Source organism: Okeania sp. KiyG1 (genome assembly GCF_014132355.1).
In the GTDB taxonomy this organism is placed as follows: Bacteria; Cyanobacteriota; Cyanobacteriia; order Cyanobacteriales; family Microcoleaceae; genus Okeania.
Map to the genome: position 1 here is coordinate 1 of NZ_BLZO01000033.1, position 57,671 is coordinate 57,671.

General features: G+C 36.3%; 59 protein-coding genes and 3 pseudogenes (1 of these 62 running past the window's edge). 31 read left to right on the forward strand and 31 right to left on the reverse strand.

What is annotated here, in order from left to right; translation table 11 throughout:
* Positions 1-304 (forward strand): urease accessory protein UreF (locus tag SAGCYANO_RS04940; RefSeq protein ID WP_305081033.1); only part of this gene is annotated, 304 nt, incomplete at its 5' end.
* 143 nt (positions 305-447) lie between these two features.
* On the opposite strand, the gene SAGCYANO_RS04945 is transcribed toward SAGCYANO_RS04940, so the two are convergent.
* The gene (locus SAGCYANO_RS04945; RefSeq protein WP_202219054.1) at positions 448-735 is read right to left on the reverse strand and encodes a hypothetical protein; all 288 of its coding nucleotides are present in this window, start codon (positions 733-735) and stop codon (positions 448-450) included.
* 249 nt (positions 736-984) lie between these two features.
* On the reverse strand, positions 985-1,158 hold the full coding sequence (locus SAGCYANO_RS04950) for a hypothetical protein (RefSeq protein WP_202219055.1): 174 nt from the start codon (positions 1,156-1,158) through the stop codon (positions 985-987).
* 308 nt (positions 1,159-1,466) lie between these two features.
* Here SAGCYANO_RS04950 and ureG point away from each other — a divergent pair, with 308 nt between their 5' ends.
* The 8 genes from ureG to SAGCYANO_RS49960 all read left to right on the forward strand — a co-directional run bounded on the left by ureG (position 1,467) and on the right by SAGCYANO_RS49960 (position 8,133).
* Positions 1,467-2,069 (forward strand): urease accessory protein UreG, encoded by a 603-nt coding sequence (gene ureG, locus SAGCYANO_RS04955; RefSeq protein WP_202219056.1) that lies wholly within the window; start codon positions 1,467-1,469, stop codon positions 2,067-2,069.
* Between the two features lie 207 nt (positions 2,070-2,276).
* Entirely contained in the window at positions 2,277-2,696 is a 420-nt protein-coding gene (locus SAGCYANO_RS04960; RefSeq protein WP_202219057.1) for a peptide chain release factor 1, read from the forward strand.
* 605 nt (positions 2,697-3,301) lie between these two features.
* On the forward strand, positions 3,302-3,868 hold the full coding sequence (locus SAGCYANO_RS04965) for a transposase (protein WP_237395812.1): 567 nt from the start codon (positions 3,302-3,304) through the stop codon (positions 3,866-3,868).
* Between the two features lie 94 nt (positions 3,869-3,962).
* Positions 3,963-4,232, forward strand: coding sequence for a zinc ribbon domain-containing protein (locus SAGCYANO_RS44130; RefSeq protein ID WP_375339871.1), 270 nt, complete (start codon positions 3,963-3,965; stop codon positions 4,230-4,232).
* A 453-nt stretch (positions 4,233-4,685) separates the two neighbouring features.
* On the forward strand, positions 4,686-5,183 hold the full coding sequence (locus SAGCYANO_RS04975; protein WP_202219059.1) for an isoprenylcysteine carboxylmethyltransferase family protein: 498 nt from the start codon (positions 4,686-4,688) through the stop codon (positions 5,181-5,183).
* Between the two features lie 416 nt (positions 5,184-5,599).
* Positions 5,600-5,914, forward strand: a complete 315-nt coding sequence (locus SAGCYANO_RS04980) for a Mo-dependent nitrogenase C-terminal domain-containing protein (protein WP_202219060.1) — start codon at positions 5,600-5,602, stop codon at positions 5,912-5,914.
* An 812-nt stretch (positions 5,915-6,726) separates the two neighbouring features.
* Positions 6,727-7,743: a tRNA 2-selenouridine(34) synthase MnmH gene (gene mnmH / locus SAGCYANO_RS04985; RefSeq protein ID WP_202219061.1), complete on the forward strand. Its 1,017-nt coding sequence runs from the start codon at positions 6,727-6,729 to the stop codon at positions 7,741-7,743.
* Between the two features lie 237 nt (positions 7,744-7,980).
* A complete protein-coding gene (locus tag SAGCYANO_RS49960; RefSeq protein WP_375339873.1) occupies positions 7,981-8,133 on the forward strand; it encodes a DUF4351 domain-containing protein in 153 nt (50 codons plus the stop codon).
* A gap of 339 nt (positions 8,134-8,472) precedes the next feature.
* Here the strand turns inward: SAGCYANO_RS49960 and SAGCYANO_RS04995 are convergent, their stop codons facing one another.
* From SAGCYANO_RS04995 to SAGCYANO_RS44145, 5 genes are all read right to left on the reverse strand, one after another.
* Positions 8,473-9,000: a DNA-binding protein gene (locus SAGCYANO_RS04995; protein WP_202219063.1), complete on the reverse strand. Its 528-nt coding sequence runs from the start codon at positions 8,998-9,000 to the stop codon at positions 8,473-8,475.
* Positions 9,001-9,814: 814 nt separating this feature from the next.
* Positions 9,815-13,573 carry a HEAT repeat domain-containing protein gene (locus tag SAGCYANO_RS05000; protein WP_202219064.1) on the reverse strand — a complete coding sequence of 1,253 codons (3,759 nt, stop codon included), beginning with the start codon at positions 13,571-13,573 and terminating at the stop codon, positions 9,815-9,817.
* Positions 13,574-14,078: 505 nt separating this feature from the next.
* Positions 14,079-14,360, reverse strand: coding sequence for a hypothetical protein (locus SAGCYANO_RS44135; RefSeq protein ID WP_237395813.1), 282 nt, complete (start codon positions 14,358-14,360; stop codon positions 14,079-14,081).
* A gap of 56 nt (positions 14,361-14,416) precedes the next feature.
* The gene (locus SAGCYANO_RS44140) at positions 14,417-14,833 is read right to left on the reverse strand and encodes a DUF3754 domain-containing protein (RefSeq protein ID WP_307785827.1); all 417 of its coding nucleotides are present in this window, start codon (positions 14,831-14,833) and stop codon (positions 14,417-14,419) included.
* A gap of 73 nt (positions 14,834-14,906) precedes the next feature.
* Complete coding sequence (locus SAGCYANO_RS44145) at positions 14,907-15,413, reverse strand: hypothetical protein (protein WP_237395815.1); 507 nt, start codon at positions 15,411-15,413, stop codon at positions 14,907-14,909.
* 500 nt (positions 15,414-15,913) lie between these two features.
* Here SAGCYANO_RS44145 and SAGCYANO_RS05010 point away from each other — a divergent pair, with 500 nt between their 5' ends.
* Positions 15,914-17,314 carry a DICT sensory domain-containing protein gene (locus tag SAGCYANO_RS05010; protein WP_202219065.1) on the forward strand — a complete coding sequence of 467 codons (1,401 nt, stop codon included), beginning with the start codon at positions 15,914-15,916 and terminating at the stop codon, positions 17,312-17,314.
* A 944-nt stretch (positions 17,315-18,258) separates the two neighbouring features.
* Here the strand turns inward: SAGCYANO_RS05010 and SAGCYANO_RS05020 are convergent.
* From SAGCYANO_RS05020 to SAGCYANO_RS05045, 7 genes and pseudogenes are all read right to left on the reverse strand, one after another.
* Positions 18,259-18,483 (reverse strand): transposase, encoded by a 225-nt coding sequence (locus tag SAGCYANO_RS05020; RefSeq protein ID WP_202219067.1) that lies wholly within the window; start codon positions 18,481-18,483, stop codon positions 18,259-18,261.
* Positions 18,441-18,738, reverse strand: a pseudogene (locus tag SAGCYANO_RS05025) (IS5/IS1182 family transposase); the annotation flags it as partial. The gene SAGCYANO_RS05020 and the pseudogene SAGCYANO_RS05025, both read right to left, overlap by 43 nt.
* 305 nt (positions 18,739-19,043) lie before the next feature.
* Positions 19,044-19,202 carry a hypothetical protein gene (locus SAGCYANO_RS05030; protein WP_202219069.1) on the reverse strand — a complete coding sequence of 53 codons (159 nt, stop codon included), beginning with the start codon at positions 19,200-19,202 and terminating at the stop codon, positions 19,044-19,046.
* Positions 19,203-19,292 (reverse strand): transposase, encoded by a 90-nt coding sequence (locus SAGCYANO_RS49965; RefSeq protein WP_375339872.1) that lies wholly within the window; start codon positions 19,290-19,292, stop codon positions 19,203-19,205.
* Positions 19,293-20,072: 780 nt separating this feature from the next.
* Positions 20,073-20,696, reverse strand: a complete 624-nt coding sequence (locus SAGCYANO_RS05035) for an IS200/IS605 family accessory protein TnpB-related protein (RefSeq protein WP_202219070.1) — start codon at positions 20,694-20,696, stop codon at positions 20,073-20,075.
* Positions 20,657-21,193: a hypothetical protein gene (locus SAGCYANO_RS05040; RefSeq protein WP_202219071.1), complete on the reverse strand. Its 537-nt coding sequence runs from the start codon at positions 21,191-21,193 to the stop codon at positions 20,657-20,659. The genes SAGCYANO_RS05035 and SAGCYANO_RS05040 overlap by 40 nt, the downstream gene beginning before the upstream one ends.
* Before the next feature lie 239 nt (positions 21,194-21,432).
* Positions 21,433-21,765, reverse strand: coding sequence for a hypothetical protein (locus tag SAGCYANO_RS05045; protein WP_202219072.1), 333 nt, complete (start codon positions 21,763-21,765; stop codon positions 21,433-21,435).
* Between the two features lie 437 nt (positions 21,766-22,202).
* On the opposite strand from SAGCYANO_RS05045, the gene SAGCYANO_RS05055 reads away from it, so the two are divergent.
* The 3 genes from SAGCYANO_RS05055 to SAGCYANO_RS05065 all read left to right on the forward strand — a co-directional run bounded on the left by SAGCYANO_RS05055 (position 22,203) and on the right by SAGCYANO_RS05065 (position 24,377).
* Complete coding sequence (locus SAGCYANO_RS05055; RefSeq protein WP_202219073.1) at positions 22,203-22,814, forward strand: pentapeptide repeat-containing protein; 612 nt, start codon at positions 22,203-22,205, stop codon at positions 22,812-22,814.
* A gap of 429 nt (positions 22,815-23,243) precedes the next feature.
* The gene (locus SAGCYANO_RS05060; protein ID WP_307785825.1) at positions 23,244-23,378 is read left to right on the forward strand and encodes a zinc ribbon domain-containing protein; all 135 of its coding nucleotides are present in this window, start codon (positions 23,244-23,246) and stop codon (positions 23,376-23,378) included.
* A 237-nt stretch (positions 23,379-23,615) separates the two neighbouring features.
* Positions 23,616-24,377, forward strand: coding sequence for a DUF2993 domain-containing protein (locus SAGCYANO_RS05065; protein WP_202219074.1), 762 nt, complete (start codon positions 23,616-23,618; stop codon positions 24,375-24,377).
* A 595-nt stretch (positions 24,378-24,972) separates the two neighbouring features.
* Here the strand turns inward: SAGCYANO_RS05065 and psb35 are convergent.
* The 5 genes and pseudogenes from psb35 to thrC form a co-directional block, all read right to left on the reverse strand.
* On the reverse strand, positions 24,973-25,140 hold the full coding sequence (psb35, locus tag SAGCYANO_RS05070; protein ID WP_202219075.1) for a photosystem II assembly protein Psb35: 168 nt from the start codon (positions 25,138-25,140) through the stop codon (positions 24,973-24,975).
* A 156-nt stretch (positions 25,141-25,296) separates the two neighbouring features.
* Positions 25,297-25,590: a MoaD/ThiS family protein gene (locus SAGCYANO_RS05075; RefSeq protein ID WP_202219076.1), complete on the reverse strand. Its 294-nt coding sequence runs from the start codon at positions 25,588-25,590 to the stop codon at positions 25,297-25,299.
* A 176-nt stretch (positions 25,591-25,766) separates the two neighbouring features.
* Positions 25,767-26,165: pseudogene (locus tag SAGCYANO_RS05080) on the reverse strand (RRXRR domain-containing protein); the annotation flags it as partial.
* A gap of 13 nt (positions 26,166-26,178) precedes the next feature.
* Entirely contained in the window at positions 26,179-26,250 is a 72-nt protein-coding gene (locus SAGCYANO_RS49970; protein WP_366558040.1) for a hypothetical protein, read from the reverse strand.
* Positions 26,251-26,621: 371 nt separating this feature from the next.
* Positions 26,622-27,935 carry a threonine synthase gene (thrC, locus tag SAGCYANO_RS05090; RefSeq protein ID WP_202219077.1) on the reverse strand — a complete coding sequence of 438 codons (1,314 nt, stop codon included), beginning with the start codon at positions 27,933-27,935 and terminating at the stop codon, positions 26,622-26,624.
* 63 nt (positions 27,936-27,998) lie between these two features.
* Between thrC and SAGCYANO_RS44155 the strand changes: the two genes are divergently transcribed.
* Positions 27,999-28,148 carry a hypothetical protein gene (locus SAGCYANO_RS44155; RefSeq protein ID WP_237395816.1) on the forward strand — a complete coding sequence of 50 codons (150 nt, stop codon included), beginning with the start codon at positions 27,999-28,001 and terminating at the stop codon, positions 28,146-28,148.
* A 591-nt stretch (positions 28,149-28,739) separates the two neighbouring features.
* Here the strand turns inward: SAGCYANO_RS44155 and SAGCYANO_RS05095 are convergent.
* Entirely contained in the window at positions 28,740-29,009 is a 270-nt protein-coding gene (locus SAGCYANO_RS05095) for a MoaD/ThiS family protein (protein ID WP_202219078.1), read from the reverse strand.
* Between the two features lie 1,260 nt (positions 29,010-30,269).
* Here SAGCYANO_RS05095 and SAGCYANO_RS05100 point away from each other — a divergent pair.
* The 11 genes from SAGCYANO_RS05100 to SAGCYANO_RS05150 all read left to right on the forward strand — a co-directional run bounded on the left by SAGCYANO_RS05100 (position 30,270) and on the right by SAGCYANO_RS05150 (position 39,858).
* Positions 30,270-31,601 carry a lipopolysaccharide assembly protein LapB gene (locus SAGCYANO_RS05100; protein ID WP_202219079.1) on the forward strand — a complete coding sequence of 444 codons (1,332 nt, stop codon included), beginning with the start codon at positions 30,270-30,272 and terminating at the stop codon, positions 31,599-31,601.
* A 1,527-nt stretch (positions 31,602-33,128) separates the two neighbouring features.
* Positions 33,129-33,308: a hypothetical protein gene (locus tag SAGCYANO_RS05105; RefSeq protein ID WP_202219080.1), complete on the forward strand. Its 180-nt coding sequence runs from the start codon at positions 33,129-33,131 to the stop codon at positions 33,306-33,308.
* A gap of 400 nt (positions 33,309-33,708) precedes the next feature.
* Positions 33,709-33,888, forward strand: coding sequence for a hypothetical protein (locus SAGCYANO_RS05110; RefSeq protein WP_202219081.1), 180 nt, complete (start codon positions 33,709-33,711; stop codon positions 33,886-33,888).
* 14 nt (positions 33,889-33,902) lie between these two features.
* On the forward strand, positions 33,903-34,088 hold the full coding sequence (locus SAGCYANO_RS05115; protein WP_202219082.1) for a hypothetical protein: 186 nt from the start codon (positions 33,903-33,905) through the stop codon (positions 34,086-34,088).
* A gap of 24 nt (positions 34,089-34,112) precedes the next feature.
* Positions 34,113-34,292: a hypothetical protein gene (locus SAGCYANO_RS05120; RefSeq protein WP_202219083.1), complete on the forward strand. Its 180-nt coding sequence runs from the start codon at positions 34,113-34,115 to the stop codon at positions 34,290-34,292.
* A 399-nt stretch (positions 34,293-34,691) separates the two neighbouring features.
* Complete coding sequence (locus SAGCYANO_RS05125) at positions 34,692-34,871, forward strand: hypothetical protein (RefSeq protein ID WP_202219084.1); 180 nt, start codon at positions 34,692-34,694, stop codon at positions 34,869-34,871.
* Between the two features lie 14 nt (positions 34,872-34,885).
* Complete coding sequence (locus SAGCYANO_RS05130) at positions 34,886-35,065, forward strand: hypothetical protein (protein WP_202219085.1); 180 nt, start codon at positions 34,886-34,888, stop codon at positions 35,063-35,065.
* Between the two features lie 14 nt (positions 35,066-35,079).
* Positions 35,080-35,259: a hypothetical protein gene (locus tag SAGCYANO_RS05135; protein WP_202219086.1), complete on the forward strand. Its 180-nt coding sequence runs from the start codon at positions 35,080-35,082 to the stop codon at positions 35,257-35,259.
* Between the two features lie 14 nt (positions 35,260-35,273).
* Positions 35,274-35,453 (forward strand): hypothetical protein, encoded by a 180-nt coding sequence (locus SAGCYANO_RS05140; RefSeq protein ID WP_202219087.1) that lies wholly within the window; start codon positions 35,274-35,276, stop codon positions 35,451-35,453.
* Between the two features lie 206 nt (positions 35,454-35,659).
* Positions 35,660-36,946, forward strand: a complete 1,287-nt coding sequence (locus SAGCYANO_RS05145; RefSeq protein ID WP_202219088.1) for an NACHT domain-containing protein — start codon at positions 35,660-35,662, stop codon at positions 36,944-36,946.
* An 83-nt stretch (positions 36,947-37,029) separates the two neighbouring features.
* Entirely contained in the window at positions 37,030-39,858 is a 2,829-nt protein-coding gene (locus SAGCYANO_RS05150) for a hypothetical protein (RefSeq protein ID WP_202219089.1), read from the forward strand.
* A gap of 364 nt (positions 39,859-40,222) precedes the next feature.
* Here SAGCYANO_RS05150 and recR read toward each other — a convergent pair whose 3' ends face one another.
* Complete coding sequence (gene recR / locus SAGCYANO_RS05155) at positions 40,223-40,816, reverse strand: recombination mediator RecR (RefSeq protein WP_202219152.1); 594 nt, start codon at positions 40,814-40,816, stop codon at positions 40,223-40,225.
* Between the two features lie 267 nt (positions 40,817-41,083).
* On the opposite strand from recR, the gene SAGCYANO_RS05160 reads away from it, so the two are divergent.
* The 3 genes from SAGCYANO_RS05160 to SAGCYANO_RS05170 all read left to right on the forward strand — a co-directional run bounded on the left by SAGCYANO_RS05160 (position 41,084) and on the right by SAGCYANO_RS05170 (position 43,814).
* Positions 41,084-41,608: a hypothetical protein gene (locus SAGCYANO_RS05160; protein ID WP_237395819.1), complete on the forward strand. Its 525-nt coding sequence runs from the start codon at positions 41,084-41,086 to the stop codon at positions 41,606-41,608.
* 679 nt (positions 41,609-42,287) lie between these two features.
* Positions 42,288-42,548 carry a glutathionylspermidine synthase family protein gene (locus SAGCYANO_RS05165; protein WP_202219090.1) on the forward strand — a complete coding sequence of 87 codons (261 nt, stop codon included), beginning with the start codon at positions 42,288-42,290 and terminating at the stop codon, positions 42,546-42,548.
* A 138-nt stretch (positions 42,549-42,686) separates the two neighbouring features.
* Positions 42,687-43,814 carry a glutathionylspermidine synthase family protein gene (locus SAGCYANO_RS05170; RefSeq protein ID WP_202219091.1) on the forward strand — a complete coding sequence of 376 codons (1,128 nt, stop codon included), beginning with the start codon at positions 42,687-42,689 and terminating at the stop codon, positions 43,812-43,814.
* A gap of 548 nt (positions 43,815-44,362) precedes the next feature.
* Here the strand turns inward: SAGCYANO_RS05170 and SAGCYANO_RS05175 are convergent.
* The 3 genes from SAGCYANO_RS05175 to SAGCYANO_RS05185 all read right to left on the reverse strand — a co-directional run bounded on the left by SAGCYANO_RS05175 (position 44,363) and on the right by SAGCYANO_RS05185 (position 46,108).
* A complete protein-coding gene (locus tag SAGCYANO_RS05175; RefSeq protein ID WP_202219092.1) occupies positions 44,363-44,722 on the reverse strand; it encodes a hypothetical protein in 360 nt (119 codons plus the stop codon).
* A 561-nt stretch (positions 44,723-45,283) separates the two neighbouring features.
* Positions 45,284-45,460 carry a hypothetical protein gene (locus SAGCYANO_RS05180; RefSeq protein WP_202219093.1) on the reverse strand — a complete coding sequence of 59 codons (177 nt, stop codon included), beginning with the start codon at positions 45,458-45,460 and terminating at the stop codon, positions 45,284-45,286.
* Positions 45,461-45,838: 378 nt separating this feature from the next.
* Positions 45,839-46,108, reverse strand: coding sequence for a hypothetical protein (locus tag SAGCYANO_RS05185; protein WP_202219094.1), 270 nt, complete (start codon positions 46,106-46,108; stop codon positions 45,839-45,841).
* A gap of 86 nt (positions 46,109-46,194) precedes the next feature.
* Between SAGCYANO_RS05185 and SAGCYANO_RS05190 the strand changes: the two genes are divergently transcribed.
* A complete protein-coding gene (locus SAGCYANO_RS05190) occupies positions 46,195-46,470 on the forward strand; it encodes a hypothetical protein (RefSeq protein ID WP_237395820.1) in 276 nt (91 codons plus the stop codon).
* Positions 46,471-46,596: 126 nt separating this feature from the next.
* On the opposite strand, the gene SAGCYANO_RS05195 is transcribed toward SAGCYANO_RS05190, so the two are convergent.
* The 6 genes and pseudogenes from SAGCYANO_RS05195 to SAGCYANO_RS05225 form a co-directional block, all read right to left on the reverse strand.
* Positions 46,597-50,664, reverse strand: a complete 4,068-nt coding sequence (locus SAGCYANO_RS05195; RefSeq protein WP_202219095.1) for a CHAT domain-containing protein — start codon at positions 50,662-50,664, stop codon at positions 46,597-46,599.
* Between the two features lie 330 nt (positions 50,665-50,994).
* Positions 50,995-51,216 (reverse strand): hypothetical protein, encoded by a 222-nt coding sequence (locus SAGCYANO_RS05200; RefSeq protein ID WP_202219096.1) that lies wholly within the window; start codon positions 51,214-51,216, stop codon positions 50,995-50,997.
* Positions 51,217-51,302: 86 nt separating this feature from the next.
* Positions 51,303-52,085 (reverse strand): annotated as a pseudogene (locus SAGCYANO_RS44160) (Rpn family recombination-promoting nuclease/putative transposase).
* A gap of 24 nt (positions 52,086-52,109) precedes the next feature.
* Positions 52,110-52,331 (reverse strand): DUF2283 domain-containing protein, encoded by a 222-nt coding sequence (locus SAGCYANO_RS05215; protein WP_202219099.1) that lies wholly within the window; start codon positions 52,329-52,331, stop codon positions 52,110-52,112.
* Positions 52,332-52,804: 473 nt separating this feature from the next.
* Complete coding sequence (locus SAGCYANO_RS05220; protein WP_202219100.1) at positions 52,805-53,362, reverse strand: DUF4384 domain-containing protein; 558 nt, start codon at positions 53,360-53,362, stop codon at positions 52,805-52,807.
* A gap of 38 nt (positions 53,363-53,400) precedes the next feature.
* Entirely contained in the window at positions 53,401-53,826 is a 426-nt protein-coding gene (locus SAGCYANO_RS05225) for a hypothetical protein (protein WP_202219101.1), read from the reverse strand.
* 220 nt (positions 53,827-54,046) lie between these two features.
* Between SAGCYANO_RS05225 and SAGCYANO_RS05230 the strand changes: the two genes are divergently transcribed.
* Positions 54,047-54,442, forward strand: coding sequence for a hypothetical protein (locus tag SAGCYANO_RS05230; RefSeq protein ID WP_202219102.1), 396 nt, complete (start codon positions 54,047-54,049; stop codon positions 54,440-54,442).
* Between the two features lie 658 nt (positions 54,443-55,100).
* Here SAGCYANO_RS05230 and SAGCYANO_RS05235 read toward each other — a convergent pair.
* Positions 55,101-56,996: a serine/threonine-protein kinase gene (locus SAGCYANO_RS05235; RefSeq protein WP_202219103.1), complete on the reverse strand. Its 1,896-nt coding sequence runs from the start codon at positions 56,994-56,996 to the stop codon at positions 55,101-55,103.
* Between the two features lie 320 nt (positions 56,997-57,316).
* On the opposite strand from SAGCYANO_RS05235, the gene SAGCYANO_RS05240 reads away from it, so the two are divergent.
* Positions 57,317-57,671 carry the 5' portion of a hypothetical protein gene (locus SAGCYANO_RS05240; RefSeq protein WP_202219104.1) on the forward strand. It continues 278 nt past the right edge of the window, so only the first 355 of its 633 coding nucleotides appear in the window; its start codon is at positions 57,317-57,319; its stop codon lies beyond the right edge, outside the window.

The following is a 57,671-nucleotide window of genomic DNA, read 5'->3' on the forward strand; positions in this document are numbered from 1 at the left end:
AAATTTTTGTAACTTCGCGATCGCTTATGGTCTAATTTCTGCTTGCTGGCAAATTGAGATTGAAAATGCAATTTTAGGTTATCTACATAGTTGGGCAACTAATCTAGTTAATGCTGGTGTAAAATTAATTCCCCTCGGTCAAACAGTAGGACAAAAGTTATTATGGGAATTGCAAAATCAAATAGTTTTGAGTGCCAAAGAAATCCTCAAATTAAAAGATGACGAGTTAAACAGTTGTACTTGGGGACTATCTCTAGCAAGCATGGCTCACGAAGTTCAATATACTAGATTATTTAGAAGTTAGGTTATTTCACCTTCTTGAAAACTAGACACGCGCTAGACATTTGCCATCTGGTGAGGTGCAAATAATTTTGTGGCTCACCCGTTTCAATGTGTACTTGCTGTGAAAGTTGATGTTCCACCCTGAACGAAGTCAGAAGTCAGAAGTCAGAAGCGGTGCGACCCCGCGACGACACCAGCTCGCTTGCGGAACGCCGACCAACAGAGGGAATGCGCACCAAGAGAGTCAGAAGTTGTTTTGCAACGGGTTTTGAGCAAGCCTACAAAAACCAGATCGCAATTTCCCGGTGGGGTTGCGCGACCCTTACTCCATTCCTGCCTGGTTTTATATCCGTTTTCTGCTAAATTATGTTGAGCGTTAAATAATTTCTGGGAACCAAAACAAATATGTAAACGTTGTGTATTTTTAACTTCCTTAATTTTCGTTTCAGGCACTGTATTTTTTATTTTACTTTTTAACAAGAGCAATTGATGAAAAAATTTATTTCGAGCCTGTATATGTGGAAAACCTTTTTTTGTTGCTAATTTTAATGTTTTTCTAGTTTAATGATGAGTTTTTGTCGCAGTTGTTTTGGCGCTTAATTGTAACTCTAATTTAGAATAATGGTTTTTTTAGCTGTTTTTAATTGGTTTAAACATGTTCGTGCTTCAGTAGCGATTGAGTCAGCATAAGCCCATTGAATGTTAAACTGTTTCATTAGACGCTTTTCTAGTTCGGACTTGTGATAATTTCTCAGTTTGCATCCAGTTAACAGCAGAACGTTTCCAGGATTCATATAATGCTCCCAGTTCCTCAAAGACAGGATGATATTCAATTTTAGCTTCTATCCCTGTTAAGGAACCGTGAGATTTGGCCATTGCTAACATTGAATCACTTTACTCAAAATAACCATGGTTTGTCTAGGAATGTCAATAATATTTGCTATAGCTTTGAGTTGATACTTTGCTTCGCATAGCTGTCGCTAACACAGGGTGCTGCTTCCTTGGCGGTAGTCTAACGCTTCCCTCCACGTCCGCGCCCGAGTTTCCGCAATTCGTAGCTCCTCCGGAGGAGGCGTGCCCCCCGGTAACTAATAATAGTGTAGCATATATTCAATTCACTTGCATGTTCAAATAAAAAGTCGCCCTACAAGGGCGAGGCTTTAAACCCAATTTTTCGGTAATTTATGAATGTTTTTCGGATTGGAATAGCTGGCCCAGTAGGATCAGGTAAAACAGCTTTAGTTGATGCCTTATGTAAGTCAATGCGGCAAGAATATAATATTGCAGTTGTCACCAATGATATTTATACCCAAGAAGATGCCCAATTTTTGGTGCGCAGCCAAGCATTAGATAGTTCCCGTATAATAGGAGTAGAAACAGGTGGTTGTCCTCATACAGCTATCAGGGAAGATGCTTCTATAAATCTCATTGCTATTGAGCAGTTAGAAAATAAATTTACCGATCTAGACTTAGTATTTGTCGAAAGTGGCGGTGATAACTTAGCAGCAACTTTTAGCCCCGAGCTAGTTGATTTAACAATCTATGTAATTGATGTAGCTGCTGGTGATAAAATACCCAGAAAAGGAGGTCCAGGTATTACTAAATCCGATCTACTTGTGATTAATAAAATTGACCTTGCTCCCCATGTAGGAGCAAACCTGAATATTATGGAAAAAGATACTAAAAAGATGCGAGGCGATGGCCCCTTTGTCTTTACTAACCTCAAAACAAAAGTTGGTTTAGAAGCAGTTTTAAACTTTATTCACAGGTATCTAATTGTAGATTAAAGAAGCGGTCAGCACTCAGTAGGATAGAACTCCGTTCCGCTCCGCGAACATTTTTGTTACGCTCTAGAAGGGGATTTTAACCCCTCCTCAACTATCCAGCGTTTGGGTTGCTGGAGATTTTTACCCGGAGCTGCTAAAAGCTGATAGCTGATAGCTAAAAGCTGATAGCTAGTTAACTCAATTTTCCTAACTTTATCAACTTAAAACATGAATAATATTTGGCAACGTTTGAAAAGTTTACCTTGGCAAGAACTACTTTTAGTAAGTTTCATTGCCACTTTAACAATTACAGCAACAGAAGTATTATTAATCTTAAGCTTCACTTATTTTTTTGCGCTCCTGAAACCATTAAGTATGCTATTTTCCTCTCCAATTTTTGGGGTATTAATACCTATAGGAGCAGCAGTAGGAATGGGAGCTTTAGCAGTTTATTTATTAGAATTCTGGCAAAAGCAGTGGTTACTGAATAATTCTAGTCTTTGGGCGCTAGTTTTATGTTTATTTATCGGATTATTATTAAAGTCTTTATTTCCTCTGCCTCCTGTATTAGTTAGTGTATCTAGAGCTTCATTAATAAGTCTGGCTATAGGGGTTTTCTGGAAAGGGCGACCTTATTGGCGACGTTAAAAAAATTATGAGCGTTGCTTAAGCGCGTGTATGATATTAGACATCTGCGAAAAAGATATAGACTTTTTGCAAGCAGGTAACAGGCAACAGGGAATAGATTTTTAGGAAAAAGGTACGAAAAATGATTTAGGGCTAACTACAGAAGTTAAAAATTTAGACATAATTATACAGGGGTTAGATATTTACAGGACTTACGCAAAAAAGGAAATTATACACCATCTGTAGGGGCGCCATTCGTCAGCTATGCGTCAGCTTTCCGGCCGAAAGCTTGCGCATAACTATCGTTAACACCCCTACTATATGTGGTGGTTTTGCGTAAGTCCTGATTTATTGTGATATAGTAGTATTATGTCTAATTTATTACAGGAGGTAACTGATCGCGCTACAATGAAATCCTTTAAAACTAAGCTAAAACTTAAACTACAACAAAAAACAATACTTGCTAAACACGCAGGAGTAGCTCCTGACTGCTTATAACTGGGGATTAGCAACTTGTATCAAAGAGTACGAAGAAACTAAAAAACGCCCCAGCGCAATTACCCTGCATAAGCGTTTAGTAGCTGAAGTAAAATCAGTTAATCCTTGGTATTATGAGGTCTCTAAGTGTGCACCAAGGGCAAGCATTAAGGGATTTAGAGAGGGCATTTAAAAACTTTCTAACTATTCCTAAACGTGGATTTCCGGTCTTTAAGAAAAAAGGCAGAAAAGACAGTTTTTATTTAGAAGGTAGTATTAAGATTTTCCAAGGAAACTACATACAATTACCCAGAATAGGAGTAGTAAAAACTTACTGTATCTTGCCGAATTGCAGAGTAAAAAATGTCAGAATATCCAAAAGAGCAGATAGTTGGTACATCAGTTTAAAGTACAATTTTGAACTAGATCCAACAGAAAAAATTGGAGAAACTATTGGCGTAGACTTATGCATAAATACATTAGCTACCTGTTATGATGGCAGTAAATTTGCTAATGTCAAAGCCTACAGGCAAGCAAAAAAAAGATTAGTTCGTCATCAACGTGCAGTCAGCAAAAAAGTTATTGGTTTCCTGCGGAATGCTACGCAAACCAAAAACCGACTCAAAGCAGTAAAAAAATTAGCAAAAGCACACAAAAAAGCGGATGTTACCCCGCGACGACCTCAGCTCGCTTGCGGAACGCGCACCAAGCAGTAGCCGATATCAGAGCAGATGCACTACATAAACTCACTTCATGGGCGAGCTTTAAACCACAGCCACCTAAGTAATTGAGGATTTAAATGTAAGTGGAATGTTGAAAAATCACAAACTGGCAAGTGCCATCGCAGATTGTGGTTTTTATGAATTTAAGCGTCAGCTTACATACAAGTGTGAATGGTACGGCAGTGAATTAGTCATAGCGGATAGATTTTATCCAAGTTCTCAAATATGTTCAAACTGTGGTCATCAACAGAAAATGCCATTGCACTTGAGAACTTATGTTAGCGCAGCTTTGCGGAGCGCAAATGTAGTGAATACGGTTTTCAGGCTGACAGAGACTTTAATGCTGCCGTTAACTTGAAAAACTATGTGTATAAGTAGCTTGAGTTCCAAGGGAGTTTAAGCCTGTGGAGAGAATAAGTTACAGACTGCGGTCAGTGGTTCTCACAGAAGCAGGAAGCTAGCTCCAAAACCCTATTGGGTAAGTTTGGGTAAGTTTAGTAGAACGGAATGGACTTTTACAACTCTAGCTTATTTTAAATAAAGGGTAAGTTTATTTTCTGGAGATGTTTATTACTCTTAATTACTTAGGAGTCAACCCACCCCTAACCCCGACCGTGGAGGGGAGGGGAAGGACCTCCTCAGGAGTCAACCCACCCCCAACCCCGACCGTGGAGGGGAGAAAGAAGAAGAAAGAGGAATAGAAGAAGAAAGTTTTGTTGTAGCGGAGCGCGGAGCGGAGTTCTATCGCGCTCTTATCCGGACATGATATCATACCTCAAATCACCAACGCAAAATTATGGAAATATAATCGATGAAAATACTTACAAATTGGGGTTTTACCAGAGATGGGTGGCGTAGTGGCAAACATGGTGAATATTTGGTATTAATTCAAGGTTTGCTGCTGGTAGGATTTATTTTTTTGCCTACATATCACCTACCAGGAATTAGTTTAGAATTGCCAAAATTAATATACTTTTGTTGGATCGTAGCAGCACTTTTTATTACCACTGCATTAGTTTTGATTGTGAAAGGATTATTAGATTTGGGCAAAAACCTGACACCTTTGCCATATCCGAGAGCAGATGGTGAGCTAGTGCAAACAGGAGTTTATGGCATTGTTAGACATCCTTTGTATAGCGGTTTAATTTTCTTGACTCTCGGTTGGAGCATTTTTCAACTTAGTTTGTCTCATTTTGTAGCGGTTATTGTAATTTTTCTGTTTCTTGACCTGAAAGCAAGGCGAGAAGAAACCTGGTTAAGTGAAAAATATCCAGAATATTCAGATTATCAACAACGGGTGAAAAATTAATTCCAAGGATTTATTAATTAAAGATTAATTCACAAAAATTTGCTTGAATATCCACATACTTATTATAACTATAATAATAAAATAAAATCAGTATATTGCATAACAATTTATCAATATTTATTATTTCCATAACAATTTTTTAACGTAATTCTACTGAGTATTCTGCTAAACTGTGAATAACAGTAATTTTTAGTTTCAATTATTTGATTTTTGGAATAACAAATTTTGGTCATAAAAGCTAGTTATTTTAAACAAATATAAACAGATTTCATCTAATCTTCACAATAATAGGATAAAAATTAAAGTAATTGTGAAAGTTTGCAAAATCAGGCCAAATTGACTATACAAGGAAGTGCGCTCAAAGTTAGACTGAAAATATATTTACAGAGCTAGTTTATATATCGGACGATCTAATTATGAATTCTATTACAGGTATTTCACACCAAGGCACTCAAGCAAACCATAACTATCTAGATAAACTACTGCAACCAATTCGCGAATATCTCGATAGTATAGAAATAAATAATCGAAAAGTGGCACATTTACTGTGTCACTTGATCCCGGCTCAATGCCCTTTTGAGAGAGATGTGAAACTATTCGGACATCTACTGTTTCATATTCCTGCAATGTGTAAACTTAATCCTTTGTATGACCAATTTATCGGCTTACGATTTCGCGCTTTAACTTTTCTAGCGGATGTTTGTGAAGAGGATGTTACGGGTTATTGTTAAAACATATTTTTGGATTTTAAATACTTGCTTCTAAATTTTCTCTTATAATAGCTCAATGATATTTAGGTTATACTACCAAGAGCTTAGTTTTTCTATGGAACTAGGCTCTTTCTTATTGCCAAATGCGATCGCAAAAGGCAGAAGGCAGAAGGAAAAATCTGGCGTTGTCTGAGTTTTAAGCTTTTGATATTTCCAGGACTTATACTAAATCCGGTTTATAAAGAACCGTTATTGTGAATGTAAGGCAGAAGGCAGAGGGCAGAAGGCAGAAGGGTTAGAGAAGAATTTGAAAAACGGACTTTTGATAACCGGATTTGGTATTACCCGTAACCTCCACATAAAGTAGGGGTTAACGGCCGTTAACCCCTACAAATGCTATATAATTTCCTCTTTTGCGTAAGTCCCGAGCAGTTATCAGAATAAAAAATCTAGGACTTCAGCAAATATGCTACACACAAACATGATAAAATTTGACTACTCCCCGCAGCTGTTGCCGAGGGGATTCTAAGTTGATACTACGCAACACCGGTAAATCCATGTTGCTTCGTTTTTTCTTAGCTGACCAAAGATTATATCTTTGGGGACAAGTCAAAGTGCCCCTACACAGTCGGCTTAAGTTTAACCCTAGCCTTCTGCTTACTTTATGTCTTAACATTTGTATATTAAGATAATAGCACAGGACAACTTTAGTTGTCTAGTCTAAACGACTCGCTTGTTTTCATCCCCCGGTTAAAACACGGGGGCTTTCAACGTCGCTTTTCGGTAATATCCAAATTTTTTTCCTTCCTACTTCTGTCTTCCGTCTTTAACTAATGGCAAAATCCCTAAAACCTGAAGCATTTTTCCAAACACCAGGAGTCATTCTCGATGTTCGTAGTCCCGGCGAATATGCTCAAGGTCATATTCCTGGAGCTGTTAATTTTCCTCTATTTAATAATGATGAACGTGCCTTGGTGGGAACTTGCTACAAACAAAAAGGTAAAGATGAAGCAGTCGAATTAGGATTAGCGATCGTCGGTCCTAAATTAGCTGATTTTGTTGCCCGTGCGAAGGTATTAGCTCCAGACCGTCAAGTTAAAATTCACTGTTGGCGAGGTGGAATGCGTAGCGCTTCAGTTGGTTGGTTACTGGAAACCGCAGGATTTAATGTTTCTCTACTTATTGGCGGTTATAAAGGGTTTCGACGTTGGGCACTTTCTCTATTTTCAGTTCCCCAAAAAATGATTATTCTAGGGGGAATGACTGGCAGTGGTAAAACTGAGATATTGACTGCTCTGGGTTCTATGGGAGAACAAGTATTAGACTTGGAAGCTCTTGCTAACCATCGGGGTAGTAGTTTCGGTGCTTTGGGGCAGTTGCCTCAACCTACTAACGAGCAATTTTGGAATGCGATCGCCATGGAATGGGCAAAGTTCGACCGGAGTCAAGTTTTATGGGTTGAAGCAGAGAGTAAGCGTATTGGAATGTGTCGTATTCCCCAGGAAATTTTTGAGCAAATGGAAAGGGCGAAAGTTATTGAGATAAGTCGCAGTCGTCAGGAAAGAGTGGCATTTTTGGTGGAAATTTATGGAGAAGCAGATATTAATGATTTGATTGCTGCAACTGAACGTATTAGGAGGCGTTTAGGCGGTGCGCGGGCGCAAGAAGCGATTAATTTTCTGAGGGAAGGAAATTTGGCAGCAGCTTCAGATTTAATTCTTCACTATTATGACAAAACCTATACTTACGATCTGGAAAAAAGAGGAGTTAGTATTCATAAAGTAGATGTTTCTGGTTTGTCGGCGGTTGATGCTGCCATTTTGGTGCGAGAGAAAAGTCAAGAAATATAGTGGCGGAGGAAGTACATAAGCGAGAAATGTTTTTAGAAGACTGTACAGGTGAAATTATATTAGCTAGACAGGAGGGGTTAGAAATTTGGCGTTGGTAAATCAAGAGATAAAACTTTAAGAGTAATCTGTTTCTGATACCTCTAAATATTTTACCAAAGTAAGTTATGGGTATCACCCCTAGTAGAAAGAAAATCATCTTACCAATTACCAACGCCAGAAATTTGGATGCAAAGATTAATGTTAGGTCAACTGGAGAGAAAATTTTCAGGAGAAATTACTGAAATAATCCGAAAGAATATTCAACAATTATCGATGGAAAAGTTAGAATACCTCGGAAGAGCAATTTTAAGTTTTAGCAGTTTGGAGGATTTGTCGAATTGCTTGGAATAATTGAATAATGAATAGAGCGATCAAACTAATTAACTAATTATAAATCTGCTCAAATTTAGTCAAATCAGTGAACCTTTTTCGTTATAAGGTTTGTGAAACAGGTGTAATAAGTACTTATGCAAAATTAATTACACATCCTACTGACTCCCTATTGCCTGTTGCCTGTTGCCTCTCTCAAATAGGAGATTTATTTTGCACGACTACTTACCAAAAATTTATTTGTAGACAGTAAAAAATGGAACAGATACTTACCAAAAATTTATTTATAGACAGCAAAAAATGGAACAGAAAATACAGACTGCTCATAAATTATTCTTTTGAGACTAGCTATTTATTTAACTACTTCTTTTTTAACTTTTTCTTTTTAGCTTTCGCTCTCTGTTCAGCAACTTCCGGTGGCGGACCATAATCTCCATCACAGAAATATTTTCGTTCTACTATATGTTCTGCTTCTACTTCAATCCACAGACGGGCACCCCCAGCTTGACTTTTATTGGGTTGATGAGGCTGATAAACAATTTGGCAAGGCCCGTTAATTTTCAGAGCGTGACAATAATGTTTTTTATCTCCCACTTTAACAGCAACTGCTGGATGAGAAGTTCCATAGTCTCGGTTATAGTCAATAGTTTTTCGTAGAACATGAACAACAGTCTTGGCTTTGCGTTGAATTTTATTCCAGGTCGGTTGTGGGCCGCGACGACCCTGTTTAATCTCTGGCATACCACGATGGTTGAGCGGAATCATCCAAAGTCTTTTGACTTTACGAGCACCTTTAACACGATCTTGATTGAGTAGTGTTCTCAATCTACCTGTCGAAATATTTAGTAGAAAAGCAGCTTGTGTTGTAGTTACTATTGAAGTAGTCATAACTATAACGTCTTAGTTTTTATATTTTTACCGCGTAAGAATTTGGTTCTTGCTTGAGGTATTATACATCTAAGCCAGAAGTATTTGGTTGAATTGAAAAAAAACTTAACACAATACCCAACCAAAGCACTGACTCTCAAAAGAATGGAAATCTCCAGAAAAGAGGCAACAGGCAACAGGGAGAAATAATTGATAATTTATGGATAAGAATTGATTTGATTTTTGATTTTTGGAGATGTTTAATAGAAATCAGTAAAAATTTTTTTTGAAAATATTTACAAAAAAATATCTAGAGGGTGGTAATTACCCCCTGTTTGACCTTTCAGTAAGGGACAGGAGGCTACAATGATTAACACCCCATGGCCTCAATTTTCCTTGCTTACGACTAAATCCCACAGCACATCAATACTTCTGCCGACATATTCTAAATCTTGATGTTGTTGAATCCATTGAACAATAGTGGAGAGGAATAATCAACTCAAGTGTTTGTTTAGCATTTTTGAGCGATCGCCCTTACTATTGTCCAATAGTTTCTTTTCCTAGACTGACCTTTTGAAGTTGAAAATCTAAATGTCTTTGACCATCTCAATTTTCCTCGCCTACAACTAAATACCACAGCGCATCAATACCACTGCCGACATATTCTGAATCTTGGTGTTGTTGAATCCATTGAACAATAGTGGAGAGGAATAATCAACTCAAGTGTTTGTTTAGCATTTTTGAGCGATTGCCCTTACTATTGTCCAATAGTTTCTTTTCCTAGACTGACCTTTTGAAGTTGAAAATCTAAATGTCTTTGACCATCTCAATTTTCTTACCTTGCGACAAAATCCCACAGCACATCAATAACTCTGCCGACATATTCTGAATCTTGATGTTGTTGAATCCATTGAATGATAGTGGAGATGATATTAGGGTAATTGTTGCCCAAATTGCCCAAAGCATTGGCTACCCTCCAACGCACAAAAGAATCCTCATCCTGAAGTAGTGTTATTAAGGTTTTAACTAATATTTCTGAGCTATTGCCCAATTCAAGCAAAGTTTCGGCTGCACTTAAACGCAGAGCAGAATCATCATTCTGAACCAGTGTGATTAAGGTGCTGACTAATATTTCTGAGTTGTTGCCCAATTTATGCAAAGTTTGGGCTGCACCTAAACGTAGAGCAGAATCCTCATCTTCAAGTAGTGGTAGTAGGGCATTGACTAATATTTCTGAGTTATTGCCCAATTCAAGCAAAGCTGTGGCTGCACTTAAACGCAGAACAGAATCCTCATCTTCAAGTAGTGGTAGTAGGGCATTGACTATTATTTCTGAGTTGTTACCCAATTTACCCAAGGCATCGACTGCCTTTTGCTTTGTATCAGAATTCTCATCCTCGAGCCGAGTTAGTAGAGTGCTAACTACTATTTCTGGGTTATTACCTAATTTGCGCAAAGCTAAAGCTGCGTTTTTTCGTACATCAGGATCTTCATCCTCAAGTAGTGCTAGTAGGGCGCTGACTACTGTTTCTGAGTTATTACCCAATTCATCCAGGGCATCAACTGCGTTCCTGCATACATAAAAATCCTTATCCTCAAGTAGTGCTAGTAGGGCGCTGACTACTGTTTCTGAGTTATTGCCCAATTTAACCAAGGCATTGACTGCGCTCCTACGCACATCAGAATCCTTATCCTTGAGTCGTGCTAGTAGGGCGCTGACTACTGTTTCTGAGTTATTGCCCAATTCACCCAGGGCATTGATCGCCATCTGACGGACAAAAGAACTCTTATCCTGAAGCAGTGGTAACAGGGGGTTAACTAATATTTCTGAGCCTTTACCAAATTCTTTTAAGGTGAAAACAGCCAGTAAACGTATGAAAAAATCCTCATCCTGAAGCAGTGATAGTAGATGGCCGACCACTGTTTCTGCTCTATTACCCCATTTGCCTAAGATAAAGGCTGCCAATAGAACTATGAAAGAATTCTGATCCTGAAGCACTGGTAGTAGAGTATTGACTAATATTTCTGATTTTTTTCCCAATTGACTAAAGGTATCAACTGCGCTCCTACGCAGAGCAGAATTCTGATTCTGGAACGATGCTACGACAATATCAACTACTGTTTCTGAAACGCGTTTTCCCAGTATAAAATTGATTATTCTTTTTGGGTTGTTCTCAATTTCAAACAAGACCTGGAATGCTCTCATTCGTAAATAATAATCTTCATCCTTATAAGATTTATACCTTCCTAGTATGCTTCTGATTCCATCGTGTGAGATTTTACCCATAGAGGCGAAAATATAGAAAGCGTTTATAGGTATATTGGAATCCTCATCCTTTAGTTGTGCCCGCAATATTGTAATTACCTGATTCTTTTCTCCTAACTTCCCCCGATATTTCAGCAACCTTTCCTCATCAATCAAATCTGCCCGCTCTTTCAACATCTCCAAAGCTTGGCCTTCAAAATCAGTTTCATACAAACTACACAAAATCCGATCGACCTGCTCCCGAACTTTCTCACCAACTAATTCCTTACTACTTGCCTCCAAATCAACCAACCTCTCCAAAATCTCCTGCACCAACTCACCATCAACACTCCGTAAACCCTTTGGATCTTCCGCCAAACAATTTCCAGCAAAAAACAAATCCCGATGTAACCACTCCTCATACTCACTACCATGATTCAAAACTGCTCTAATTGCCTTCGCAACATTTTTTGGCTTTTGTTGCGCTATGAGCAATAGTAAAACTTCCCGCCAATGTGAATCATGCAAATGCTCCCGAATCACACTTAAAATAATCTCAAAATCAAGCTCATTCTCCAACTGATAATTAATCTCCTCAGCACACAAATATTCCTGAAAAGTCTTATGCACAAACCCATAACAATCTTGTCCCTGCTCATTCAACAACCCCGTGCGTTCCCGAATCAAATCCACAAATCTTTCCGCCTCCTCCTTTGCCTGATATAACTGCACCTGCTTCAACTGCTTAATCTCTCGACTCAATTGCTCAGTCAACTCATCCTTATTTATCAAAGTGCCGCCCTCATCATTCCCCACATTTCCCTGAGTATGCACCCAAAAAGCCAACAATTCCATCAACCTGCGCAAATCGTCCAAACCCAAATACTTCAACTTCCCATGACTACTCAACTCCTTATTCGCATCCCAAGAAATTAACAAAGTCTCCACCGCCTTGTCATAAAGTCGATATCTTTCCTTCGGCAAAACCGCCTGATACCGATGAATCAAAGCAACAATAGTCAACAACAAAGGATTCCGTGCCAACAACTTAATCCGGTCATTATCATCTAGTGCCTTCCGTAAACTTTCCTTCCTCCTTTCTGCCTCCCCCTTATCCCGAAACCGACTGTCATACCAATTATTGATAAATGCCGAAATCTTCTCATCATCAAACGACTGCATTTGATAGTGGGGAAATTCCTCAGTGCGGAAAAAGTCGCGTCTATAACCAGCAGGACGAGATGTAATAATTGCCCTATTTCTGTCAAACTGTCCTAAAAAATTCTCAATGCGTCTGACCACATCGTAACGTTTGCCTTCTTCTGCCACTTCATCTAAACCGTCCAACAATATTAATGCTCTGCCATCCTCTAACCAATATTCAAAAAATCCCACTGGCAAAGTTTTAACCGCCATCGTTTTCTCCGCAAATACACGGGCATATTCGAGAATACTTTTGTCTGGATGTCGTACCAAGTCTCGCATCCTGATTAAAATTGGGAGCCAGTCAGTGTTTGCCTCTAAACCCAAAATTTGAGGTTGTGCTTGTGCCAACATCACAGCAAAATAACTCATCAAAGTTGTTTTTCCCGACCCAGGCGCACCTAATATCACGAATTTCCGTGACTGACTTTGAGTCAACAATTCTGAGGCTAAAAATTTTCTGCCCGTAGTATTTACAAACAGCTCCCTTTCCAGTTTTTCCCCAGTTCCAGCTAATAAAAAATCTCGTTCAAAACCACCACTTTTGGAAACATCTTCTACCACATCAGGCATAACAAAAATATAAGCTAACTTCTCAGACTTTTCTACCTCTTGTCCAGGTACAGAAATACCAGCAAATTTCACATCATCAAACCAATTTGCTAACTGTTCAAAATAATTTTGTTTAGCAGTCTGAAATTTAATATAAGTATCAGTTTGTTGAAAATAAGCATTAATAAAAATCTCTAACCATTGCTGTAGACTTGATTGAATGAGTGGAATATTTTTAGCTTCAGCTTCCTGTTGAAATACGGTAATTAAAATCTCAATATCTGGCTTGCCTAGATTAATTAATGGTTTTTCTAATTCCGTCAAAACAGCAGAATGTTCAAAATATTGACTCAGAAATTTGTTAACTCCGTTCCAACCATCCCGTTTAGCCCTATAAAATAAAAGTTGTTGAGGAGAGAGTTCTTTTTCCCATTCCTTCACAGCTTTTTCTCCAGATTTAATTGCCTTTTCTATATCTGTTTTATTCAGGGATTGAGTTAGGTTTTTGCCTGCTTTTTTCCAGGCATCATCCCACAAAGAGTCGGCAATTTTTGATAACCCCCAACCTGCTAAACCTACTAAACCAGCTTCCATAAATTACCTCTATATAATTCTGAGAGACTACTAATTCAGTTATAGCAATGTGCGCTGGCTTATGGTAAGCATTTCCGTTTGTCATGCTGCGCAAACAGCCGTCAGCTAGCCTCCTGTGGTCGGAACTGCGGACTTCAGCCAGCCTCCTGGGTCGGAACTGCGGACTTCAGCTACTGCTTTTAGTTTTAGATAAAAGCTTTACTAATTGAGTCAGAATTAAATTTTACTATAAAAGCTGACTTTAAAGCCTATTTTCATTAAAACACCGTTATGATAGCTGAGAGCTGACAGCTAATAGCTGAATGCTTACGGCTTATGTACAAATTGCAGTAATTGTCCAATAGCTAAGAGTCTTATATTATAAGCTTTTTATTCTCCCAGATGAGCTGTTGCCTGTTGCCTGTTGTCTATTGCCTGTTGCCTGCGCGCAGCGCTATAATAGATAATTATTAATTGTTAATTGTTAATTATTAATTATTAATTATTAATTATTGAACTTACTTCCTTAAGCATAATGAAATGCATTATCCCAGATATAATCTATTAATTGTTTCGCATCGTCTAAAGGTAATACTCGACAACAACCATTTTCGTCATAGGTTAATAATGGTATATCTGAAATCTCATCCTCATCTTCACCATCTCTGACAATTTTTCCCTGAATTTTTGCGAGATTATTCAAGGGTCCATGAATATCAAAATCAATTTTTGTATCAAATTTTTGCTCCATCCAGGCTTCAATTTCGTCATCCAATTGTTCTGGAGTTAGATATGTATTGCTTGTCAATAAGTGATAGTAAACTAAAATAATTTCCTTACATTCTTCTTCTTCAGCATCATCAATTAAAGTTTGAAATACACCTGCATTATTAGCAATATTCTTGAAAAATAAAGTATCTGTAACCTGTTTTGAAACTTAATCTGTTTAGTTTTGTATTTACTATACTGCTTGAAACAAAATCCTCCTAAAGTTATTAATAGAGATGATGAAGCTAATAAAACTCCTGTCATATTCCTCACATCTTCCGGATTAGCTCTCAAGTTCAATTTTTCTACATAAGACGGACCGAAAACTAGAAAAACAATTACACCAATAATTAGTAAAAGTTGCGGTACAATTCTCAGAACAATAGGTACTGCTGCACCAATAGCAGGTACTACTAGCATTAGACGGTCTTTCAAAGTCATACTAACTTTCACGTTAGGAAATAGAAATTCTATATCATTTTTAGGAATATTTTTATAGAGAGAAATATAGATTTTTTAGGACTCAGATGAGATTCCTCCCCTTCATTTTCCGAACTATCAGTATCCTCTGTATTTTGGCACTTAATTAATAAAGCAACCCTTTCAAAAATATCAATTTTCTTTTCAATTTTGCGGAAAAAAATTTCTTAATTTTTATTGTCTTATATATATCTCCTCGACAGTAACATATCATCTCTTCAAAGTCATCAAAATTGATATCTGTCTTCAGTTCAATTAGCGAAGTTTGCTGAAAAGCACGTTCTAAACTAGCCCGAGATATGGGAAAAAAATTTCCTTGCTCTAGAATTTTCTCAAAACTCTTAACAACTTTATTTTTCATCATTGCTAGTTGTGATGCAGAGTGAGAGGCAATATATTTAGTATTAGCATCTGGATTAAATGGAGCATAATTTTCCTTTAATATCTCCAGTGTTTTATGTAATTTAAAATGATAATAAGCCAGCAGAATAGAACAAAAATCTCTAAACTTTTGTAAAGAGCCTTCTGGTAACTTACCATCTTGAATACAAAGTTCTATAATATCTTTTCGAGAATAAGGAATAAATGCTTCCCTGTCTTGATAAACTGCCATAGTTATATACCTTAATTATATTCAGATATATTTTACCAGTTTTTTACCGAAAAATTGTGGGTATGCGCCTCCCATTTTAAGGAAAAAAGAGAATATTCCTTATGTCAAGCCTCTTGCTTTCCTGCGGAATGCTGCGCAAACAGCTAGAGGTACTGATAACTGATAACTGATAACTGATAACTGAAATAACCCTCATAAATACCCAATAATACTTGACAAAATTATTATAGTATGTATAAATACAAGAAGCGATCGCCTTAATAATAAAGGTAGCTAAAAGATAAAGTAAGCATTCAGCCGTCAGCTATTAGCTATCAGCTATTAATTTTGGGGAAGGTAAAAATAATTGAGAAATTGAGACAGAATAAAAATTACTGTTAAAGTCTCCTTCCTAAACCTGAGAAGTAATGAATAATTACTAATTGCTGATAACTGACTACTAATAGCTGATAGCTTACAAGATAAAATACAAACATATAAAATAATTATCATTTAATAAAATGAATCCAGAAGCAACTTTAAATCAACTTAAAGAAGCTAGTCCGGAAGGAAGACTTCCCTCTAGTTATGGAGTTTATTTCAAAAATACATTGGTAGCTTTATGCCATGCTTTAGAAGACCACATATTACAAACTAACCCTAAACATGATGAAGAAAAACCATTAGTTTTGGTCACATTTCAAAAAGGAAAATGGTATTTACAAGAAGCAGATCGTTATCAAGAAATAGCACAAGCTAGCCGTCACATTATTATTAGCGCAGTACCAGATAGTGGGTTACCCAAACATCCTACAAGTCAGCTAGAAAATGTCTCTTTAGTTAATTTAGAAACCACGGATAGTTTAGTTAATGAATGGAATCTAATTATCCTAGCCCCTGGTTACAGAGCTATGGTACTTTGCCATGAACTATCAGAAGATGAATATGTACTCAATGGTAAACCCACTGTAGATGTAGAAAGAAAATTTTACGGTTTATGGAGTTTCGACCGGACTTTAGTAGTTAAAGCCGCAGAAATTCTCATAGAAAGATGTCGCCCCTACGATCCTGACTTAGCAGACAGCATTCAAAAACAACATCAAGAAATTCTAACTATCAAAGATGCACCACCTACAGATATGACTAATGTGGTATCTCGGATAGTTTCTTATCTGCAAACTTCCCAACAGCAGATGATTGCGATGAATCGTCAAACCAGGGAATTATGGGAATTGGAAGGTCAAGCGTTACGAGTTAGTCGCAACCTAAATGCTAATAAATTGCAAGCATTTTTACGAATGGCGCAGAAAGCAGATGAACGCGATCCGAGTAACCCTATTGCCTCTTTGCAAGTTGCAGCTTTATCTGAAACTCTTGGTCAAATGTTAGATTTACCTACTTTGCAATTGCGACGTTTGCGGTTAGCAGGATTATTGTTTAGAGTTGGGTTAGCATCAGCACCAAAGGAAGTATTTACTCAAACACCAGATGAATTAGATGATGCAACTTTAACTTTTTGGCAGGAAAGGAGCGTACTTAGTGGTCAATTATTAACAGCGATGCCAGAGTTAGCACCTATAACTAAAATTGTGACTCATCATTTAGAACATTGGGATGGTAGTGGTAAACCAGACGGTCTCAGAGAAGACGAAATACCCGTAGAATCTCGAATTCTAGGATTAATTTCTTACTTCCAAGAGTTAATACAAGCACGAGGTAAAAGAATAGCTCTTAGTTTGGCAGAAGCTTTAGAAAAATGTATCAATCACAGTGGTACATATTTTGACCCTATTCTAGTAGAATCTCTCAGCAACGTCATTCGATTAACTGAAATGGGTCTAATGCAATTACCTCAAAGACCAAGTCAACTTCCCAACGTTTGGTTAGAGGAAGTAGTTACATCAAAGACATCAGTACATTAAAAGAGGGAGTAGGGATGGATATGGGAGTAGGGGAGTAGGGAGTAGGGAGTAGGGGAGATAGGGGATGTAGGGGAGTAGGGGAGCAGGGGAGTAGGGGAGTAGGAGTAGGGGAGTAGGGGAGATTAAATATTGAAGTAATTATAGAATTATCAACATATACAATATAACCGGATTCTATATTATGGAAAAATACCTCAATTTTTTCTTCACTTTGGATGTAGGAGCTTTTCTTTGACATCCTCTCCGGCCTGTTAGCGTTTGCGCAGCATGACCATAGGAAAGCTCCTCTGTTAGCGCAGCTCCTCCGGAGGAGGCAAGAGGCAGGCGCGGAGATTCCTACTGAACCGTAGCTCTTCGGTGGGTTGACGTTTTGCTGGCGCAAAGCTCCGCTAACACAGGCTGCTGCACCCACCCTTCTTGCCCTCCCGGAGGGGATGGGGTGGGTTACGCTTGCCTCCACGTCTGTTTAATGTCTCGGACTGCCCGCCCGCGACTAATATATTTGCAGTTGAGGCACTCCCATTCTCGCACCTGAAGGTCGCTCGCTTTCCACCTTTGAAGCCACAGCTTGAGCAAGTTTGAGATGTGGGCTCAAGGGCGGCTAATTACTCTAAAATCACGACCGTATTTTTCTGCTTTTCCTTCTTAAAATGTTCGTATGGGTTCTCCAGCCTAAATCTGATATTGCTCTAGATAACCCACGGCCTCTTGGTGCGCGTTCCGGCAAGCGAGCTGGCGTCGTCGCGGGGTCGCACCGCTTTTTTACCATCCCAGATACGTTGTCATACTTCTAAAACAACTGTTTGGTTTTCACGAATTATTTTAGTAGATAATTTATGCAGAAAATCTGTTCAAGCGTATCTTTCAGTTTGGCATGGAACTTAGCAACTCTAACCCGTGCTTTTTCATGCCTTTTAGATCCTTTAGTTTTATGAGATAATGATTTACTTAACTTTTCTTAATTTCTTAATTCGTTTCTTAAGTGGTTTTGGTGCATCAATCTTTGTACCGTCGCTCAATGTAGCAAAGGTAGAAATGCCTAAATCTATACCTACTGAATTATCAGTTTGAGAGGCTTTGTTGCATGAATGTTGCGATCGCAACTTCTCCCCAGAAGAGAAGTTAATTAGTGAAGAGCGAATTCTACTTTGTAGCTTTCTGGCTGACAATTCTGTATCATAGGATTAAGTATGGCACATTGTAGGAACAATTCCACTGCCTGATTGTCGAATTTCCGTCGTCGCAACTTACCTCCAAATATTACTTTGAGTCTAAACATAGTTGTTTGTGATAGAGAACGTCGGTGATATCCACTCTCACGTTTCCACTTTTTACCTCCAACATATACGAATCTCTCTGAGGTTCTCGTCCCTAGGATGAGGTGGACTATTACAATTACCATGATGCCATAGAAGTGCATTTTTACCGAAAAATTGTGGGTATGCGCCTCCCCTTGATCGGGGATAATAAGCGGTCGTTTGCGGAGCAGTCCGTTAGGGATGGGATGGCCCGAAACCTGCGCCATATCCAATCGACTCCTGTGAAGAAAAATTTTCATCTCTTTGTCAATCCTATCCGTTTCAAGGAGAGGTAATTATTCATTATTCATTATTCATTATTAATTGTTGAAGGGGTGGTATGGTTGGTTTGGCTCCTCTGTGACTTGCTGCGGAGTAGCACTTGCGTAATTCATAGGCTCCATCACCTGACACTTGACCTATCTCGCTTTCTACTCCCAGAACGGGCGTTTGCAGAATACTTGGTCGTCACTGACATCGTTGGTACTAACCACTGTAGTTACTATTTCCCCTGTTGCCTCATTCACACCTAGATGCAACTTACGCCATGTACGACGTTTACGCGACCACCATGAACTCTTGTTTTCCACTCACCAACTCCCATAAACTTTGACTCCCGTGGAATCTACCACCAGGTGAATTGCTTCTGTTGCTGGAATTACTGGTATTTCTATGTTCAATTTACATAAATAGACGAGAAAAAGTACTGTGGTCTGGGACTGGTAACTCTAGTCCCAAAGCGAGAAAATATAGATTCTAAAAAGCCCTCAGTTTGACGTCGTGCCAAGCTAAATAAAGTCGAAAGTGTTGCCATAAAGAGGGTACGCCACATTACTGTAAGTATTTGATGCTCCCTTGCGTCCTGTTTTCGTAATTGTTAAGCCATTGGTCTATTACCTCTTGATTAAGCCAAAATGTCAGACTGCCTCGTTGCTTTCCTTCGGAATGCTTCGCAAACAAGGATGCATCATACTCAGACCAATTCTTGACCTTGTACTGAGGCTTAGACTTAGACTTGGACTTAGACTTGGACTTGGACTTGGACTTACTCATATCTACTGATTTGTATTATCCTGATGCTATTTATAGCCTAAACGTCACCTTTTGTGCCACAAAGCCAGTTTGAGGTAAGATTTCTGGTTGTATTTCTACTACAAAACTCAAGAAATATCTAGTAGGGGCGATTCGCGTTTGCGCAGCATTCCGCAGGAAATCGCCCCTACAATCTTTGATTACTGTTACTGATGATGGAGCAGCAGGTAACTTTCACAGGCGAAACTATTTTCAGCTTTCCAATCTTAGCGTTGCTAGGAACTTTATGTTGACCAACTTTAAATCCTCTCTTTGTAAATCTAGCAGTTTGCTTTGACTTTCTAATGTTTGACACTCCACGGGATAAATCCGCGTGGATTCTTAAGCGGAACAAATTTGCCGGGATAAATCCACGTCAAATTTTACCCTTAATGGCATAGCCAAAGATGCCTAAGCGTCTGTCCGGGGTAAACCCCCATAAGGTTGCTTTTTATTCCAATATTTGCAGCACCATTACTGTCTGCATTTATCAATTTATTTTGCTTAGTTCTATACAAACCACGTTTGACTCGTTTGCCACTAAAGCTGTAGGTGGTGGGGCTATCGGCATTGTAAACAGGTATCCGATCTCCATCTAAGAAACTAGCTTTGGAGGTATAAGATTCTTCCTGTTCTATATAGGTTAATCCATATCTATCACATATAGTTTTTAACTTCAACCTCAAACTATGGTGTGGTATTTGTACAAAGTTTTGGTTAGTTTTTTTACCTAAATTGATACTTTGTTTGATTCGGTGATTTACGCCAACAACAATAGTAGATATTTTGTTTTCACTACACCAGTTGATTAAATATCTAGCTGCTTTATTCAAGTAATCCCTAACTTTATTATTTCGATTTACTATGATGCTAACTTGCTTTTTTGTTAAATCTTTGATGCCTTGTTTATCTTTTATAGACTGCAATAAGCGAATTTTCTTTGTTGTACCACTGGTTGATTGATTTGAGTTTTCTACCGTCCAAAATAAACGATGACCCAGTATTTGATACACAAGTTCCGCTTATTGTCTAACCCCAGGTCTATTGCTAAAGCATTGTCAGATTTTATTGTTGGTTGTGGTTGTGATTCAGTGATAAATTCTACCTCAAAAAACCTAGCATCATACCTAGGAATTATCCGAACTTCCTTCAAGTTTTTACCTACTAATCTTTCAGGAAAGGGAATTTTAACTGCACCATACTCAGCTTTGAATTTCCTAGACATGGGAATATTAAAGTATCCATTTCTCACCTTAATTCGAGGTATTATTAAAGGAAAATACCCTTCTTTGTTGAGGTATCTAGGTAATCGTATTTGTTCAAAACGATAATTACCTTCTTTAGCTTTTTGAATTAAGTTGAAAAATGACTTAAAAGACCTATCTACAACTTTTAAAGTTTGCTGTGCAATATCAGTTTGAAGTAGTTGGTAATTTTCGTTATCTTTGCAGTAATGGTAATTTGACTCGTATCTGAGATATCCGCCTTCAGCAAAATAGAACTGTCGCACAGCAATAAAGCCCTACATTGTACATATTTTTGGATAATCTGCACAATTGTCTTAAGGCTTTAAACTCCTGGCTAGACAGGTTTCTAATTTTGTTCTTTTGGGTTAGATACATAGTGAATTTTCGCGCTTATAATGCACATTATAGCGATAATACTTCTAGAGACTGTCAATCGTGACTACGGGTTAAAATCCGTCGCGCGTCGTTTCCATCCACCGCTTAAAAGACGGTGGTTTCCCACTTACCGAAATTTTACGATGAATTTAGGAGGTTTAATAGGTCTGCCTTTTCTGTTACCTTTTGTCGATTTAAAAAAGTTTGTAGGGGCGTTAACGATAGTTATGCGCAAGCTTTCGGCCGGAAAGCTGACGCATAGCTGACGAATGGCGCCCCTACGGTTTAGATCATTCAATGATTGCTGCAATGGTATAGCAGAAACCTCTGATAACCACTCTCTATTTTCAGTTTTTTTAGCTTGAGTAATAAAAAGCTTTTGTAGCTCAGAATTAATAGGTTTCTTTTCTCCTGAAGTATACTTTTCTTGGCAGCAAGCTAGACTATCATTCCAAACCACACGGACACAACCAAATAGCTTTGCTAATCAGCATTTTTGTCCTGGTGTTGGATAAATTCGATACTTAAATCTAGCTTTCATAATCCCGATCTAAACTAATAATATGATAGCATACTTATTACTATTTTCATCTATAAAAAGTCGCCCGCTTATGGGCGAGGCTTTAGACCCACTTTTTTGGTAACCCAATATTTAATAATTTATGCTCCGAAGTTAGCAGGTAGTAGGTTGTAGATGAGAAAAGTTTACCGCCTCACCTAATACCTAATTTGATAGTATTTGAGGCAATTGGGTTGAAAATTCAACCATCAGGTCTTGAAGAAGACTATAGCTCGTAGGTTATTTACCTAAAACCTAAGACCTAAAACCTAAGACCTAAAACCTAAGACCTAAAACCTAAGACCTAAAACCTAAGACCTAAAACCTAAGACCTAATTATGAATCAATCAACATCCCTAGATATTTCAGCCATTCGAGTTGGCAAAATCAAACATTTAGTAAATGCTCATCTACCTGGTGTAGATTTAGCAGGAACCCAGCTTTCAGAAGCAGACTTCTACCAAGCTAACTTGGTTGGAGTTAATTTTGTTGGGGCTAATCTACTAAAAGCTACTCTGAGAGCTAACCTGCGTGGAGCTGACTTCACTGGTGCAGATTTGAGAGGGGCAGACTTTCGCAATGCTGACCTACGGGGTGCTATTTTTATGGATGCCCAAGTGAGAGAAGCTAGCTTTGCAGGTGCTTTCTTAAATGGAGCTGTACTGAATAATGTGGACTTGAGTGGGGCTGACCTACGAGGTGCTGACCTACGAGGTGTGAATTTCACTAGAACTATTTTATTTCAAGCAGAATTTAGTAATGCTAATCTAGCTGGTGCAGATTTATCCCAAGCAGATTTAGAAGAGGCTAATCTTACTGGGGCTATACTCCGGGGCACAAATTTACAACGGGCTAATTTACTCTGTGCTATTGTGGATGGAGCTGACTTCAATGGCGCTATACTCACCGATGCTTGTCTGCAAGGTACACCGTACGAAAAAAAACTGTAGAAAATCTTCAATAATGGATAATTGATAATTGATAATTACCTCTCCCTAAAAGGAAGAGGATTGAATAAAAGGAAAATTAATTCATTGTTTCTCCTTGGTCATGAGAGGATTTTTACTTTAATTATTCGGTAACAGTTAAATTCTTGATATTGGATTAACCAATACAGGCGCTCTCGGCACAGCTCACTATTCCCATCCTACGGAATGCTACGCAAACGGCAGTAAAAGCCCCTGGGAATTTATTTCTAATTATCGCATATACTGCCATTAATATCGACATTAATCACCTTGCCAGTTGAACTTCTGAACAAACCGCGCTTGATATCAAATCCGGTGGCATCGGTATAATTAGATAGTTAATCTAGGAGTCAGCAGTCAGGAGTCAGGAGGGAAGAGAATTTAGAAAGATTTGCACATTTGCGCTAATGCATGACTTTTAACTTCCGGGTAGCGGCACTAGACTTGGGTGGGTCCAAAATTTATAAATGTCCTCAATGTGGTCATTTGATTGCACGGGATATCAATGGCGCTCGAAATATAATGTTGAGAGCTTTCCAGGACTAGGCGAACTGCCTTCACTGTTATCAATGATTCTATTGTCATAGCGTAATGCTATATCTACTGAAGCGCTTTAATCAAATTTGAGCGTTTTTATTAGATTAAAAGTAGCACTATGTCTTCTCTGAAATTGATAAGTAGATGCAAAGTAATGCTTATTAAGTACATAAGTACAAGTAAACTTTACAATTCTTTATCAAACTGTTAGGATGTCAATGAAGGCAAACCAAACATTGAAAAATTATGGTGACTGCGTTGTTTACCAATGTACCAATGCAAAATCAAAGTGGCGATCGCCTAGTGAGCAAGGCAGCAGGAGCGGCAATAGCAGCTCTGTTTAAAAGCTCTGATAAAGTCGAAGCCAATGTCCGTGCCGAGCCAGTGGCCAAACTTTTACAGGGTAGTCTGGATGGGTTTGATTTCATTGGCAAAGGAATGCGGATGTACAATGGCCTTCGGATTGAAGTGATGGAGCTTTACTTGCAAGCTGTATCAATAGACTTTAGTGCAATTTTTACTGGTAAAGTCAAATTAAGGCAGCCGATCCAGGCCACTCTGAGAACTGTATTAACTGAGTCTGACTTGACCACCTCTTTCAATACACCATTTGTGATAGAGAAACTGCAAAGGCTCAAATATCAAGGACAATCCCTACATTTCCAAAATACTCAAATGACTATCACTGAAGATCGAGCCCTCAGACTGAAAACTCAAATCGGGGTAGGAAATCCAAATCAACCTATAGATGTTGATTTCACTGCTAACGTCGAAGTGGAAGATAGACGTAAAATCAAATTTGTCAATGTTAAATATAATGGCGAGCGAGAGTCTGTAGATTTAGGTAAATCTCTCATAGACCATGTAAATAATTTACTGGATTTAGATAAATTTGCTTTAGAAAATACTCAACTAAGAGTAGACCGACTACGGGTAGGAAGAGATGACATAACGTTCTATGGTATAGCTAAGATTGAACAGTTTCCTAGTGGGATGAAGAATAAATAGCTATTAATCTTTAAAATCTATTTAATGCAAGAGCAAAATTGATGGAGTGAGATTGAAAATCAAGCAGGAATTGATTAAAAGTATACAATTTCCTTGACAATTCTGGCTTTTTTCTCAAACAACCTCAGAAATAAGACAATACTGAGGTTAGATAAAAGCTACTGTGACATACTCCCACACTAACCATTAGGTATTGTGTGGGCTTCTCGCTTCGCAGTCCTGCCATTGCATCGGACTGCACGAGCTTCAAGGACGGGATACCCCGCCGCCCTTTTTGCAGAACGAAAAACTACGCACCTAGCTCCGCAATAAGATTTTACGCTCCCAACGGATTACTAGGATTTCTGGGATACAACCCCATATCCTATTTAATTTTCATGGTTCATCACTGGTGGTTGTTAGCTCGCGCTTCCCAGCTTGGTGCTACTGTAACATAAAATTTGTCAATGAATGGGATGTCGAGTCCCATTAATTTACCGCCGATTTATATCACACCAAATTGAAAATTATGGTGTGAAGCTTTTCGACGGTTTAGCCAAAACATAATCTCTTCCTAGTTAGAGTAGCTTATAATCTTCAGTATATTATTGTGCTTTTAGCTATCTTTATCGTCATTAACTTTAGGAACATAGTCAGGACGCTGTGCATCTTCCCAACCAGGAGGACGCTTAGAATTATACCAAGCAATTGAACCGATAGTAACAGCAGCAACAAAGCCTACTACAACTACTGCAATTGGAATCCATATATTACCCTGCACCATATTAAATCTCCAAATTATTTCTATAATTAGAAATATTATCTCACAGACTGGATTGAGTAAAACACAATCTAGCTAGAAGCTGAATTTGAGAGATTTTTTTGTGGATGCGATCGCGGAGCGTAGTGTCAGCCTTATCGCTAATTTCACCATACTTATTTAACCACCAGCAACAGCAGGAACAATGCTCACTTCATCTCCATCTTTTAGAGATGTTGTTGTTCCTTCTAAAAACCGGATGTCTTCGCTGTTGACATAGAAGTTTAAAAATCTCCTTGGTTCCCCTTGGTCATCACAGAGACTTTTTTTAATGCCAGGAAAGTTTGTTTCTAGAGAATCTATTAATTCTGAGATATTACCACCGCCACATTCAATTTCAATTTTTGCTTTATCTTTTGCTTTATTTTCGGTGAATTTTTGCAGTGGGGTAGGAATTAATACTGTAACTGCCATAATTAATTAATCTAGATTATATGGATAATATTTAGTTGCTATTTGCAAATTTTTATTGTAATGGTAGGTCCGGAAAAACTATAAATTTTTAAGAAAAAATTATTTTTCCTGTGTAATGGGCATCTTGCCAGTTCCCAGTAGACTTATGGACAGGTGAGCTGGAAAATAGCTCAACATTACCGATGAAGAGCGTGTCTAGGATTGTCTAGATTTTTAGAAGGTGTAATTTCAGGATTTTGTATCAACTGAGTATCAAAGCGAACCAATTCCATTGAAATTGATTCTACAGGATAAAACTTAATTAATCGTTTGACCCAAGTCATAGTAGTTTCGACTCTGTGCACTAGAGAAGGTGCTAACCAACCAGTGGGCTTCTTTTTGTTCGGGTTACCTGGTTTACGGTATCTGAGGTTTTTGGTTCTCCTAGCTCGACGGTGTTGAGAACGCTTTTGAAGTTTTTCGGAAATTAATGAACCTCGGTGTTGAATTAAGAGCATCCATATCACCTTGTTTCCTTCTAATAGAGCCATCCCTGTAAATCTTGAGCCTGGGTCAATCTTGAGAGTTAAAGTTGTTTTTGCAACTTTTTCAACAGCTTTGCGTGAGAATCAAAGTAAACGGAAAGCGCCGCCAGACAGCAGCTTTACCAGAATTTAACAACCTACGAGCTACAGTTGGTTTGCAAGGTTGTAATGGTTTTTTGTTTGTATCTAGTCGCGAAAACGTAATTAGTGTTAGACATTGTGGTGTCTAGTCCTTTTCAGTAAAGTGTTCCTCGATCATGTTGGCCAGGCTTGTTCATGCTCTAAACACTATCGGTACAAAACCTACTTCCGATTGGCGCACTTTAACGCTGTCCTTAATTTAGAGCGACCAGCACATAAGCTGGAGTTCACTTATGGTGGTCGTGACCTGCCAACGCAGTCAATTAAGACTTAATCTGCAACCTTTGAGAGACAACCTTAGAAATGTCCATGGTTGGCTAGGTTTTTCAAAGGTGCTGTATGTAGGAATTTTTGGGGTGAAGTTAATTAAACTAAAACTTGCTCCCAATCAAGACGCTCTAATGTTTGAGCGCGTTCCCAAGCTCGCTCGAAACTGTCTAATTTTGCATCTATTGTTAGAGGTTCGCCGATATAACCTTGTACTGCTTCTTGTGTCTTTAAACCGTTACCTGTAATGTAGGCAACAGTAGTTTCTTCAGGATCGATTTTGCCTGCTTCTGCTAATTTTTTCAACACTGCAATGGTTGTACCACCTGCTGTTTCGGTGAATATGCCTTCTGTTTCTGCCAATAACTTCATGCCTTCAATAACTTCAGCATCGGTGACAGATTCGATATTACCGTTTGTTTTGCGAGCTACTTCTAATGCATAGATACCATCTGCGGGGTTGCCGATCGCGATTGATTTGGCAATAGTATTAGGTTTAACTGGGGTGATAAAATCACGACCTTCTTTGAATGCTTGAGCTACTGGAGAACAACCTTCAGCTTGCGCTCCACTAAAACGAACTGCTTTATCTTCTACTAAGCCTACTTTTACAAATTCTTGGAATCCTTTGTAAATTTTAGTGTAGAGGGAACCGGAGGCGATGGGAGCAACGATATGGTCTGGTAGTTGCCATCCTAGTTGTTCGGCGACTTCAAAACCTAGAGTTTTTGAACCTTCAGAGTAGTAGGGACGGAGGTTAATATTTACAAATCCCCAACCGTAGGTATTGGCAACTTCGCAACAGAGGCGGTTTACTTGGTCGTAGTTGCCTTTTACTGCCATAACTGTTGGATTGTAAATTAGAGTGCCGAGAATTTTGCCTGCTTCTAGGTCGGCGGGGATAAATACACAACACTCTAATCCTGCTTTTGCTGCGATCGCTGCGGTGGAGTTTGCTAGGTTGCCTGTACTGGCGCAGGATACTGTGGAGAAACCTAATTCTCTGGCCCTACTGAGGGCTACTGATACTACCCTATCCTTAAAACTGAGGGTAGGCATATTTACTGCGTCATTTTTGATGTAGAGATTTTTTAGACCCAGGCGACGGGCTAAACGTTCTGATTTTAGTAGGGGGGTCATACCTGTTCCTACGTCTATTACGTTATCTGTTTTTACTGGTAGGAATTGACGATAACGCCATATAGAGTTAGGACCTGCTTCGATTGTTGCCCGGCTCACTGTTTGACTGAGCTTTTCATAGTCATACTTTACTTCTAGAGGGCCAAAGCAGACATCTTCACATATATGTTTGGCTTCTAGTGGGTATTCTTCACCACATTCTTTGCATTTGAGTGTTTCTATTGCTGTATTTTGACTGTGGATTTGATTATCTGTGTTTGTGGCCTGGGTCATATTCTTTACTCCCTACTTCTAACTAAAAACTATTAACTATTCTGCACTTTTTGAAATACTAGCATGGGTAAAAATTACCGTCAACCATACCCGACAAAAATAGTCGGGATTGATTTTGCTATACTTTTTTCATTATTAATTGCAACAGATATATTTTCTATTTTGGCAGGTAATGTTGTTGATTTAGTAGTTATTTTGAATGTGGCTATTTGAGGAGTATTATCAAGGGCTTATTGATTATAATTAAACTCAAATTTAGTTGCTTTTATAAGTATTTAGTTTGAATTTGTTATAGTTTTTAAGCCAATATTGATTAATATTTTAATTGTTAATATTACTAATTTTCAGAATAAAAACGAATTTATTCTGTCAAGTTTTTTGATTTAATTTAGTATTAAATGTGAATAATGTGATTTGATTTATTTGAATAAATGTAGCATTTTAGAGTAAAAATGCTTCTAGAGGTAAGTGGTTTAATACCATATACCAAAGAAATTATATTTTCTAAAAAAATATCTAAAATCTAAAATGGTTGGCAGTCCTGTAACCGTAATGGTATTGATGAAATTTGGGACAAATTACCTAATAATGTCAGTTATTATTACCTCCGCTCCAATTAAAACAGGACTCACGCATAAAACAAGACTTACGCAAAATACTAAATTACACACCATTTGTAGGGGTTAACGGCCGTTAATCTCTACTATATGTGGTGGTTATGCGTAAATCCTGTCAAAGAAAGAGGATGTATTTTGGTTTCTTTCCTACTCCCCTACTCCCCCACTCCCCTACTCCCTCACTCCCCTACTCCCCTACTCCCCTACTCCCCCACTCCCCACTAACTGGAGGAATGAGGACTACTTCATCGCCGTCTTGAAGGATGGTTTCGGGTGGAGCAAAGTTGAAGTTTATGCCAAATTTGGTGACTTTTCGCCACTGCTCTAATTCAGGATGTTGAGTGACGATCTGTTCTAAAAGTTGGGAGGCGGTAGTTCCTGGAGAGAGAGTGAGTTGGAGTTCGGAGACTCCGTAGGCTTCTTGGTAGGCTGCGAATAGTTTGAGGGTGATGGTCATTTCAGTTATCAGTTATCAGTTATCAATAGACATCTCCTCCAAAAGAGGGAGGAGGCAGTAGGCAGTAGGCAGTAGGGGGAAAGAATTGATAATTTCTGTACGATAGTTGATTTTATTTTTTATTATTGGAGATGTCTAATACCTTCTACTTGAGTAGAAGGATTGAAACCTAATTATTTTTGTTAGAAGGTACGGCAGTGGGAGCATCTTGCTCCCGTGCCAAGCATCCCTTGTTTCTTGTGTACCATGACTATGCAGGACTACCATTATTTTTTGGTCATATTCTTGGGAAGAGGCGAATCAGCTTCTATAATATATATATTTTTTTGCGTTGAATAAAAAGTCATGCGTAGGGGCGAACTAACCCTTATACATCTTATAATCTTCAGAATATCAGAGTTTTTGTTTGAATGCAACTATTTCCCTGGCAATTTTTTCGAGAGTTTTTGAAGGCGAATCAGCTTCTATAATATATATATTTTTTTGCGTTGAATAAAAAGTCATGCGTAGGGGCGAACTAACCCTTATACATCTTATAATCTTCAGAATATCAGAGTTTTTGTTTGAATGCAACTATTTCCCTGGCAATTTTTTCGAGAGCTTTTGAAGGCGAATCAGCTTCTATAATATATATATTTTTTTGCGTTGAATAAAAAGTCATGCGTAGGGGCGAACTACCCCTTATACATTTTATAATCTTCAGAATATCAGAGTTTTTGTTTGAATGCAACTATATTCCCTGACAATTTTTTCTAGAGCTTCTGAGGATGAGAATGATTGATAATTTATTATTTTAAATAGGGGCGTTGCTGAATGTATGATTTCACAGGAGTTATACCAATTTGATAAATGTTTGCTACAAATAGCTAGGGTATTTCTTAGAATTTCCTAGGTCATGCTCCGCAAACAGAATTCAGGAGTCGTATGGGAATAGATTTAATACCAGTTTTTAGGTCAGAAATTCTCTTTTTTGTCAAAGGGACGTTTCCTAAAAAATCTTTTTATTGCACTTATTATTCGTAACATTCTTTTTTCAAATTGGTATTAGGAGTAAACACTGCGGGTGACGGTGCAGTATAAGACCCAAAAGAAAAAGATAATATTTTAATTAGACAGGACTTACGCAAAATACGAAATTACACACAATCTGTAGGGGCGGAACAGAACAGGAACAGGCAAGATGCCTATTCCACATTTAATAATTATGTTCAGCCTCACATAAGACCTAAAATTATTATCAAAGTTAACCATCTAATTAAAATGTTCAAAATTCAAAACTTAATTCTCACTAGCAGTTGTTTTTACCTCTACTTTTCAACTTATTGTTTAGCAAAAACTCCTGAATTTTCCGAATATACTGTCAGAAAAAATGGTGTAAATATTATCTCTCAACGTCAAACAGATGCAGAACAAGAATTAGAATCTCCCAACCAATTTTCCCCTAATCCTTTAGAAAGCACCGAACCAGACCCACTTTTGCCAGAACCTCCTACTACAGGAACTCTTAGCGGGGACAAACGAGAAGAACTTTCTCAAGAACTCGACCGACTTAACGCTGAAGCTTCAGCATTATTTGCGGGGGGAGAAACAACTAAAGCTTTTGAGACCTGGAATAGAGAACTTCGTTTGCGACGTTATCTTGGTCAAGCAGAAGAGTTAGCTGCTTTGGAACGAGTGGCAGAAATAGCATGGAATAATAGTCAAAAATTACAGGTGCAGTGGATAACAAAACGACTGGAAACCATACAACCAGAGATTCAAGAACAAGAACCTGTGAATATAGAATTTTTGCAAGCATTAGGTTCTGCATTTAATACTGTTAGAGCAAAAGATCCAGCAGTTCAAGTTTATCAACAAGTTATTGCTGAAGCTAGAGAGCAAGAGGATGTTGCTACTCTGAAAGAAGCTTTGACAGCTATGGGGGAAATATATTTGAATTGGCTAGATTATGATAATGCAGCGATCGCTTATGAAGAATTATTGGATGTTCAGCAGCAGAGTGATTTAGAAACATCTGGTAATGAAGAAACAACAGATCCTGCTTTAACTACTAATTTTGAAAAAGTAGATACTATCGAAAAATTAGCTTTTATTTATAATCAAGCGGGAAAACCTTTACAAGCAATTACAGCTAAAGAAAGATTGGTTAATTTTTACGAAGGTCAACAAATTATTACAGAAGTTCCAGATATAAAAATATCTATTGCTGAAGATTATGAGGAGCTTGGAAAACTTAGTCTTGCCAGTCAATACTATCAAGAAGCTTATGATATTGCTCAATCAATTCAAAGGTTTATAAGTGCTAGTGATGCTTTGGAAAAGTTGGCAGCGCTCTATCTTTCTCAGGATGAAAAGGAGGCAGCAATTGAAATATATAAGGTGCAATTATTGATGGATCAACAGTTTGTTAATGTTTATGGGATGATGGAAACTTATGACCGTATGGGTCAAGTTTATGCACAGTTAAAGGCTTTTGGTTTGGCAATGTCATCTTTTCAAAGAGGTTTAGAATTATCGAGACAATTGGGGGGATATCGAGAAAGTTATTTTCTACAAAAGTTGGATAAGTTGAATAGAAATAAGAATAATTGAAGAATCGCAAAGCCCCCGCGCATCCCCCAAAATTGGGGGACTTTTACTAGCTAATGGATTCTTGTTCCCCCCAGAATTGGGGGGTTAGGGGGGCAAAATTCAGTATTAAACAACTTTTCAGGTATCCTCTAAGTCCTCTTAGGTAAGCATTTCCTACGGAATGCTAATAGTTGAATGCTTACCATCTTAGAAATGATTCTCTACTCTTATTACTTAATTAATTAATTCAAAAATTCTGTACTTGTAGAATATGCAAAACATAGCTACAGGAGTAAGTAGAAGTGTTAAAGATAAAGTGACTGTAGATAAGGTGATAAGCACTGTTCCTACTTCAATTATTTCTAAAATAATAGAAGCAGTTATTTGAGTTTTATTTTTTTGCTGTGTTTTGCATAAGGTTTAGGTAAACGTTTCTGAGAATTGGTATTCTTCATTTTTGTTTTTTATTGAAATTACATTTCTACCATAAAAGGTAGATACTACCCCAAGGCAAGGGATGCAATTATTTACCTATAAATCTCTTACAATAAAGTATTCAGTTTGAGGATAGCTTGGGAGTAACCCAAACCTTTTTTTCAATTACTTAAAATGATTAGGAATTTCAGTTTGGGTTAGCTTGTACCTACCCCATACCCCATACCCCAAACCACCCAAACTTATACCGTTTCACGGAAGTTAAAAGTCAAAAGTCAAAAGTAAGATTTTATAGAGCTACAAAATCTTGAATATACATTCAATAATTGATAATTGATAATGGATAATTGATAATTACCTCTCCCTAAAACGGATAGGATTGAATAAAAGGAAAATTAATTCATTGTTTCTCCTTGGTCATGAGAGGATTTTTACCTTAATTCTTCGGTAATTTCAGGAAATTATTTTACTTTTAAAGTTTGAAACTATTTGTGACATCTTGAAAGTGAATTAGTATCAGGACTTTTTTATTATCTATAACTACTTGAGTTTGCAAAGTGTGGGAAGTGTGGGGAGTGTGGGAAGAGACTACAATTAGAAGAGTTGAATTAACTCTTTGGTAGTTCTTGGTAGTTCGATATTCTCATACCTCCAATACGTTTTATAGCAAATTGATAAATGTTTGCTACAAATAGCTAGGGTCTTTCTTAGGAGTCAACCCACCCCTAACCCCGACCGTGGAGGGGAAGTCAGGAGGAGCGAGTCGTATGGGAATGGCTTTAATACCATTTTTTAGGGCTTAAATTATCTTTTTTTGTCAAAGGGACATCTCCTGCATTTGTCTTTTTATCGCTCTTACTGTTCGTAACTTTCTTTTTCAAATTGGTATTACTACAAAAAATATAGCAATATGATTTTAGTTGTGAGATATTGGAGACTTTTGTTTTAGGTATGGGGGGAATAGGGAATAGGTATGGAGGGAAAAAACTAATACCTAAGAGTAAGATAACTGCTATATTCTATACTTTAAAGGAACACTTCAATTCTCACATCTGATTCCTGATTGCTATAGCTCTGACGCAAACTTCAAATAATTCTAATCAAATAAAATCTATGGCAAGAACAGGTAACTGGGGTGAGGAACCTCTCAAACGAGCCAAAAAATTAATCGGATTTCTCAGAAATTACAGTCATCAGAATAATCCAGAAAAGGAATTATTTACTGAGTGGAAAGATAGAGATAGAGAAAGCGATCGCCCTCAACTTTTTATCAGAACAAATAATTCTAATTAAATCAAATAAAATCTATGTCAAGAACAGGTAACTGGGGTAAGGAACCTCTCAAACGAGCCAAAAATTAATCGGATTTCTCAGAAATTACAGTCATCAGAATAATCCAGAAAAGGAATTATTTACTGAGTGGAAAGATAGAGATAGAGAAAGCGATCGCCCTCAACTTTTTATCAGAACAAATAATTCTAATTAAATCAAATAAAATCTATGGCAAGAACAGGTAACTGGGGTAAGGAACCTCTCAAACGAGCCAAAAATTAATCGGATTTCTCAGAAATTACAGTCATCAGAATAATCCAGAAAAGGAATTATTTACTGAGTGGAAAGATAGAGATAGAGAAAGCGATCACCCTCAACTTTTTATCAGAACAAATAATTCTAATTAAATCAAATAAAATCTATGTCAAGAACAGGTAACTGGGGTAAGGAACCTCTCAAACGAGCCAAAAAATTAATCGGATTTCTCAGAAATTACAGTCATCAGAATAATCCAGAAAAGGAATTATTTACTGAGTGGAAAGATAGAGATAGAGAAAGCGATCGCCCTCAACTTTTTATCAGAACAAATAATTCTAATTAAATCAAATAAAATCTATGTCAAGAACAGGTAACTGGGGTAAGGAACCTCTCAAACGAGCCAAAAAATTAATCGGATTTCTCAGAAATTACAGTCATCAGAATAATCCAGAAAAGGAATTATTTACTGAGTGGAAAGATAGAGATAGAGAAAGCGATCGCCCTCAACTTTTTATCAGAACAAATTTTTATCAGAACAAATAATTCTAATTAAATCAAATAAAATCTATGGCAAGAACAGGTAACTGGGGTAAGGAACCTCTCAAACGAGCCCAAAAATTAATTGAATTTCTCAGAAATTACAGTCATCAGAATAATCCAGAAAAGGAATTATTTACTGAGTGGAAAGATAGAGATAGAGATAGCGATCGCCCTCAACTTTTTATCAGAACAAATAATTCTAATTAAATCAAATAAAATCTATGTCAAGAACAGGTAACTGGGGTGAGGAACCTCTCAAACGAGCCAAAAATTAATCGAATTTCTCAGAAATTACAGTCATCAGAATAATCCAGAAAAGGAATTATTTACTGAGTGGAAAGATAGAGATAGAGATAGCGATCGCCCTCAACTTTTTATCAGAACAAATAATTCTAATTAAATCAAATAAAATCTATGTCAAGAACAGGTAACTGGGGTGAGGAACCTCTCAAACGAGCCAAAAATTAATCGAATTTCTCAGAAATTACAGTCATCAGAATAATCCAGAAAAGGAATTATTTACTGAGTGGAAAGATAGAGATAGAGAAAGCGATCGCCCTCAACTTTTATCAGGACAAATAATTCTAATTAAATCAAATAAAATCTATGGCAAGAACAGGTAACTGGGGTGAGGAACCTCTCAAACGAGCAAGAAAATTAATCGAATTTCTCAGAAATTACAGTCATCAGAATAATCAGCAAAAGGAATTATTTACTGAATGGAAAGATAGAGATAGAGAAAGCGATCGCCCTCAACTTTTTATCAGGACAAATAATTCTAATTAAATCAAATAAAATCTATGGCAAGAACAGGTAAATGGGGTAAGGAAACTCTCAAACGAGCCCAAAAATTAATTGAATTTCTCAGAAATTACAGTCATCAGAATAATCCAGAAAAGGAATTATTTACTGAGTGGAAAGATAGAGATAGAGATAGCGATAGCCCTCAACTTTTTATCAGAACAAATAATTCTAATTAAATCAAATAAAATCTATGGCAAGAACAGGTAAATGGGGTAAGGAAACTCTCAAACGAGCCCAAAAATTAATTGAATTTCTCAGAAATTACAGTCATCAGAATAATCCAGAAAAGGAATTATTTACTGAGTGGAAAGATAGAGATAGAGATAGCGATCGCCCTCAACTTTTTATCAGAACAAATAATTTTAATTAAATCAAATAAAATCTATGGCAAGAACAGGTAACTGGGGTAAGGAACCTCTCAAACTAGCCAAAAAATTAATCGAATTTCTCAGAAATTACAGTCATCAGAATAATCCAGAAAAGGAATTATTTACTGAGTGGAAAGATAGAGATAGAGATAGCGATCGCCCTCAACTTTTTATCAGAACAAATAATTTTAATTAAATCAAATAAAATCTATGGCAAGAACAGGTAACTGGGGTGAGGAACCTCTCAAACGAGCCAAAAATTAATCGGATTTCTCAGAAATTACAGTCATCAGAATAATCCAGAAAAGGAATTATTTACTGAGTGGAAAGATAGAGATAGAGAAAGCGATCGCCCTCAACTTTTATCAGAACAAATAATTCTAATTAAATCAAATAAAATCTATGTCAAGAACAGGTAACTGGGGTGAGGAACCTCTCAAACGAGCCAAAAAATTAATCGGATTTCTCAGAAATTACAGTCATCAGAATAATCCAGAAAAGGAATTATTTACTGAGTGGAAAGATAGAGATAGAGAAAGCGATCGCCCTCAACTTTTTATCAGAACAAATTTAAAGGAGCTTGCTTGTCTATTAAATCCAGAAATATCATCTAAATATAGTTCAGAAGCTAATAAACAAAAGAATGAGATTCAGAATACTATAGACCGCCTAAAAATATTAGGAATTGTGGCAGAAAGTAGTCCAGATAGTGAAAAAAGTAAAGGTATTAGAAGTCTGACATTCACTCTTTGGAATTCTGATAAAAAGCAGGAAAACCTAACACAATTAGAGCTAGTCTGGAAAAATCGTCAACAGCAAAAGCAAAGCCAAACTGAAAAAGATAATTCTAGTAATCTAAAACAACAAATTGATATAAAAAGTCGAGAATTAAATCCTAGTCTGGAAAAAAATATTAGAACTTATCTTTCCAAATCATTTAGTAGGGATAAATTTGCAGAATTAGACCAAGCAGGTGAACCAGAAACAGGTGAAAAGCGTACTAATCTCCAAAAAGTATTTATCGATCTTTTTCTGAAACCGTGGGAGAAAGTAGCTACTGAAGTTAGGAAAATATTCATACTTGAAGATATTTTATTTAGAAACAAAAGTGATATTCCAGCTATGGAATATTTCACAAAAGAAGAAAAAAAGTACAATAAGGTTGTAATTATTGGCGGTCCTGGTCAAGGTAAATCTACTTTAGGGCAACAATTAGCTCAAGTATATAGAGCTAAATATCTAAATACAGAATATGAATTTACTGAAAATATAAAAGTTAAACGTATTCCCTTTCGAGTAGTCTTAAAATATTTTGCTCAATGGTTATCAAATAGAGATAGAAATGAATCTTCTAGTTTAGAAAATTACCTAGCTACAGAAATGGGTAATATTACAAATAGACTAGAAGAAATATCTGCTGCTACAGTACAAGATATTTTTGAACAGAAAGAATGCCTCTTGATTTTGGATGGATTAGATGAAGTTTCAGATGCTCGTTTACAACAGCGAATGGTAGAAGAAATTTCTACTTTTTTAGACTGGACAGAAAATATAAAAGTTGATTTAAAAGTAGTAGTGACTTCTCGTCCTAATATGTATAAACAACAGTTCAATCCTGAAATATTTCCTCATTTGGAATTATTACCACTTAAAAAGAACAGAGAACAGAATATGCTCAAAAATGGGTAAAAACTAGAGAAATTGCTGATGGAGAACAAACCAGAATTCTTGATATTCTCAAAGAATGTGAGGACGATGAGAGAATTTCTAGATTGTTAACAACTCCCTTGCAAGTAACTATTATTTTACTGATTATTAAAAATGGCGGAAGACCTCCAGGGGAAAGAGAAACTTTATTTGATGAATACTGGAGAACTATATTAAAGCGAGAAAAAAGTAAGGACAAAGACTTAATTAAGAGTGATGACCAAATTCTGCTTAATGTTCATTCTTTCTTGGGTTATTTGTTACATTATCGCGCTGCTTCTAATACTTCTGATAGTTCTAATATTAATGTTCAGTCTCTTTTACCAGAAGATGAATTTAGAGCAGCAATTGAGGAGGTTTTGCGAAAAAATGACCGATTTTCGTCGGATGAAGATATTAATAATAAAGTCGATAAATTTGTGACTGATGCTAAAGATAGATTAGTTTTGATTGTGGAACCACAACCAGGACTATTTGGTTTTGAACTTAGGTCTTTTCAAGAGTTTTTTGCTGCTGTCTATTTATTCAAAAATGGCGATAGATTTGAAAATTTGAAGGAAAAAATTGGAGCAATTGATTCAGAACATTGGCGATATGTTTCCTTATTTTTAGCAGGTAGAATTGTTCGAGAATTAGGAGAAGATTCTGAGAAAATATTGACACAAGTTTGTCGCCCCCTAGACCGACCTGTAGAAGATAAAAATCAGAATCAAAATCATTTTTTAAGACCTGGTGCTTGGTTTGCCTTAGAGGTAGTAGCAGATGGTTCTTTAAGTAAATCCCAATATCGTAATTTCCAATATGATTTAATTGATTATGGTTTAGAAGTTTTGGATACAGGACTTACAGATAAGCAAATGTCTCAGCTAGTTTCTTATACAAAGCAGTTATCTCAATCAGATAAAGACGATCTTTTACAGATAATTTTAGAACGTAAATTTAACGGTAAAAATTTTCCAGAGAGTTGCTGGGAAAATGCCTTGTATATTTATGGCGAATATTTTCCACAAGAAGGTTTTCTTAAAGAAAAAGTAGATGCACTTTTTGAAACAGAACAAAAGAGCCTAATTTTATCTGCTTTCAGCATTACTTTATTATATATATCTGACCCTCAGTGGATAGCAAAATGTTTAGAAAATTATTGGTCATATTGGATAGAGAATGAAGATATAGTAATTAAATTTTTGTCTAGGGATGATAAAAATGAATTATTAAGGTGCTGGTCACTTTCTGAAAGTCAATCTGAAAAACTTGCAGAGATAATTATTGAAGATTGGGAATATGATTTACCTAACTCAGAAGAAATAAACTGGGAATTTACACAACCTCAAACATTAGCAGAGCAATTGATTTTATTGTCAAAAGTTTTGCAAATAATAGCTAACTATAGGCGAATGAAAATTTTTGACTTAAGAATTGAAATAGATGATTTATCCCATCATATTGATATATTAATCACATCAAGGGATACTTCATATATTTCAGACATTCCTAGTGAAACAATAGATAGTGTTGCTCGACTATTACAAAATAACGATTTTATTTTACCAGTCAAATTAACCCTTTGGATAGTTTTTTGGTTATTTAATCAACCTGAGAAGCAAAATATAGAGTTATTTGGAAATTTTCTTAAAGATAATCCAACCTTACCAGAATATTTTGATAAATTATGGTTTGTTTCAGGTCTAGAGTATTCTTGGCCTATCTTAACCTTAGCTATTAAAGCAAATACTAATCAACAAGATACATTCGCAAATTTTTTAGATTATTTGGATAGTTCTACTCAAATATCTATTGCTGAAGAAATAGACAAAGGAATTAAAGAATTTTTAGATAAAGCTGATGATGAAGAAAAACAACGATTTGTTATTGCCTTACTTACATCAGTGGGGTTAGATGAGTTTTTTCCTAAACTAATTTCTACTGCTAGAAAAATAGGAGTTCAACTATATGAATTAGTAGGAGCATATCTCAAATTGAGCTTAATGTATCTAGAATTAGGACTAGAATATCCTCCAGAGCAACTACAAAAAATGCTAAGAACTGTTGAAACAGCAATACAAAACAGAGAAAAGCCATATAACTATTTATGGCCAATATTTATATTTGAAGGTATTTGGTTATGTTCTTTACAAGTTATAGACTATGCACGTCAAATTCTTGAATTATTTCTTGAAAAGTATTCTGAATCTCACTCTTTTCCTTCTGCTAGTTTAGGTATAGCTTTATTCTTAAAGCTGCTGGAATATGATGCTAATATCTTAGATTTAGCGCCTAATTTGTTTACTACATTGCCACTAGAAAAGCTAATTAAAGTAGACACATATAAATTTGATATATCCGATAATTCACCTGAAACCTATATCACAAGGTTGTTGAATTTTAAGTTTCAGACAGGTCGATTTTTTATTAAACCCGATCAAGAATATATTTCTCGATTTACACTATTGCTGACTCATAGCAATAAATTAGTTCGTATTGGCAGTGCATTGATTTTAAAAGTAATAAGAGATTCATCTCGTAGGAAAATAATAAAAAGAAAATGGCTCTCGGATATTCGTATAGATTTCAGTTTAGGAAGAGAATTTATTAACAAAGAAAATCCAAAAGATCGTCTAATCGGTATAACACTTCTATCTTTGTCAGATTATCCTATCGAAGAGAAGCAATATCAACATTTGATTTTGAATAATTTACAAAATCCAAAAACAGAAGCAGAAGAAGCAGAAGAAGAAGCTTGGAATCAGTTGATACAGGAAATTCCAATGGATTCAGAAAAGCATTTTATGTGGCGTACATTTCTAGAAGAAATTTTGAGGAAACCTGCTGTTTATAGTAGCTCAGTATTAAGTATCGCAATGGAAAGATACCTAGAACTTGTTGGTAAGAGTTAAGTTTATAACATTTCTAGTAAACTGCTGGAGATCCCCCCTAACCCCCCTTGAAAAGGGGGGAACCGGAAGTCCCCCTTTCTAAGGGGGATTTAGGGGGATCATAGTTGTTATTTTTAAGCCATAATCTTTCTGCTTGTCACCTATAACCCCTAACTCCTAACTTCTAACTTCTAACTTCTAACTTCTAACTTCTAACTTTTGACTTCTGGAGATCCCCCCTAACCCCCCTTGAAAAGGGGGGAACCGGAAGTCCCCCTTTCTAAGGGGGATTTAGGGGGATCATAGTTGTTATTTGTAAGCCATAATCTTTCTGCTCGTAACCTATAACTTCTGACTTCTGACTTCTGACTTCTGACTTCCTAAACTACTCCAATTCCCGCCTTCCCTCCAACGCACGCGCCAAAGTCACCTGGTCAGCATATTCTAAATCTCCTCCCATAGGCAAACCAAAAGCAATGCGCGTTACTTTTGTAAAAGGTCTCAACAACTGACCAACATATAAAGTAGTAGTCTCTCCTTCCACACTCGGACTAATAGCAATAATCACTTCCTGAATATTTCCCTGACTAACTCGCCGCACCAAAGCTTGAATAGTCAACTGTTCTGGACCAATACCATCCATCGGCGAAATGACTCCCCCCAGAACATGATATTCACCCTTATATTCTCGTGTTTTCTCCAAAGCAATAAGGTCGCGGGAGTCAGAAACCACACAAATAATTTCCTTGTCTCGCTGAGGGTTACGACAAATTTCACAAATAGGTTCAGCAGATAAATGGAAACATTTCTCACATAAACCCACTTTTTTCCTCGCATCAACCAAAGCTTGAGCTAAAGCTTGAATTTCCGCTTCCGGGCGCTTAATAATATGTAGTGCCAGACGTTGTGCTGTCTTCGGGCCAACTCCAGGCAACATTTGTAATTGTTCAATTAATCTGGCTAAAGGTCGAGTATAAATTTTGGACTTCCTCCGATTCAGTTATCAGTTATCAGTTATCAGTACCAAGTAATGTTTGCGCAGCATGACCTAGGAAAGCATCCAGCTTGATACACTGAAGTTTTTCTTTTCATTCCTTTAAAAGGATAGGCTTGAGACCTTATTTTTTACTCACAACCTGCTATTTGATTTTAGCGATAAATAGTTTTACTCTCAGAAAAAATAAATATTATCAATTCTTACTTTCTAACTTCTAACTTCTAACTTCTGACTTCTAACTTCTGACTTTTGACTTCTAACTTCGTTAAGGCGATCGCTCATGTAAACCAAATATTACAATTTGAGGGCTTTTCCAGATTGAGCAGCTATCGTGGAAAAAGTAGTAATCATCCTAAGTCCATGAGTGAGACAAGAAAAATTAAGAGAACTATTATTATTTCTTTAGTATTAATCTCTTCAATTTCCATTACAGCTTGTACATCTCGTAAGCGTCGGGAAATCTATAAAAGTCTCGAAGACTGTCGTCGAGAATGGGGAGGGGTGGAAAAATGCGAACTGATAACCGATAGCAGTTATCCACCTGGGTATTATTATGGTCCCTACTACTATAGTTCTGGTAGTTCTAGTAGCAGAATGTACTATTATCGAAACAGCAGTGGTAGCTATCAAGCAGTTCCCAGTAATGCAGGTATTTTCAAAAGTCCTTCGGGAAGGTCTACAACTTCTGTAGGTACAGTCAATAGAGGTGGTTTTGGTAGTAGAGGTGGTAGAGGCGGTAGTAGTTTTGGCAGTAGAGGTGGTGGTAAAGGTTGATATAGCAGAAGTTTCAAGTCAAAAGTCATCTTAAAAGTCAAAAGTCAAAAGTCAAAAGCCAAAAGTTTAAAGTTTAAAGTCAAAAATTTACCGTTTTTCTCAAAAATATGTTCCGGAACAGTTTGCGGAATTATTTCGCAAGTCTTGGGAACGGAAGGAAGGAGGAAAAAGGAAGAAGGAAAAATCTTGTGTTGTATGAGTTTTAAGCTTTTGATATGTCTGCCTCCTTTGCTTCAACATTTAAAAGTCAAAAGTCAAAAGTTTAAAGTCAAAAATTTACCGTTTTTCTCAAAAATATGTTCCGGAACAGTTTGCGGAATTATTTCGCAAGTCTTGGGAACGGAAGGAAGGAGGAAAAAGGAAGAAGGAAAAATCTTGTGTTGTCTGAATTTTAAGCTTTTGATATGTCAGCACCCTTTGCTTCAACATTTAAAAGTCAAAAGTCAAAAGTCAAAAGTTTAAAGTTTAAAGTTTAAAGTCAAAAATTTACCGTTTTTCTCAAAAATATGTTCCGGAACAGTTTGCGGAATTATTTCGCAAGTCTTGGGAACGGAAGGAAGAAGGAAGAAGGAAGAAGGAAAACCTTGCGTTGTGTGAGTTTTAAGCTTTTGATATGTCTGCCTCCTTTGCTTCGACTACTATAAAATCCTAAATTAAAATTCAAAAAATAAAGTAACAAATGAAACGGATAAATATTGAACCTCGTGCCAACTGGCAGCAGAAATGTGAAGCGGTTGGCTTTCACTTTTATAATATGTACGGAGAACCATACTGGGATGAGACTGCTTGCTACTATTTCACCGCTTCACAAATAAATAAATTAGAAGCAGCAACTCAAACTCTACAAGAATTATATATTGAAGCGGCAGAGCGCATTATTCACGAAAACCGTTTTTCTCAAAAATATGTTCCGGAACAGTTTGCGGAACTATGTCGCTAGTCTTGGGAACGGAAGGAAGAAGGAAGAAGGAAGAAGGAAAAGCTTGTGTTATCTGAGTTTTAAGCTTTTGATATGTCCGCCCTCTTTGCTTCAACTGCTATAAAATTAAAAATTAGAATTCAAAAAATAAAGTAACAAATGAAACGGATAAATATTGAACCTCGTGCCAACTGGCAGCAGAAATGTGAAGCGGTTGGCTTTCATTTTTATAATATGTATGGGGAGCCATATTGGGATGAGACTGCTTGTTATCATTTCAGCACTTCAGAAATAAATGAATTAGAAGCAGCAACTCAAACTCTACAAGAATTATATATTGAAGCGGCAGAGCGCATTATCAAAGAAAACCGTTTTTCTCAATTATCTGTTCCGGAACAGTTTGCGGAATTATGTCGCCAGTCTTGGGAACGGGATGACCCCAGTCTTTATGGTCGTTTTGACTTTGCTTATGATGGTGTCAACCCACCGAAGTTATTGGAATACAACGCTGATACACCGACTGCACTATTGGAAAGCAGTGTGGTGCAGTGGACTTGGTTGGAGGAAATGTTTCCGGAAGCAGATCAGTTTAATTCCGTGCATGAAAAGTTATTGGCAGCTTTTGTGGAAATGAATGGTTTGGCAGGGGAGACTTTATATTTCAGTTGTGAAAGAGAGACTTTGGAAGATTTAGGAACGGTTGAATATTTGCGAGATTTGGCAATTCAAGCAGGATTAAATACTCAACATATTTATATAGATGATATTGGTTGGAGTGAAGATTTAGAAGTTTTTTGCGACCTGGATAATCAAATTATTCGTCATTTATTCAAGTTGTATCCTTGGGAATGGATGATGCGGGAAAATTTCGGGAAATATCTATTATTAGAACCCATGAATTTAATCGAACCTGCTTGGAAATTAATTTGGAGTAATAAGGCTATTCTGCCTATTCTTTGGGAATTTTTTCCATACCATCCTAATTTATTACCTGCCTATTTTGACTCGGTCAAATTATCTCATCCCTATCTGAGTAAACCAGTTTTTTCGAGGGAAGGTGGAAATATTACTGTTTATTTTGGAGATAGAGAATATCAAACAGAAGGAATATATGAAGATGAACCTTTAATTTATCAATCCTATTATCAATTGCCGAATTTTGATGGTTATTATCCAGTGGTTGGTGCTTGGGTTATTGGTGGAGAAGCGGCTGGTATTTGTGTTAGGGAAGATAGGGAAATTGTGACTCAAGATTTGAGTAGATTTGTGCCTCATTATTTTACATGAATTATCAAAAAGTAGTTGTTTGTTATAGTGCTACGCGCAAGGCAACAGACAACAGACAACAGGCAACAGGGGAATACAAAAGGGTTTGCTGCTTCTATAAAAAATTAGGCGTTGGTAATTGGTAAGATGATTTTCTACTAGGGGTCATTTCAGTTATCAGTTATCAGTTATCAGTACCTCCGACTAAAGCCGGAGGCAAGAAAATTCTGAACTGAATATTCTCTTGGTCGATTGGATATGGCGAGGGGACCTCGCCATCCCTCAACCGCTTTTTCATCCCCTTAAAAGGGGAGGCTTTGGACCTCATTTTTTGGTAATACCCATAACTGACTCTAGTAAAATATTTAGAGGTATCAGAAACAGACTGCTCTTAAAGTTTCATCTCTTGATCTATCAACGTCATTTCAGTTATCAGTTATCAGTTATCAGTTATCAGTAAAAAAAATTATTAGCAAAAGGATAATTCCTATAACATCCACCTACTTCCTGCTCCCTACTCCCTCTTTTGGAGGAGATGTTTAATTGTTGAATTACCACATATCACCTAATTAATTTATTAACTCTTCAGCACAAATCTCTCCAATTTCTATTAATTCTTCTGGCGTTTCCTCGTTTGCTGCTTTGTTCATTAATTTCCGAAATTTTTCTAAGGTATATTTAGATTGAAACTGATTCAGGGTACAATCACATAGTATTTCCGCTTGTTCTGTTGATAATCCTTTTGTCACAGCATTAATTTTACAACTTGCCTGATAAGCCTCTGCAAAATCTTGAGGATATTCGTTTTGAGATAGTAATTTGGGAGTTTTACTTTTGGCTTCACTTACCAGTAAATTACAATAAGTTATACTTACCAAGGTGAATAAAAAAGCAGTAATTAAAGATTGTTGTTGGCAGCTAATTTTCATTCTAATAATTAGTTCTTTGTTAGACAAGTTAAGAGAGGATAAAACAGAAGATAAAATATATTTGATGATGATTACTTAAAGCTAAGTTGTGTAAAATATTTGATAATTAGGAAACAATTTTTTGATATTTTATATATGTTCAGTAACCTATATCGATTATTAATAATTGCTGTATTTTTATCTATAAAACTGAGGAATTTTTAGAATAAATTTTAATTAGAAAATGGGGGAGGCGATCGGGTAATAGAAAAAATAAAATATTTCTCAACTATCTTAACCTCATCCCTAAATTATAGTCATTAACACTAAGCTATTAGTCCTTAATTTTTTTTCTAGATATTAAGCAAAAATCAAGTCTAGTTAATAAACTTAATTAATATACAAAACCCTATGATATTGTCAATTTATCTTTTTATTTTGGGTTTAAGATCCTGCCTTCTACAAGGTATTTAAAACTGCTTGGGGTTTGTAGATACTAAGTAGATTGTCGAAGATTATCCCCATCCACTTTTTCCTTTTCCCTTCTTCCTTCTTCCCTCTTCCTTCTTCCTTCTTCAATACTTAATCTAACCAAATTTCCCACCAAGAGCCAGAGTTAGATTCCGATGACTTTACCTCTTTAATCCTATTAATTCTTTCCCCTTGATGAATCTTACTCGCCGCTTGTTCGGCTGCCTCTTCTTTACTTTTGGCTTCGACTATTATATCCCTACGATTAAGAGTGACACGATATTTCATATTTTTTTTTCCTCATATAATCTACAATACGAACTTTACCATAATTTGATAACATCATATAGATAAACCGGATTTATGTCACCAAAAACCCGGTTTTCCAACTATTATTAGTTTGTTATCTGATTTTTTCTATATCTGAGATAGGGGCAGATTTAAGCATAAATATTTCTGTTAAGTGGAACATTATCGATCTAGAAATATACCCCTACAGTTTTTTATCTTTTCTTTTGCGGGTTTAATACCCAAACGTCAATGGGAGTGCTTAAAATTCCTTGGGGTTATAAGACACGGAGTGGGGTGTCGAAAACTATCCATAAGTAATTATTTTCCCTTCACCATAGCTGCCTTCTTCAAGAGAATAATCATCTGGACATGATGTTAAACAGGTTTAGTTAAGTTAGAACAATAACTATCATTTACTACTAAAGAATTAATATTTATAGGTTCCATATCTGATGATTCTGGTATCCACCGATTTGTAGGATGAAATACTACTTTTTTACAAACAACCTGAGTATTGCTTAAAGACGCATAATCCCAAGTAAAAATTTCTGGGTCTCTAATATTGGCATTAGCTGGCACTTTAACTAATGCACTTAACAAGACTAACTCCAGGGTGATTAAAGCAATAATTGCGTATTTTAACATAGACCTCCTAAGCTGATGCGTGTGAATAATTAATTTTCAGATAATAGTTTGATTATCATTTAGATTATCTCATAATTTTTCTGAGAGTGTCAAGTCAGTTATCAGTTATCAGTTATCAGTTATCAGTTATCAGTTATCAGTTATCAGTTATCAGTTATCAGTTATCAGTTATCAGTTATCAGTTATCAGTTATCAGTTATCAGTTATCAGTTATCAGTTATCAGTTATCAGTTATCAGTTATCAGTTATCAGTTATCAGTTATCAGTTATCAGTTGTCAGGAGAGAAGAAAGAAGAATGACAGAAGCAAGAAAAAAGAAAGAATCAAGAGGAAGAAAAGGAGAAAGTTTTTTTGACCGCTAATTATCCGGACATGATATTACTGAATGATTAAGGATTAAAGGTTATTCTTTGAAGAAGAAATAAAAACAAAAATATTTTCGCTAATCCTATTCCTTTTAAGCAAAGGTAATTATTAATTGTTGAATTTTAATTTTTAAATTCCCTGCCAACACATACCCACGCACCCCAAAAGTAACGTGCTTGTAAAGGATAATTTTTTTCGTCCCATCGATCCAATAATTCAGATGATTTGTTCTGCCAATACGACCTACTTTCTTGAAGAATTTTTTCACCTGTGGGTAAAGCTTCTAATTCTGTTCTTGTAATTGTTTTGATATAAATTTGTGCCTCTTGCAAAGCTTGTTGACTGGATAATTTTTTCTGCTGCATATTAGTAAGAAAGCGGTTCATTAATAGAATCGAAACTTGAGCTGGAACAGACCACAAACTCATAATTAAAAGTCTAGCTCCGGCTGCGGTAAATGCACTGCGTAATCCTTTGACTCCTTCTCCAATTTTCACATCTCCGACTGCTGTTTCACAAGCAATTAAAATGATCAATTCATTTGCCCATAAATCTAAACCTGCTACATCTAAAGCAAATAGAATTCCTTTGTCTGCTTCTTCAGGAATTTCTCTTCCGAAAAGCCAAGTATTTGCTCCTGCTAATGCTAATCCCGAACGCCATAATGGATTTTTTTCAGCTTTTATTTGATGTAAACGAAAACCCGATCCAATAAACTCTCCCCTTTCTAAAGTTGGTTGGGAGGGATTATCAAACTCCCCCCTTTCTAAGGGGGGTTGGTCTTGTTCTAAAAAGAAACCATGAGTTGCCAGAACTAATTTTTTCGGACATTTACTATTTGTTAAATGAGTTTTTAAGGCATCATTTTGTAATAGAGGTTTGACTTTAAATTCAGCAGCAACAGCTTGGGCAATTTCTCTAGTCATAGGAACAGGTAAAAATGGTTTTTTATCCTTTTGTCCGAAGGTTTGAATAATTTCACTTTTCAGGGAATTTAAGTTAATAGATAAGTCTGTTTTTTCCTCTAGAGTTGTGGGAATTTCTAAGCCCCCCTTACTAAGGGGGGTTGGGGGGATTTCCTCCTTACTAAGAGAAGTTGGGGGGATTTCTTCCTTACTAAGAGGGGTTGGGGGGATTTCTACAGACAAATCAAAATTCGGATCGGCAATAACTAAAGATTCCGAAGCGATACGTTTGGGCTGATTTTTATGTCGTAATAAATCTCTAGCTGCTGTTAAATAGGTAATTTGATATTTGTCAATAAATAAGTGATTATTTTCTCCATATACGGGTAAAATTTCAAACGGAATTAGGGTTAACTTGCCGTCGGGACAAATAAATAATTGTTCGCCTTGTAAGTATTGCTTTAGAGGTTCAAAAACTGTGGTTGTTAATTCAACAAATGAATTTGATGGATTTGACGCTTTAGATGTTCCTAGTTTTACTTTTTTCGTAACTAAAGCTAAATTTTCTAGGTTGACTGGGGAAATAGTTTGACGCACCTGGCTAATTAAATTATCAATTTTTTCTGCTGCTCCTAAGTCAATCATCTGCACTTTTTCTGGTTCTTTTGCAGGTAAGATAAAGGCAAGATAACGAGGAGTTTGATATTTATTGGTAGTAAAGTCATAGACAGGAAAATAAGCAAATTCAATTAAGGTACTATTTTCCGGTAATTCTGAAGCAACCTCTTGGCGATCGACTAATTGATTTTCCAGGTTCATTTCTGGCACTTCAGCAGAGAGCTTTTTTTGTACAGTTTCGACTTCAACATATAGTTCATTCAGGAGTTCTTTATTAGCTTCGAGGCGAGATGAATTTTTGGGTAGGTAAAGAGAAGACTGCAAATTAACAATTTGTTTCCATAGAGAACGATACTTTTCAAAAGAGTCTTGGAGGTGGGGGTAGCGATCGCTATTCATTGCTGAATTAAAAGCTGCATCAGCGGCGTTACTGATGGCTTTACGTTTTAAGACTAAATCTAAAGCGGTGTGAATAACATCTAATTTTTCTGGAGATTCTTCTAGGGGATAAAAGTATTGATAGACGAGGGAAAGTAAGTTATATTGTGTGATTCTAATGTTGTCTAGGAAAAGCATTCTGTCATTTTCTGAACTGCCTAAAAATTCCTGACTCATTAAGCGATGTTCTACTTCTGTAGCTTCTTTGAAGTATTTTAGAGATTCTTGATAGCGGTTAGTTGTAGCACATACTCCAGCTAGGTTGTTTAAGCTACGAACCAAGTCAAAATGGCCTCCAGTAAACAAACGTTTAGTTATGGCTAAAGCATTTTGGAAAAGAGCTTCAGCTTCACTATATTTTTCTTGAATAAAATATAGCAAACCAAGGTTGTTTAAGTTGCTAGCTACATCAGGATAGTCTCCAATCAATAAATGTTCATAAATATCTAAAGCCTTTTTTAAAATATGTTCAGCTTCACTATATTTTCCCTGATTAAGGTATATCAAACCTAGGTTGTTTAAGGTAGTAGGCAAATAAGGATGGTTTGTTTCAAACAAACGTTTATAAATAGCTAAAGCATCTTGAAAAAGAGGTTCAGCTTCACTATATTTTCCTTGCTTATCGTACACCGTAGCGAGGTTATTTAAACTGCGAGCTATATCAAGATTGCCTATTTTAAAGAATGGTTTATAAATCTGTAAAGCCTTTTTGAAAATATTTTCAGCCTTATCATATTTTCCTTGATTCTTGTAGAGCAAACCTAGGTTATTTAAGGTAGTAGCCACAACAGGATGGTTTTCGGTAAATAAACGTTCATAAATAGCTAAAGCATCTTGAAAAAGAGGTTCAGCTTCACTATATTTTCCTTGATTATTGTAGAGCATAGCTAGATTGTTTAGGCTAACTGCTACATCAGGACGGTCTGTTTTAAACAGACTTTTTCTCATGGCTAAAGCCTTTTGGAAAAGAGGTTCAGCTTTACTATATTTTCCTTGATTGCTGTAAAGCATAGCTAGGCAGTTTAAGCTAGTAGCTACATCAGGATGGTCTGTTTTAAACCAATGTTTATAAATAGCTAAAGCCTTTTGGAAAAGAGGTTCAGCTTCACTATATTTTCCTTGATTATTGTAGAGTAAACCTAGGCCGTTTAAGCTAGTAGCTGTCTCAGGATTGTCTTCACCAAATAAACGTTTTCTCATAGCTAAAGCCTCTTGAAAAAGAGGTTCAGCTTCAATGTATTTTCCTTGATTATTGTAGAGCAAAGCTAGGTCGTTTAAGCTAGTAGCTACATCAGGATGATCTGTTTCTTTAAACAAATTTCTTCTCATCGCTAAAGCATTTTGGACAAGAGGTTCAGCTTCAGTGTATTTTCCTTGAATAAGATAGATTAAAGCTAGGCCGTCTAAGCTATTAGCCACATAAGGATTGTCTCCATTAAACAAACGTTTTGTCATTGCTAACGTCTCTTCATAAAGAGGTTCAGCTTCACTATATTTTCCTTGAGAATGGTAGAAAAAAGCTAGGCTGTTTAAGCTATTGGCAACATCAAGATGGTCTGTTTTAAACAAACATTTTTTCATAGCTAAAGATTCTTGAAAAAGAGGTTCAGCTTCACTATATCTTTCTTGATAATAGTATAGGTAAGCCAGGTTGTTTAGGCTATTAGCAATATCAAGATTTTCTGTTTTAAACAAACGTTTTCTCATAGCTAAAGATTCTTGAAAAAGAGGTTCAGCTTCAATATATTTGCCTTGATTATTGTAGAGCAAAGCTAGGCCATTTAAGCTAGTAGCAAGAAGAGGATGGTCTGTTTTAAATAAACGTTTATAAATAGCTAAAGCATCTTGAAAAAGAGATTCAGATTCACTATATCTTTCTTGATAAGAGTATAAGTAAGCTAAGTTGTTTAAGCTATTAGCAACAAGAGGATGGTCTGTTTTAAATAAACGTTTTATCATAGCTAAAGCCTCTTGGAAAAGAGGTTCAGCTTCACTGTATTTTCCTTGAGAATAGTATAAGTAAGCTAGGTTGTTTAAGCTGTTAGCTATTTCAGAATTTTCATTTCTCCAGATTTGTCTAGCTAAATCTAAAGATTGTTTAGCTAATTCAATAGCTTCATCGAATTGACCTTGTTGTTTTAGTAGATTAATTCTTGCTTTTAAACTAAAGTAAGTTGCTTGTTCCCCTACATTTGAAAAAAAATCACCTAACTGTTCAAATAAATTCATTTTTGTTACCTCTTTTTATATGCTGATGCTTCAATAATAATGTTGTAATTCTAGTTTTTAAACCTAAAAGCAGGAAACCCAACATTTTTTATCAAAAGTAATGCAGTGGCGAACGGGTGAATATGTCGAGTATATGGCAAATAAAAAATCAGACTATTTCTGCTTCTGCTATTAATTCCTGAGCAAAACGAGTTTTTTTCAAATCATCAATACCAAACATAGCTTCTAACTCCTGACGACTCATTTCTGGTAATTTTTCTAATACAATAGTCTGGAATACGGGAAATAATTTGTTGGGTTTTGTTGCCTCAACCCAACCTACAGTTTAAGTTAATTCAAATTAGCAATAGCTTGTCGTACTTGCTCAACTTCTAACTCTAAAATTTCGGCAATTTCTTCAACAGAAAAGCCTTTTCTTAATAAACTAGGAATAACTTCCAATTTTCCTTCTATTTTTCCTTCAGCTTTGGACTCTGCTATTAATTCCTGAGCAAAACGGGTTTTTTTTAAATCATTCATACTAAACATAGCTTCTAACTCCTGACGACTCATTTCTGGTAATTTTTCTCATACAATAGTCTGGAATACGAGAAATAATTAGTTGGGTTTTGTTGCCTCAACCCAACCTACAGTTTAAGTTAATTCAAATTAGCAATAGCTTGTCGCACTTGCTCAACTTCTAATTCTAAAATTTCGGCAATTTCTTCAACAGAAAAGCCTTTTTTTAACAAATTAGGAATAACTTCTATTTTTGTTTCTGCCATTAATTCCTGAGCAAAACGAGTTTTTTTCAAATCATCAATACCAAACATAGCTTCTAACTCCTGACGACTCATTTCTGGTAATTTTTCTAGAACAATAACTGACAATAGGTTCAAAAGTTGTAACCGATCATTTTCCTCGGTAAACTGCTGTTTGACTCGATTAATTAATACGGTTACTCTCTCCAAAAATTGTTTCTTCCTTGCTACAACTAATTGAACAATCTGTACGCCTAAAGGAGTTGTTTCACTCACTTCTAATTCATTCAAATAGATGCGTTTGACTAGGGGAGAATCTAAAAAGGGTTGTACAGATTCTCTTTGTCTTTCTGTCGGTTCCATACTACGACCTTTCAGTTATCAGTTATCAGTTATCAGTTATCAGCTATCAGCTATTAGTTGTCAGTAACTTTCACTGAAGTCATAAAACTGAAATACTGAACTTTATTCTCTTCATACTTTTAAAATGGGAGCTTTGCAGCTTGATTTGTTATCAGTATCTTGAGGTAAAAATACCCCGTCTATTCTAAAAGCTGTCTGTTTTAATTCTACTGAATCAAAACGATAATCGTTGGGGTTTTCTGATAATTCTCCCCACAACTGAAAGAAGGTTTCGGGTAAGTCTTGGAAAATTCGATAAAATATATGGTCAGTTTTCATTCAGTCAATATTCTATTTATCGTTCTAGTTTTTAACAGTTAATAATCTGCCTTGCACAGATTCTAAGATGGAATCTCTAATAAACGCACTGGCATTAATAATTTCGATACCAATTAACTCCCCTGTTTCATTCAATTCTGCCGTAATATTAGGACTAATTTCTACGCTTCTTACTTCTGGTTCATTAGTCAGAGTTAAATGCAGAATATCCTCTTTTTCAAAATAAGTCATTTTGGCTTTATTCATAAATTGTAAATCTCCCATTGTTTAAACGAAATTTTATTTGTTGACGAGTTGTAGCATGAACAGTTATCGGTGTAATAGAATTTTCAGAACTTTCATAAGAAATTACAACTAAATCCCGATTATGTTTACCTACAACTATTTGGTTTCCTGTTACTGTATCGTAATATCTTTCTCCAGAAAATCAGACAATTCTTTCAAGCTGCTGTAATTCAAACCCTCTTAAATTAGCTCGATACTTCATATAATCTGTCCAGATAATTTCTCTCATAAAATAGTTGAGCAAACTCCTTAATTCGATAAAATATATGGTCGGTTTTCATTTTGTATTAAGTTGAGTGAGAAACCGGGTTTCTCTTAACGAAGTCAGAAGTCAGAAGTCAGAAGTTATTTTTGTAACGGAGATGCGTGAGCAACTCTCCAAAAATATTGCGCCTTAAAAGACGGGGTTTTAGACTCATATTATTTTGATAAATTTAGGCTGTAATTAAATACTTATATCGCATCAATTGACAATTATTTTTATTGACATGATTCAACAAACTTGCTAGATGTTCTGTTTGTAATTCTAGTGGCTCATCTTCAGGTTTAGGTAGCCAATCTAATTGCGGTTTTTCTTGACTAAAAACGGCGATAATTTCTTCATATCCAATGGGTGGTTGAACAACAAAAGGATCGTCTTTATCTTTCGGTAAAATTAATGTTCCCCAAGACACAGGAAAAGTCGGACTTAAAAAAGAAGGTGCTATACAATAAATTTCCCCAGAAGCAAATTTTTCAGTCACAATTAAATAGCCAGAATTATTCAGTCTAAATTGATAATTAATTTTACTCCCAACTGAAAATGATGGGCAATTAGTTTGTGGGTTTGGATTCCATTGACTATTGCCTATTCCTAGATGAGACGCATTAATTTCAGAGGTAGATTCTTCAATAGAAATATTGCTACTATCTTCTGATGAGTCAGTTTTTTCAATGGAAATATTCGTATCATCTTCTGATTTTCCCCATAATGCTTGCCAAATTTCGCTCATAATAATTCTCCTGATTTTCTCAGTATGATTATTTAATTTTAGCCTATTATTTCTAGTGAAACATCGGAATTATTTTCAGCTTTAGTCAATAATTCTTGCCAAAGCTCAGTAGTTTTTTTAGGTGCAATATTTTTTATATATTCAGGAAAAATTTCTGCCTCTAACCATTTTCTAACACCTTGCCTAGTTTTCTGATATTTTCCATTGGTATTATTTTTGTCTTTGCAATTAAAACCATGTTCTATTAAAGCTGGATAGATTGTTTTATTCCAACAGTCTTTCAGAGTACTCTCCGAAAATCCATAGTTATTTTTTAATTTATCCTTTAACTCTTTCGAGTATTTTCGTTCATTTTCTGATAGTAATCTTTCTTTAAAAGCAATTGCATCGTTACCAGACAAATGCAACTCCTTTACCATCCGATCGAGAAGTTGATTTTCCCAGTGTTCATAAGATTTATTCATCGGTATCAGTATTGGTGAAGTTATTTTGAGCAAAATATAACAAATGTATTTATTGAGCGTCAATAGTTATCTACAAAAATCGATATTTTTCTATATAATTCTCTTTGTTCTATACATATTTATCCTATCCAGTTGTTAATCTAAAAAATCGATTTTTATCTACACCATTATTAAATAAATCAAGCTAGCATTTATTTAGAGAATAAAAATATCTAAGCACATGGAAAATCCAATCAACAAGAAACAGGAAAAACACATCATGCTACCTTTATCTCAAGAGCAAATTGAACTGCTGAAAAAACAGGCAATTGAAACTTTTGTTAAAGCTGCAAATGCAATATTTATTGTCGCTGTTATTATTAGTCAAACTGGTATTGCTAAAAGTTCATTGATTAATGTTGTGTTCAATATTAATTTAAAAACTAATGTAGTTAAACCTTGTACGATGACTGTTGAAAAATTTGTTGTGAAGGGAAATAAAGATAAATTATGGTTTGATGATTTGCCAGGAATTGGGGAAGATAAAAAGATTTTAAATAAGAAGTTTTATAACTGTCCTAATACCAATTTGAAAAAAGAATGCTATGAAAAGTGCCTATTGATCGGGTATGCTTAAAAATAGTGGGTATCGTTCATTAAAGAATAGTTATTTCTATCGTTTTTACCTTTTTTTCAATATTTCCTCCTTCTTCCTTCTTCCTTCTTCCTTCTTTCTTGCTTCTACTATTTGTAACAAACACTTATCAAATTGGTATAACCTTTGCTTCGACTGCTATGCTTAGGGTTTGCTGAAAAAGTTTTATGAGTGAGGGTAGGAGACAGGAGACAGGAGACAACCCACCCCTCGCCCCTCCCCTCCCAACCCACCCCTAACCCCGACCGTGGAGGGGAGGGGAAGACAGGAGAAATGGGAATGAGCGAGGAGGTAGGAGCTAAGTTTTGTCCCTTAATTTTTCTGCCCAACTATGCGCCTAAAATACTAACTTTTTGAGCGTTTTAGACGTGATACCAGGTACTTTTTAAAGGCCCCAAAAAGGCACTTTTCTTTATCTGTAAATGCTTTTATATTTAATCAGCAAGCCCTACTTATGCAAGACTTCAATGATTAAGTAATTAGTAGAATTCAATAACTTTAAGAGCGATTATTAGGCAGTAAGTGTATATTATTCTTCTGTTTACTACTACCCTACTACCGGGCCAATGCCATTCGCCCCTACCACCCTACTACCGGGCCAATGCCATTCGCCCCTACTACCCTACTCCCCCTTCTTCCTCTAATACCTACGATTTATTCTATCTCTAGCAGCTACTCTTAAAGTATATTCCATAGGTTGAGATGAATTAGAAACAACTACAAATTGATAATAACCAGAAGTTATAGTTTTACCCATCCATCGATTTATATTTCGATCTTCTATTAATGCTCTAGACCTATGACGATCGTTTTCGGGAGGATAAATAGATAAGAAAACCTCTGGAGAATTACCTCGTAACCTGACGCGTAAAATTTGGTCTGCTTGTATCCATGCTAAATAAATTTTACCTTCTCCTGGTTGTAAATTACCATTCACAACTTCTCTAGATGAACCTCGTGTAAAACTAATTTCTTCTAAAGATTTTCTACTTTGTAAAGCTTTCATTGTATCAGTAGCGATCGCTTGCCAAATTTGACCCATGGGTAAACCTATTATGTTTTTTCCACGGGGTTGTTCTGAGAATAAATAAAAAAATCGAGCATCGGTTAGATCGTTAAAAGCTGTACTACTAATATTTAATCTACTAAGTTGAGACTTCCATCGATAAATATCATCTTTACTATAATTTCCTAATCTACGACGAGCATCTAAACTTAGTGTTTCTAGTTTGTTAAGTAACTGGTTTGCTATTTCATACCACCGCCACTTCCATAATTTATCTTCTGAAGTTTCATCGCTCAAAGTTTGCCCTTTTTTTTGAGGATATTTAGCGTAGAAAAAGTCATCTACTAAGGGGAAAAAGAAAGATTCTTCAATGCCCGCTTTTTGGAGGCGATCGCTCAATTCTTTGGGTTTCTCATTGACAATTTTTTCTTTTTGATTAGAGTTGTATTCTAACCAAAAATTACCAGCTACCCAACCTATTCCTCCCATACTAAATATGGTTACTAATACTAATAAAATTGTTGACCAAATTGAAAATTTTTGAGTGTTATTAGTCGCAACTGGAATTTGGGAAACTGGTGTTGTTGTCACATTGGAGATTTGATCTGCAGTAATAGGTTGAGTAGAAATGATATTTGGCGCTGCTTGGGTAGCTGCTAGGTCAGTACTAGAAGCAAAATTTTCAAGCTCTGCTATCACTTGACCAACTGTGGAATAGCGATCGCTTGGTTTAGGAGCTAACATTTTATCTAGCACGTTACCTAAACTTGGACTAATGCTAATTTTCTTGCGCCAGTTAAAGGTTAAGTTGTGAGGGTCTATCAAAAAAGAGGGTTCTTCTCCCGTCAGTAATACTAAGACTGTTGCTGCTAAAGCATATAAGTCGCTGTTGGCATTTATCATTCCTAGTCGCATTTGTTCGTCTGGTGCATATCCGACTTTACCCAACCTTGTCGCTTGGAGCGAAATACCATGAGCATATTCAGACACTACTTTTGTTGCTGTTTCTTTGACTCCACCAAAATCTATTAATACTGGCAGTTTATCGGAGCTTCGCAGAATGATATTATCTGGGGAAATGTCGCGGTGAATGACTCCCAAGTTATGAATATATTCTAAGACTGGTAATATTTGGAGTAAAAATTTTGTTACTTCTGTTTCCTTAAAAAAAGTGCCTTGACGTTTGCGGTTTTCTAGTAAAGCACGATAAGTTTTACCCTGTACATAATCTTGTACTAAAAATAGATATCCTTCTCCATCTAATTTAAAGCGAAACATTTCTCGGAACCCAGGAATTTGTGGGTGTCGCAATTTGTAAAGTACCCCTGCTTCTCGCTCAAATAGTTCCTGGGATTTTTGCAAGGCGTAGCTACCATGTACTTGGGGGGCAAATTCTTTGAGTACACAGGGTTCTTGGAAACGATGGTTATCTTCTGCGAGGTAGGTGCGTCCAAAGCCACCATGTCCCAATTGTTTGACTATTTTATAGCGGTTAGTAAGTATAAGTCCAGGATATATAGGGTTATTCATAAACAGGGATTATGGTTAGTTTGGGTCTAAGTTAGGGTTATTTCATTATATATATTGGCTTCCTACCGTTACAAAAATCGAAATTATCAATTTAGGAGCAAAAAGTCTGGGAAAAATTAATTACGTTAATCATCAGAGATTTTAGAGATTTTAATTAATATATTATCTACATATACGAGCTGATGATGTGACTGTGATAGCGGTCTTAACTAATTACCTTAACTACTGGAATTTTGATCGATAAAGAATTCAGGGGTTTTTAACTGTTGTCTACAATCTGGTATTATCTACAAAAATCAACAAAAGTGAGAGATTATATTTTGGATAAACAAAAATTTATGATGAAAGTTGATATCTGGAAAAATCAGAAATATTATAAATTTTTGGCAGCAACTACTTACAGTATTATTTTCACAATTACATTAACAGTAGTTTTTGTTCTTGCCAATATAATTTTTCCTTATCCTAACATTCCTAATTATGGTAATGATGTTAGTTTAAAGCTAAAATACTTTGCCGAACACAAAGATGAATATAATGCTATTTTCATCGGCCCTAGTACAACTTATAACGGTATAGTACCTCATTTATTTGATAAATTAATGGCAGAACAAAACGTAGAAATTAAATCTTTTAATTTAGGATTTAGTGGAGCAACAGTAGCAGAGATAAACT

What these genes read in the sequence shown, in the direction of transcription:
- SAGCYANO_RS04950 (WP_202219055.1), bottom strand. Translation starts at nt 1,158, where the DNA reads ATGGCCAAATCTCACGGTTCCTTAACAGGGATAGAAGCTAAAATTGAA.
- ureG (WP_202219056.1), top strand. Translation starts at nt 1,467, where the DNA reads ATGAATGTTTTTCGGATTGGAATAGCTGGCCCAGTAGGATCAGGTAAA.
- SAGCYANO_RS04960 (WP_202219057.1), top strand. Translation starts at nt 2,277, where the DNA reads ATGAATAATATTTGGCAACGTTTGAAAAGTTTACCTTGGCAAGAACTA.
- SAGCYANO_RS44130 (WP_375339871.1), top strand. Translation starts at nt 3,963, where the DNA reads ATGTTGAAAAATCACAAACTGGCAAGTGCCATCGCAGATTGTGGTTTT.
- SAGCYANO_RS04975 (WP_202219059.1), top strand. Translation starts at nt 4,686, where the DNA reads ATGAAAATACTTACAAATTGGGGTTTTACCAGAGATGGGTGGCGTAGT.
- SAGCYANO_RS04980 (WP_202219060.1), top strand. Translation starts at nt 5,600, where the DNA reads ATGAATTCTATTACAGGTATTTCACACCAAGGCACTCAAGCAAACCAT.
- mnmH (WP_202219061.1), top strand. Translation starts at nt 6,727, where the DNA reads ATGGCAAAATCCCTAAAACCTGAAGCATTTTTCCAAACACCAGGAGTC.
- SAGCYANO_RS49960 (WP_375339873.1), top strand. Translation starts at nt 7,981, where the DNA reads ATGTTAGGTCAACTGGAGAGAAAATTTTCAGGAGAAATTACTGAAATA.
- SAGCYANO_RS04995 (WP_202219063.1), bottom strand. Translation starts at nt 9,000, where the DNA reads ATGACTACTTCAATAGTAACTACAACACAAGCTGCTTTTCTACTAAAT.
- SAGCYANO_RS05000 (WP_202219064.1), bottom strand. Translation starts at nt 13,573, where the DNA reads ATGGAAGCTGGTTTAGTAGGTTTAGCAGGTTGGGGGTTATCAAAAATT.
- SAGCYANO_RS44145 (WP_237395815.1), bottom strand. Translation starts at nt 15,413, where the DNA reads ATGGCAGTTTATCAAGACAGGGAAGCATTTATTCCTTATTCTCGAAAA.
- SAGCYANO_RS05010 (WP_202219065.1), top strand. Translation starts at nt 15,914, where the DNA reads ATGAATCCAGAAGCAACTTTAAATCAACTTAAAGAAGCTAGTCCGGAA.
- SAGCYANO_RS05055 (WP_202219073.1), top strand. Translation starts at nt 22,203, where the DNA reads ATGAATCAATCAACATCCCTAGATATTTCAGCCATTCGAGTTGGCAAA.
- SAGCYANO_RS05060 (WP_307785825.1), top strand. Translation starts at nt 23,244, where the DNA reads ATGACTTTTAACTTCCGGGTAGCGGCACTAGACTTGGGTGGGTCCAAA.
- SAGCYANO_RS05065 (WP_202219074.1), top strand. Translation starts at nt 23,616, where the DNA reads ATGGTGACTGCGTTGTTTACCAATGTACCAATGCAAAATCAAAGTGGC.
- psb35 (WP_202219075.1), bottom strand. Translation starts at nt 25,140, where the DNA reads ATGGTGCAGGGTAATATATGGATTCCAATTGCAGTAGTTGTAGTAGGC.
- SAGCYANO_RS05075 (WP_202219076.1), bottom strand. Translation starts at nt 25,590, where the DNA reads ATGGCAGTTACAGTATTAATTCCTACCCCACTGCAAAAATTCACCGAA.
- thrC (WP_202219077.1), bottom strand. Translation starts at nt 27,935, where the DNA reads ATGACCCAGGCCACAAACACAGATAATCAAATCCACAGTCAAAATACA.
- SAGCYANO_RS44155 (WP_237395816.1), top strand. Translation starts at nt 27,999, where the DNA reads ATGGGTAAAAATTACCGTCAACCATACCCGACAAAAATAGTCGGGATT.
- SAGCYANO_RS05095 (WP_202219078.1), bottom strand. Translation starts at nt 29,009, where the DNA reads ATGACCATCACCCTCAAACTATTCGCAGCCTACCAAGAAGCCTACGGA.
- SAGCYANO_RS05100 (WP_202219079.1), top strand. Translation starts at nt 30,270, where the DNA reads ATGTTCAAAATTCAAAACTTAATTCTCACTAGCAGTTGTTTTTACCTC.
- SAGCYANO_RS05105 (WP_202219080.1), top strand. Translation starts at nt 33,129, where the DNA reads ATGGCAAGAACAGGTAACTGGGGTGAGGAACCTCTCAAACGAGCCAAA.
- SAGCYANO_RS05110 (WP_202219081.1), top strand. Translation starts at nt 33,709, where the DNA reads ATGTCAAGAACAGGTAACTGGGGTAAGGAACCTCTCAAACGAGCCAAA.
- SAGCYANO_RS05115 (WP_202219082.1), top strand. Translation starts at nt 33,903, where the DNA reads ATGTCAAGAACAGGTAACTGGGGTAAGGAACCTCTCAAACGAGCCAAA.
- SAGCYANO_RS05120 (WP_202219083.1), top strand. Translation starts at nt 34,113, where the DNA reads ATGGCAAGAACAGGTAACTGGGGTAAGGAACCTCTCAAACGAGCCCAA.
- SAGCYANO_RS05125 (WP_202219084.1), top strand. Translation starts at nt 34,692, where the DNA reads ATGGCAAGAACAGGTAACTGGGGTGAGGAACCTCTCAAACGAGCAAGA.
- SAGCYANO_RS05130 (WP_202219085.1), top strand. Translation starts at nt 34,886, where the DNA reads ATGGCAAGAACAGGTAAATGGGGTAAGGAAACTCTCAAACGAGCCCAA.
- SAGCYANO_RS05135 (WP_202219086.1), top strand. Translation starts at nt 35,080, where the DNA reads ATGGCAAGAACAGGTAAATGGGGTAAGGAAACTCTCAAACGAGCCCAA.
- SAGCYANO_RS05140 (WP_202219087.1), top strand. Translation starts at nt 35,274, where the DNA reads ATGGCAAGAACAGGTAACTGGGGTAAGGAACCTCTCAAACTAGCCAAA.
- SAGCYANO_RS05145 (WP_202219088.1), top strand. Translation starts at nt 35,660, where the DNA reads ATGTCAAGAACAGGTAACTGGGGTGAGGAACCTCTCAAACGAGCCAAA.
- SAGCYANO_RS05165 (WP_202219090.1), top strand. Translation starts at nt 42,288, where the DNA reads ATGAAACGGATAAATATTGAACCTCGTGCCAACTGGCAGCAGAAATGT.
- SAGCYANO_RS05170 (WP_202219091.1), top strand. Translation starts at nt 42,687, where the DNA reads ATGAAACGGATAAATATTGAACCTCGTGCCAACTGGCAGCAGAAATGT.
- SAGCYANO_RS05175 (WP_202219092.1), bottom strand. Translation starts at nt 44,722, where the DNA reads ATGAAAATTAGCTGCCAACAACAATCTTTAATTACTGCTTTTTTATTC.
- SAGCYANO_RS05180 (WP_202219093.1), bottom strand. Translation starts at nt 45,460, where the DNA reads ATGAAATATCGTGTCACTCTTAATCGTAGGGATATAATAGTCGAAGCC.
- SAGCYANO_RS05185 (WP_202219094.1), bottom strand. Translation starts at nt 46,108, where the DNA reads ATGTTAAAATACGCAATTATTGCTTTAATCACCCTGGAGTTAGTCTTG.
- SAGCYANO_RS05195 (WP_202219095.1), bottom strand. Translation starts at nt 50,664, where the DNA reads ATGAATTTATTTGAACAGTTAGGTGATTTTTTTTCAAATGTAGGGGAA.
- SAGCYANO_RS05200 (WP_202219096.1), bottom strand. Translation starts at nt 51,216, where the DNA reads ATGAGTCGTCAGGAGTTAGAAGCTATGTTTAGTATGAATGATTTAAAA.
- SAGCYANO_RS05215 (WP_202219099.1), bottom strand. Translation starts at nt 52,331, where the DNA reads ATGAATAAAGCCAAAATGACTTATTTTGAAAAAGAGGATATTCTGCAT.
- SAGCYANO_RS05220 (WP_202219100.1), bottom strand. Translation starts at nt 53,362, where the DNA reads ATGAGCGAAATTTGGCAAGCATTATGGGGAAAATCAGAAGATGATACG.
- SAGCYANO_RS05225 (WP_202219101.1), bottom strand. Translation starts at nt 53,826, where the DNA reads ATGAATAAATCTTATGAACACTGGGAAAATCAACTTCTCGATCGGATG.
- SAGCYANO_RS05230 (WP_202219102.1), top strand. Translation starts at nt 54,047, where the DNA reads ATGGAAAATCCAATCAACAAGAAACAGGAAAAACACATCATGCTACCT.
- SAGCYANO_RS05235 (WP_202219103.1), bottom strand. Translation starts at nt 56,996, where the DNA reads ATGAATAACCCTATATATCCTGGACTTATACTTACTAACCGCTATAAA.